Source organism: Sorangium sp. So ce394 (assembly GCF_051474665.1).
In the GTDB taxonomy this organism is placed as follows: Bacteria; Myxococcota_A; Polyangia; order Polyangiales; family Polyangiaceae; genus Sorangium; species Sorangium cellulosum_D.
This window is the reverse complement of the sequence record NZ_CP150339.1, coordinates 3,672,354-3,730,024: the sequence shown is the minus strand read 5'-3', so window position 1 is coordinate 3,730,024 and position 57,671 is coordinate 3,672,354. Positions and strand designations below refer to the sequence as shown.

Here is a 57,671-nt window from a genome sequence, read left to right as displayed (position 1 = left end):
CGCCGCCGCCTGCGGCGACCTCCGGCTCTCCTACGCGGAGCTCGACCGCCTCTCCGATCAGGTCGCGCGCGCGCTCGCGGCGCGCGGCGTCGGCCCGGACCGCCTTGTCGCCCTGCTGACGCGGCGCGACCTCGATTTCCTGGTGCTCGCGCTCGGGACCTTCAAGGCGGCGGGCGCGTACGTGCCGCTCGACCCGGCGCACCCGGCGCGGCGCAACGCCGACATCCTCACGCGCGCGGGCGGCCCTCCCCTCCTCGTGGGCGACGCGATCCCGGGCGCGCTGCGGGACGAGATCGTGGCCGCGTGCGCCGCCGCCCCCGAGGCGCTCTCGGCGGGCGAGCTGCTCGCCGAAGGCGCGGCCGCGCCCGACGAAGCGCCGGCCCGCGCGCGGCCGGAGCACCTCGCCTACGTCATCTTCACGTCGGGATCGACCGGCGCGCCCAAGGGCGCGATGGTCGAGCACCGGGGGATGCTGAACCACCTCTTCGCGAAGGTGCGCTCCCTCGGGCTCGGGCCGTCGGACGTCGTCGCGCAGACCGCGCCGGTCAGCTTCGACATCTCGGTGTGGCAGCTGCTCTGCGCCCTGCTCGCGGGCGGGACGTGCCGGCTCGTGCCGGACGAGATCGCGACCGACCCGGCGCGCCTCCTCGAGGCCGTGGGCGACCTCGGCATCACCGTCCTGGAGATCGTGCCGTCGCTCCTGCGCGGGGCGCTCGACGAGCTGGAGTCGCGCCCGAGCTTCCGGCCGCGCCTCGACGGCCTGCGGTGGCTCGTCCTCACCGGCGAGGCGCTCCCGCCCGATCTCGCGCGGCGGTGGCTCGCGCTCTTCCCGCAGATCCCGCTGATGAACGCCTACGGCCCGACGGAGTGCTCGGACGACGTCGCCCAGCACGTCCTCGCCGAGCCCCCGCCCGAGGACGCGGCGTACGTGCCGCTCGGCCTCCCGATCCAGAACACGCAGCTCTACGTGCTCGATCGGCGGCGGCGGCCCGTGCCGCTCGGCGTCGCCGGCGAGCTCTACGTCGGCGGCGACGGCGTCGGCCGGGGCTACCTCCACGACCCCGAGCGCACCGCGGCGGCGTTCCTGCCGGATCCGTTCGCGCCCGCCGCGGGCGCGCGCCTGTACCGGACCGGCGACCTGGTGCGGCGCCTGCCGGGCGGCGCGCTCGTGTTCCTCGGGCGGATCGACCACCAGATCAAGCTCCGCGGCTTCCGCATCGAGCTCGGCGAGATCGAGGCGGCGACCGCGCGGTGCGCGGGGATCCGCGATGTCGTCGTGGTCGCCCGCGAGGACGCGCCGGGCGACCCGCGGCTCGTCGCGTACGTGGTCCCGGAGGCCCCGTCGTTCGATCCGGGCGCCCTCAAGGAGCAGCTCTCGTCGCGCCTGCCGGCGTACATGATCCCCGCGGCGATCGTCCCGCTCGACGCGCTCCCGCTGAGCGCGAACGGCAAGGTCGACCGCAAGGCGCTGCCCGCGCCCGTGTGGGGCGCCGCGGGGGAGCTCGCGGCGCGGACGGCGCCGCGCACCGGCCTCGAGCAGGCGATCGCCGAGGTGTGGCGCGCCGTCCTCGGGGTCGATCGCGTCGGCGCGCACGACGACTTCTTCGCGATGGGCGGGCACTCGCTCTCGGCCACCCGCGCGGCGGCCCGCCTGCGCGACGTGCTCGGCGTCGACGTCGCCGTCCGGTGGATCTTCGAAGCGCCGACCGTCGCCCGGCTCGCCGCGCTCGTCGAGCGGCAGGCCCAGGGGGGCGCGCGCCCTGCGCCCCGGCCGCTCTCGCCGGCGCCGCGCGAGGGCGAGGTGGCGCTCTCGTTCGCGCAGCAGCGGCTCTGGTTCCTCGATCAGCTCGAGCCGGAGAGCGCCACGTACAACGTGCCGGCGGCGCTCCGCCTGCGCGGCGCGCTCGACCCGGAGGCGCTCGCCCGCGCGATCGCGGCGGTGGTCCGGCGGCACGAGGTCCTGCGCGCCACGCTGCACGCCGTCGACGGCCGCCCGGTCCAGCGCTTCCACGGCGCGCCGGAGGCGTGGCCCCTCCCCCTCGTCGACCTCTCGGGGCTCCCCGCGCCCGAGCGGGAGGCGTCCGCGCGGCGCCGCGCGTCCGAGGAGGCCGCGAGGCCGTTCGATCTCTCGCAGGGGCCGCTCCTGCGCGCGGCGCTCTTCCGGCTCGCGCCCGACGACCACGTGCTGCTCGTCACGCTCCACCACATCGCCTCGGACGGGTGGTCGCTCGGCGTGCTCGCGGGCGAGCTCACCGCCGCCTACGAGGCGTTCGCGCGCAAGGAGGAGCCGCGGCTCCGCCCGCTGCCGATCCAGTACGCCGATTACGCCGCCTGGCAGCGGCAGGAGCTCACCCAGGAGCTGCTCCAGGCCGAGCGGGAGGTCTGGCGCCGCCGGCTCGACGGCGCGCCGCCGCTGGAGCTGCCCACCGACCGCCCCCGCCCCGCGGCGCGCTCGTCCCGCGGGCGCACGCACCGGTTCGAGCTGCCGCGCGACCTCACCGCCGCGCTCCGGCGCCGGAGCCAGGAGCTCGGGGCCACGCTGTTCATGACGCTCCTCGCCGGCTTCGAGGCGCTGCTCCACCGCTACAGCGGCCAGGAGGACTTCTGCGTCGGCACGCCGGTGGCGGGCCGCGGGCGGGCCGAGATCGAGCCGCTCATCGGGCTGTTCGTCAACACGCTCGTCCTGCGCGCGCGGCTCGAGGGCGACCCGAGCTTCGAGGAGCTCGTCGGCCGCGTGAAGGCGGACGCGCTCGAGGCGTACGCCCACCAGGATCTCCCCTTCGAGCTCGTCGTCGACGCGCTCGCCGTCGAGCGGGATCTCCGCCGGAACCCGCTGTTCCAGGTGATGTTCGCGCTCCAGAACGTCCCCCCGCCCGCGCTCTCGCTGCCGGGCGTCGCGGTGTCGCCGGTCGAGCTCGACGTCGAGCAGGCGCGGTTCGACCTGACGCTCTTCCTCACCGAGACCGGCGACGTCATCGAGGGCGCCCTCGAGTTCGATCTCGACCTGTTCGACCCCGCGACCGTCGCGCGGCTCGCGGGGCACTACGAGACGATCCTGCGCGCCGCCGCCGAGGCGACGTCGGCGCGCGTGGGCGAGCTCCCGCTCCTCACGCCGGCCGAGCGGCGCGAGGTGCTCGTCGCGTGGAACGCCACGAGCGCGCCGCCGCCGCCGGCCGCGTGCCTGCACGAGCTCTTCGACGCGCAGGCCGAGCGGTCGCCCGACGCCGTGGCCGTGGTCTCCGACGGCGGCGAGCTCACGTACGGCGAGCTCCGCCGCCGCGCCGACGCGCTCGCGCAGCGCCTGCGCGCGCTCGGCGTGCGGCCCGAGGTGCGCGTGGGCCTGTGCGTGCGGCGGACGCTCGACCTGGTCGTGGCGCTCTGGGCCATCTTCAAGGCCGGCGGCGTCCACGTGCCGCTCGACCCGGGGTACCCGCGCCAGCGGCTCGCGGTCATCCTGGAGGACGCGGCGGCGCACCTGCTCGTGACCGAGCGCGCGCTCTCGGGGCTCGTGCCAGCCGGGTCGTCCGAGGTCCTGCTGCTCGACGAGATCGCCGCCGGCGCGGCGGACCCGGCCGCCGCACCGCTCGCCCCGCTCGCCCCCCTGGAGCCGGGGCGGCCGGACCAGGCGGCCTACCTTATCTATACCTCCGGCTCGACGGGCCGGCCCAAGGCCGTCGTGATCGAGCACCGCCAGGCCGCCGCGCTCGCGTGGTGGGCGCGGCGGGCGTTCTCGGACGAGGAGCTCGCCGGCGTGCTCGCGTCCACGTCCACGTGCTTCGACCTCTCGGTCTTCGAGCTCGTCGTGCCGCTCTGCTGGGGCGGCAAGGTCGTCCTCGCCGACAACGCGCTCGCGCTGCCCGCCCTCCGGCGCGCCGGCGAGGTCACGCTCCTCAACACCGTGCCGTCCGCCGCGGCAGCGCTGCTCGCGGCCTCGGGCATCCCCGCCTCCGTGCGGACCGTGTGCCTCGCCGGCGAGCCGCTCCGCGCCTCGCTCGCGCGCGACGTGCTCGCGCTGCCGCACGTCGGCCGGCTCCTCAACCTCTACGGCCCCAGCGAGACCACGACGTACTCGACCGGCGCGACCGTCACCGCCGACGCGCGCCCCACGATCGGCCGGCCGATCGATCACACCCAGGTCTACGTGCTCGACGCCCGCAGGCAGCCGGTGCCCGTCGGCGTGGCCGGCGAGATCTACATCGCCGGCGCGGGCGTCGCGCGCGGCTACCTCGGGCGCGACGAGCTCACGGCCGAGCGGTTCGTCCCCTGCCCGCTCGACGAGGCCCGCGGCGCGCGCATGTACCGCACCGGCGACCGCGCGCGCTGGCTCGCGAGCGGCGAGCTCGAGTACCTCGGCCGTCTCGATCACCAGGTGAAGATCCGCGGCTTCCGCATCGAGCCGGCGGAGACCGAGGCCGCGCTCGCCGCGCACCCGGACGTCCGCGAGGCGCTCGTGCTCGCGCGCGACGACGGCCCCGCCGGCCGCTGGCTCGTCGCCTACGTCCTCGCCCGGCGGCCGCTCGACGCCGAGGCGCTGCGGGCGTTCGTCGCCGAGCGGCTCCCGGAGCCCTTCGTCCCGTCCGCCTTCGTCGAGCTCGACGCCTGGCCGCTCAACCCGAACGGCAAGGTCGACCGCAAGGCGCTCCCGGCGCCCAGCCGGCCCGCCCCCGCGGCCCTCCCGCGGCGCGCGCCGGCGACGCCGACCGAGCAGGCCCTCGCCGGCGTGTGGGGCGAGGTCCTCGGCCGAGACGGCCTCGGGACGACCGACGACTTCTTCGCGCTCGGCGGCCACTCGCTCCTCGCCGTGCAGGTCGTCGCGCGCGCGCGGCGCCTGTTCGGCGTCGACCTGCCGCTGCGCGCCGCCTTCGACGCGCCGACGATCGCCGCCCTCGCCGAGCGCATCGATCGGGCGAAGCAGGACGGGCGCCGCGCCGCGCCCCGGCCGCTCCGCCCGGCGCACCGCGGCGCCGACGCGCCGCTCTCCCCCGCCCAGCAGCGCCTCTGGTTCGTCGAGGCGCTCCAGCCGGGCACCGCGGTCTACAACATGCCGATCGGGGTCCTGCTCCGCGGCCCGCTCGATCGCGCCGCGCTCGCGCGGAGCCTCGAGCAGATCGTCGCGCGCCACGAGGTGCTGCGGACCCGGTTCGAGGTGCGCGGCGGCCAGCCGATCCAGGTCGTGCTCCCCGAGGCCCGGATCGAGCTGCGCCACGTCGACCTGTCCCGCGTCCCGCCGCAGGACCGGGCGCGGGCCGCGCGGCGCGCGGCGGAGGAGGAGGCGCGCCGGCCGTTCGACCTCGCCGCGGGCCCGCCCCTCCGCGCGGCGCTGTTCCGCCTCGCCGACGAGGAGCACGCGCTCCTCGTCACCGCGCACCACGTCGCCTGCGACGGCGGCTCGATCCCCGTCCTGCTCCGCGAGCTGTCCGCCTGCTACGAGGCCGCGCGCGCGGGCCGCGCGCCGGACCTGCCGCCCCTCCCGGTGCAGGTCGCCGACGTCGCGATCTGGCAGCGCGCCCAGGCCGACGCGTGGCGCGGCCAGCTCGAGTACTGGAAGCGCGCGCTGGCCGACCTCGAGCCGCTGGAGCTCCCCACCGACCGGCCGCGCGGCGGCGCCCTCTCCCACCGCGGCGACACCGTCCCCGTGCGCCTGCCCGCGCCGCTCGTCGAGGCGCTCCGCGCCCTCGGCCGGCGCGAGGGGGCGACGATGTTCATGGTGCTCCTCGCCGGCTACGTCGCCCTCCTGCACCGGTACACGGGCCGCGCCGGCGTGGCCGTCGGCTCGCCGACCGGCGGCCGCACGCAGGTCGAGATGGAGCCGCTCATCGGCTTCTTCGTGAACATGCTCGTCCTCCGCGTGCGCGTCGACGACGACCCCACGTTCGCCGAGCTCGTGCGGCGGGTCCGGCAGGTGACGCTCGAGGCCCAGGAGCACCAGGACGTCCCGTTCGAGCAGGTGGTGGACGCCCTTCAGGTGAAGCGCGACCTCGGCCGCACGCCGCTCTTCCAGGCCGCCTTCGCGTTCCAGGGCGCGCCGGAGCGGCCGCGCGCGCTCGGCGGGCTCGAGGCCTCGCCGTTCGAGGTCGACACCGCGACCGCGAAGTTCGACCTCCTGCTCGCGCTGGAGGAGGGCGAAACGGACATCTCCGGCGGCATCGAGTTCAGCGCCGAGCTATTCGATAGGTCCACGATCGAGCGCTGGCGAGGCCACCTCGAGGCCCTGTTCGCGGCGAGCGCCGCGCGGCCCGATCTGCGCGTCAGCGACCTGCCGCTGCTCGGGCGCGAGGAGCGCGATCTCGTCGTGCGGACGTTCAGCGACGGCGGCGCGGCGCAGCCCGCCCCTCAGGCCGCGTGCGCGCACCGCCTGTTCGAGGCGCAGGCCGGCGCGGCCCCCGAGCGGACCGCGCTCCTCTTCGAGGGCGCGGCGGTGAGCTACGGCGAGCTGAACCGCCGGGCCAACCAGCTCGCGCACCACCTCCGCGCCCGCGGCGTCCGGCGCGGCGCGCTGGTCGGCGTGTGCATGCCGCGCTCGCCCAACATGATCGTGGCGCTCCTCGCGGTGCTGAAGGCCGGCGGCGCGTACGTGCCGCTCGACCCGACCTACCCGCGCGACCGGCTCGCCTTCATGATCGAGGACGCGCGCCCCGCGCTGCTCATCGCCCAGCCGGAGCTCCTCGAGGCGCTGCCCGCGGCGCTGCCGCCGGTCGTGCGGCTCGGCGAGAGCGAGCCCGCCTTCCCCCACGAGCGTGCGGACGATCCCGACGCCGGCGCGCTCCCCGAGGACCTCGCCTACGTCATCTACACCTCCGGCTCGACGGGCCGCCCCAAGGGCGTGCTCATCGAGCACCGCTCGCTCTCCGCCTTCGCCGAGGCGCAGCGCAAGCAGCTCGGCGTCGAGCCGGGGACGCGCGTCCTCCAGTTCACCCGGCTCAGCTTCGACGTCTCCGTGATGGAGATCTTCGTCCCGCTCTCCGCCGGCGGCGTCGTCTGCCTCGCGCGCGCCGAGGCGCTCATGCCGGGGCCCGGGCTCATCGATCTCCTGCGGCAGGAGCGCATCCAGATCGCGATGCTCACGCCCTCGGCCCTCATGGCGGTCGGCTTCGACACGCTCCCCGACCTGCGCGTCCTGTGCGTCGCCGGCGAGGTGTGCCCGGTGGAGCTGCCGCGGCGGTGGGCGCGGGGCCGGCGGTTCCTCAACGGCTACGGCCCCACCGAGGCCACGGTGCTCGCGACGTCGGCCGAGTACACCGCCGACGTCGCGCGGCCCACGATCGGCCGCCCGCTGCCGAACACGCAGGTCTACGTGCTCGACGGCCGCGGCCAGCCGGCGCCCGTCGGCATCCCCGGCGAGCTCCACATCGGCGGCGTCGGCCTCGCGCGCGGCTACCTGAACCGCGACGACCTCACCGCCGCCCGCTTCGTGCGCGCGGCGTTCCCCGAGGCCGAGGGCGCGCGGCTCTACCGCACGGGCGACCTCGTGCGGTGGCTGCCGAACGGCGAGATCGACTTCCTCGGCCGCCTCGACGAGCAGGTCAAGATCCGCGGCTTCCGCATCGAGCTCGGCGAGATCGAGGCCGTGCTCGCGTCCCACCCGGACGTGGCCGAGGCGGCGGTGGTCACCCGGGAGCACGCGCCCGGCGACGTGCGGCTCGCGGGCTTCTTCATCCCGCGCGGCGGGCGCGCCGACGCCGACGCGCTGCGCCGCTTCCTCGCCGCTCGGCTGCCCGACTACATGGTCCCGCCGGCGCTCGTGCCGGTCGAGCGGTGGCCGCAGACGCCGAGCGGCAAGATCGATCGCCGGGCGCTCGCCGCGTCCGCGCCCGCGGCGCTCGCGGCGCTCGCGGAGGGCGCGCGCGTGCCGCCGCGGACCCGGCTCGAGCTCGAGCTCTGCGCCCTGTTCGAGGAGCTCCTCGGCGCGCCCGGCGTCGGCGTGACCGACGACTTCTTCTCGCTCGGCGGGCACTCGCTGCTCGCCGTGCGGCTCATGACCGAGATCCGCGGCCGCTTCGGCCGCGATCTGCCGCTCACCAGCCTCTTCCGCGCGCCGACGGTCGAGGGCCTCGCGGCGCTCCTGCGCGACGGGGGCGGCGCGCCGCCGGGCCGCGCCTCGGTCGTGGTCCCGCTCCACACGCGGGGCGCGCGCCCGCCGCTCTTCTTCGTGCACCCCGTGGGCGGCAACGTCCTCTGCTACGCCGACCTCGCCGCCGCGCTCGGGGACGAGCGCCCCTTCTACGGCATCCAGGCGTACGGGCTGGAGACCCCCCCGCGGCCGCTCGGCAGCGTCGGCGAGATGGCCGAGGCGTACTGCGAGGAGCTCCGCCGCGTCCAGCCCGAGGGGCCGTACCTCCTCGGCGGCTGGTCGATGGGCGGCGTCGTGGCCTTCGAGATGGCCCGCGTCCTCGAGCGCGGCGGGCGCCGCGTGGCCGCCGTCGTCCTCCTCGACGCGTACCTGCCGCCGTTCGACGAGCCCGGCGACGAGCTCCCGCCGATCGCGCAGCTCGCCGCGGATCTCGCGGGGATCTCGGGCGCGTCGGCCGCCGCGGCGCTCGCCGAGCTGGGCGACGGCGCGCGCCGCGGGAGGGCCGCGTGGCTGCTCGAGCGCGCGCAGGAGCTCGGCGCCCTGCCCCGCGGCACCACGCTCGCAGAGCTCGAGGCGCTGCTCGACGTGTTCCAGCGGAACGCGGCGCTGCTCGCGCGCTACGCCCCCGGCGCGGTGTCGGCCCGGGTGGAGCTCTTCCGCGCCGAGGCCTCGCCGCGCCGCGACCCGCGGCCCGCCTGGGCCAGGTGGGCCCCTGGCCTGAGGAGCCACGTCGCGGCCGGCGATCACTACACGCTGCTCCGCAAGCCGCGCGTCGGCGCGCTCGCCGAGCGCATCCGGGCGGCGCTGCTCGAGGCCGAGGCCGGCGCGGACCGCGAGGGCGCCGCCGGGCCGCCCGAGTGATCGGCGCGCGCGCCGACGCGCTTCACCGCCCTGCCGCGCGCGTCGCGGGCAAGGGCCTTTGACCGACTCGTCTCGAATCCATCAACCGAATCGAAGAGGACCATCATGCCCAACATCGCCGTGCTCACCAACGACCTTCAGTACGAGTTCATCGACAAGATGCCTGGAGGTCGCGAGCTCCTCACCCGGGTGGCGCCGCAATTCAACATGTTCCTCGGCGCCATCCGCGCCCTGGGGCACGTCGTCGTCCACCTCCAGCTCATCAACGATCCCAACGATCCGCAGATCCAGCGGCGCTTCCGCGGCAAGGAGATCCCCGCGATCAAGGGGACGCCGAACGCCGAGCTGATCAAGGACTTCGTCCATCCGTCCGACCTCGTGATGGTCAAGGGCCGCGACAGCGGCTTCTACGAGACGCCCCTCGACGACAAGCTCAAGGAGCTCGGCGTCAAGACGGTGCTCGTCACGGGCATCCAGACCCAGATCTGCGTGCAGACCACGGCGGCGGACGCGTTCTTCCGCGGATACAAGGTCTGGGTCCCCGAGGACTGCGTGTTCTCGCTCAAGGAGGAGGACAAGAAGCGCTCCCTCGAGTGGATGGCGTCGTACTGCGCCGCGATCGCGCCCGGCGCGGAGATCATCAAGCGCCTGCGCCAGAGCGACGATCTGCCGAGCCGGGAAGAGCTGCTCGGCTGACGGCGCGCGACGGGGCCGAGGGGCGGGCGGCCTCGTCGCTTTTACGCGGTTTACGCACGGTTACACCCCCTCACCGCGCATCTGCGGAGTCAACGCTGGAGCCTCACATGACGAAAGAACACGCGAGAGAGAACGAAGAGGTCGTCCTCGACCACGGGACCGGCGCCCGCCTGAGCCGGGAGCTCGTCGAGCGGATCGCCGCGACGCTCGGCGACACGTACATCGGCGCGATGGAGGACAGCGCGATCCTCGACGTGCCCGCGGGCCGGATCGCCATGACCACGGACTCGTTCGTGGTCACGCCGCTGTTCTTCGGCAACGGCGATATCGGCAAGGTCGCCGTCTGCGGCACGGTCAACGATCTCGCGGTGAGCGGCGCGAGGCCGCTTTACCTGACCCTGGGCCTCATCATCGAGACCGGCTTCCCGATCGCCTCGCTCGTCCGCGCCCTCGAGTCGGCGCGCGACGCGGCGCGGGAGGCCGGCGTGAAGATCGTCGCCGGCGACACGAAGGTCGTCGGCAAGGGCGAGGCCGACCGGCTCTTCATGAACACGACCGGCGTCGGCGTCTTCGAGCGCCCGCCGCTCGTGAGCCGCGCCGTGAAGCCCGGCAACAAGATCATCGTGAGCGGGCAGCTCGGCAACCACTCGATCCACCTGCTCTCGGTGCGCGAGGGCCTCGGCTTCGAGAAGCGGGTGCAGAGCGACTGCGCGCCGCTCAACGGCCTCATCGATGCCGTCCTCCGGGGCGTCCCCCAGGGCGCCGTCACGGCGATCCGCGACGTGACCCGCGGCGGCCTGTGCGCCGTCCTGCACGAGTTCGCCCGCGCCTCGGGCGCGGAGCTCTCGTTCGCGCGCGCGGCGCTGCCCGTGCTGCCGGAGGCCGTCATGGCCGCGGACATGCTCGGCATCAACCTCATCCACCTCGCCAACGAGGGGTGCCTCTGCCTCTTCGTGGAGGCGGACAAGGCGGGCGACGTGCTCGGGATCCTCCGCGCGCACCCGTACGGCCGCAACGCGGCGGTCATCGGAGAGGTCAAGAGCGCCCCGGCGCCGGCCGTCTCCATGATCGAGCCCGATGGGACCCAAACCCTGCTCGAGGAGCTCTATGGCGCCGAACTCCCGCGACTCTGCTGAGCCGCTGCCGGCGCTCGTGACCCGCCGCTTCCGGGTCTCGGGCATCGTCCAGGGCGTCGGCTTCCGGCCGTTCGTGCACCGGCTCGCGCGCGCCGTCGGCGCGCGCGGCTGGGTCCTCAACGACTCTCAGGGCGTGCTGCTCGAGCTGCAGGCCGGCGACGTCGAGATCCAGTCGTTCCTGCGCGCCCTCGTCGAGTCGCCGCCGCCGCTCGCCCGGATCACGGCCGTCCGCGAGGAGGCGCTGGCCGAGCCCGCCCCGCGGTACGACGACTTCCACATCAAGGACAGCGTCGATCTGCGCTACACGGACACGCTCATCCCGCCCGACTCCGACGTGTGCGCCGACTGCCTGCGGGAGCTGCGCGACCCCGCGGACCGCCGGCATCGCTACCCGTTCATCAACTGCACCCACTGCGGCCCGCGCTACTCGATCATCTGCGAGATGCCGTACGACCGGTCGCAGACCACGATGCGCAGCTTCCCGATGTGCCCCGCCTGCGCGCGGGAGTACGAGGACATCGAGGATCGGCGCTACCACGCCCAGCCGAACGCGTGCCCCGCGTGCGGCCCCCGGCTCACGCTCACCGATCGGCTCGGCGCACCGATCGCCGCCGAGGATCCGGTCCGCTTCGCGATCGCCCGGCTGCGCGAGGGCGCGCTCTTCGCGGTCAAGAGCCTCGGCGGGTTCCACCTCGTCGCGGACGCGCGCAACGAGGCGGCCGTGCGGGAGCTGCGCCGGCGCAAGCGCCGCGACGCCAAGCCGTTCGCGATCATGGTGGCCGACTGCGAGGCGGCGAGCCGCTACGTCGCCCTCAGCCCGCCCGAGCGGGCGCTGCTCGAGAGCCGGCAGCGCCCGATCGTGCTCCTGCGCCGGCGGCCCGGCTCCCTCCCCGACGCGGTCGCCCCCAGGAACCCGAGCTTCGGCGTCATGCTCCCGTCGACGCCGCTGCATTACCTCCTGCTCGAGGACCCGGCGCTCGACGTCCTCGTCATGACGAGCGGCAACCTGTCCGGACACCCGATCGCGTTCGACAACGACACGGCGCTCGCGCAGCTGCGCGACATCGCGGACTACTTCGTCCTGCACGACCGCGACATCCGCACCCGCGTCGACGACTCGGTCGTCCGGCTCACCGAGGCGGAGGGCCTCGACGGCCCGCTCCTCTCCTTCATCCGGCGCTCGCGCGGCTACGCCCCGTACCCGATCCACCTGTCCCAGGGCGTCGGCGCCGTCGTCGCCCTCGGCGGCGAGCTCAAGACCACCGTCGCCGTCGGCAAGGACAACCAGGTCTTCATCAGCCAGCACATCGGCGATCTGAAGAACGACTCGACGTTCGGCGCCCACGTCGACTGCTCGTCGCACGTCCAGCGGCTCCTGTCCGTGCAGGCGGACACGGTCGCCTGCGACATGCACCCGGCGTTCCGCTCCACTCGGGCGGCGAAGGACCGGAGCGGTATGCAGGTCACGACGGTGCAGCACCACCACGCCCACATGGCGGCGTGCATGGCGGAGAACGGGCTGAACGAGCGGGTGATCGGCGTCATCTTCGACGGCTCGGGCTACGGCCTCGACAACACCATCTGGGGCGGCGAGTTCCTGGTCGGCGACTACCGCGATTTCGTGCGCGCCGGGCACCTCCGGCCGATGTACCTCCTCGGCGGCGACAAGGCGGTCAAGGAGCCCATCCGCGTCGCCATCTCGCTGCTCGTCGAGACGTTCGGGGACGAGCTCGGCGGGGTCCGCGTCCCGGCGCTCGCGGACATCCCGGAGGAGCGCCGCGACGTCTTCGTGAAGATGGCGCAGCGGCGGCTGAACGCGACGGCGACGACGAGCATGGGCCGGCTGTTCGACGGCGTCTCGTCGCTGCTCCGCGTCTGCCACGAGGTCGAGTACGAGGCGCAGGCCGCCATCGAGCTGGAGGCGCTGCTCGAGCGGGACTTCGGCACCGCGCCCCCGCTCGACTACGGGATCGAGGAGCGGGACGGCCGGCTCGTCGTCGACTACCGGCCGCTCGTGCGCGATCTTTTGCGCGCGACCGAGGAGCATGGCGCCACGCCGGCACATCTCAGCCGCCGGTTCCACTCGACGGTGGTGGATGTGATCGCTACCGTGTGCTTGCGCCTGGCCGAGCGGTACGACGTGCGCCGCGTGGTCATGAGCGGCGGGGTCTTCATGAACGAGTTCGTCGTGATCAACGCGCTCCGCCGCCTCTCGCGGGAGGGGCTCGCGCCGCACTGCCACAGGCTGGTCCCGCCGAACGACGGCGGCATCTCGCTCGGCCAGATCCTCGTCGCGGCCGCCCGCGCGCGCGGCGCCGCGCCGGCGCGGGGAGAGCGCCCCGCCACCCCCGATCGTCCATGAAGCTCGTCTCCTTCATCGCCGGCTACTCCCGGCGGATCCTCGTCCTCGCGGTCATCGCGGGGGTGCTCTGCGGCGCCTGCAACACGGCGCTGCTCGTGCTGATCAACCAGGCGCTCCAGGGCGAGCGCGGCGCGGTGATGTGGGCCTTCGCCGCCGTCTGCCTCTTGCTCCCGTTCGCCCGGTACCACTCGGAGATCCTGCTCACGCGCCTCAGCCAGGGGGCGCTCTTCGATCTCCGGGTGAAGATCTGCCGCAAGATCCTCGGCGCCCCGCTCCGCCAGCTCGAGGAGATCGGCCCGCCGCGGATGCTCACGGTGCTCACGGACGATGTCCCGGTGATCACCGCCACGCTGCAGCACATCCCGATCATCTGCATCAACCTGGTCATCGTCGTCGGCGGCCTCCTCTACCTGGGGTGGCTATCGCCGGTGATGCTGGCCTCGGTGGTCGCGCTCATCGTCCTCGGCGTCGTCGGGTACCAGCTCCCGATGAGCCGGGCGACTCGCCACTTCCGCCGCGCGCGCGAGGCGACCGACGAGCTGATGAAGACGTTCCGCGCGCTCACGCGCGGCGTGAAGGAGCTGAAGCTCCACGCGCGGCGCCGCGAGGCGTTCCTCGCGACGTCGCTCGACGAGGAGGCGGGGGCGGTCCACGCGAGCAACCTGCGCGGCATGGTCGCGCTCACCGCCGCGAACGGGTGGGGCCAGGGGATGGTGTTCGCCATCATCGGCGTGACGCTCTTCGTCCTGCCGCTCTTCCAGGTGGCGAGCGCGGAGACGCTCGTCGGATATGCGATCATCCTCCTCTACCTGATGACGCCGATGCAGGTCCTCATCGGCTCGCTCCCGGCGCTGAGCCGCGCGGGCATCGCCGTGCAGAAGGTCGAGGACCTCGGCGCGGGCCTCGCGGTCGACGCGGGCGAGGCCGAGGCGCCGGCCCCGCTCCCCGAGAAGTGGAAGCGGCTGGAGCTCGCCGGGGTCACCCACGCCTACCGGTCCGAGGGCAAGGACGACAGCTTCACGCTGGGCCCCATCCACCTCACCGTGCGGCGCGGCGAGCTGATCTTCCTCGTCGGCGGCAACGGCAGCGGCAAGACGACCCTGGCGAAGCTGATCACCGGCCTGTACACGCCCGAGGCGGGCGAGATCCGGCTGGACGGCGAGGCGATCACGGACAAGAACCGGCAGGCCTACCGGCAGCTCTTCTCGGTGGTGTTCTTCGATTTCCACCTGTTCGAGCGCCTGATCGGGCTCGACTCTCCGGAGCTCACCCGGCGTGCGCGGGGGTATCTCTCTCGCCTGCAGCTCGATCACAAAGTGTCTGTCGAGGGGGGCGCGCTCTCGACGACGTCGCTGTCGCAGGGGCAGAGAAAGCGCCTCGCGCTGCTCACGGCGTACCTGGAGGACCGGCCGATCTACCTGTTCGACGAGTGGGCGGCGGACCAGGATCCCGTGTTCAAGGACGTCTTTTACCGCCAGATCCTCGCGGAGCTCCGGTCGAGCGGCAAGACGATCATCGTCATCAGCCACGATGAGAAGTATTTCGGACTGGCGGATCGCGTGATCAAGATGGACTTCGGTCAGCTCGTGGGCGAGGCGCCGGCGGCGCGTTCGGACGAGACGCGCGCCAGCGCATGAGATAGAACCCGCCGCGTTCGTCGCAGGGCGGCGAGCCGACGGGAGGTGTCATGGAACCGCTGGTCCTGTATCTTGGTACGAAGACGTACTCGACATGGTCGCTCCGCGCCTGGCTCGCGCTGAAGCACACGGGCGCGCCGTTCTCGGAGGAGGTCATCGCGCTGTATCAGCCGGGCTCGCGCGAGGCGCTCCTCCGGCGCTCGCCGTCGGGGCGCGTCCCGGCGCTGCGGCACGGCGATCTCGTCCTCTGGGACTCCCTCGCGATCTGCGAGTACGTCGCCGAGCTCTTCCCCGAGGCGCGGCTCTGGCCGGCCGATCGCGCGGCGCGCGCGCTGGCCCGGTCGGTGTCGAGCGAGATGCACTCCGGGTTCGCGGCGCTGAGGAGCGCCATGTCCATGGATCTTCGCCGGGAGATCGCCCCGATCGCGCACGACGCGGCGGCGGACGCCGACATCAGCCGCGTGACGTCGATCTGGAGCGAGTGCCGGGCGGCGCACCGCGACAAGGGAGACTACCTGTTCGGGCATTTCACGATCGCCGACGCCATGTTCGCCCCGGTGGTCACGCGGCTCCGCACGTACGCGGTCCCGCTCACGGGCGCCGCGGCGGAGTACGCCGAGACGATGTGGCGGCACCCGGGGCTCGCGGAGTGGGTGGCCGCGGCGCAGGCGGAGTCGCTGACGGGGTAGCGCCTCGCCGGACGAGGTGGTGGCCCAATTTGCCCCGGAGTGATTCACATGAAGGCGGGAAGGCAGGAAGATCAGTGATCTTTCTTCCCGCCTTCATGTTCAAATCCGGCCCCCCGGCCGACGAGTCGACAGCGCTACTTGCGCAGCTCTTCGATGGCCGCGGCGAGCTCCGCGGGCGGCAGAGGGTCGGCGGCGCGCCAGGGCGGCATGCGCAGCGGCGAGGTCGCCGGCTCCTGCAAGCGAAGGATGGCCGCGTCCTTCGTCTCCCGCGACATGCCGTCCAGGTTCTTCGCGTTGAACCTGGCGCGGCTCAGCGCCGGGTTCACGCGACCGTCGTGGCAGCGCGAGCAGAGCTGCGTGAGCACGGCGCGCCCGCTCGCCCCGGGCGGCGGCACCAGGCCCAGCTTCACCTTCGCGTCCGCGGAGAAGAGGTCGCGCGAATCGAGCAGGGATTGTCGCGGGGCCGCCCCCGTCACCACGTCGAGGTAGGACCGGGTCCGCTCCGCGCGGAGCGCGGGATCCGTCACGTCCACGAGCGGGTAAGGCACCGAGATCGAGTCCCCCGCCAGCGACACGGCGAACTGCTTCTCCCAGGTCGGGCTCGACGGGCCGACCTTGATCTCGGCCTCGATGCGCGGGTCGAACGCGTTCGGCTGCGCCGACTGGCCCTCGGCGGCGAGCAGCGCCTCGAGGTGCGCGCCGCTCCCCTCGTCGATGGCATTCTGGATGGTCGCGATGGGGATGCCGCCGTACTGCGCGTCGTGCGCGTGAGCCTCCGCGAACTGCGCCGTGAGCACCCGATCGGACTCCGTGCGCTGCACGAAGCGCTGCGGGAACCAGTGCATCCAGGGGAACTCCAGCTCCTGCATGCGCAAGATCTTCCTCGTGCCGTGGCCGTCGGGCTGGTGGCACGAGCGACAGTCGAACGACGTATTCTCGACGTCCTCCTCGCTGTAAACGCTGAACGCGGTCCAGCCGTGCTCCACCTCTTCGGTGAGCAGGCTCGCGAGATCGCAGCCGCCGTCGTAGTCGCACTGCCGCTCGAACGTGAACAGGTAGAAGTTGTAGTCGCCGGTCGAGAGATCGCGGCTCGCGATCTCGACGAAGGGCTCGCCGCGGACGAAGCCGAGCGCGGTCATCTCTGCCGGCCTTTCGCGCATCTCGGACACGCGCGGAAAGATGATGATGCGCGGATTGACGGCCGAGACGGCCCTCTTCACCAGCGAGGTGGAGTTGCCGGTGAGCGCGAAGGCGCGATCTTCGTCGAGCTTCGCGACCTTGAGCAAGCTGGCGAAGTCGGTGATGCTCGGCCGCGGCGTGGCGCACACCGCCCGGAAGAAGCTGTCACCGCGCGGCGACGCGCAGAACGCGCGGTACTGCGCCTCCCGCGTGGGCAGGCTCCACAGCTCCGGGTCGGGAGCGCTCACGGGCGGCAGCGTGTCCCAGTCGATCGTCGCCTGGTCCGTGGCGAGCTCCTCGCCGATCTCGCCGACGACGCAGCCCGACAGCAGCAGCGAAGCCAGGCACAGGCTCGGAAGGTACTTCATGACGGCCTCCTGCGGCGGGCGCCGAACGTCATCCAACCGGCAATGAGCGCGAAGGCCAGGAGCGGCGCGCGGCGCTCGGGAGGCCCGCCCGCCGCGCTGCAGCCCAGGCCCAGGAAGCCACCGGCCTCGCTCGGCGCCTCGCTCGGCGCCTCGCCCTCGCTCGGCCCCGCGTCGACGGTGCCGTCCAGCTGCTGCACGTAGGCGATGAGCTGCCCGAGCTCGGCTTCGCTGAGCCCGCTGATGAAGGCGTGGCGATCTTCCGGGTTGGCCGTGACGAGGACGTCGCGCAGCGTCGGCGCGGAGCCGTCGTGCAAGTACGGCGCGGTCTCCCACACGCCGTTCAGCGTCGGCGTGTCGATGCCGAGCAGCGGCTCACCGGCGCGCATCCCGGAGGACGGCTTCACGGTGCCCACGTCGTGCAGCTTGCCGCGCGCGCTGTCGGTCCCGTCGGGCCCCGTGTGGCAGAAATCGCAGCCCAGGCGCTTGAAGATGGCGCGACCCGCCACGCCGTCTTCGGTGAGCGAGCCGTCGGGGTTGCGATAGGGGCTCGGCCGGTACGTGTCGAGCGAGCCGAGGAACGCCGCCAGCGCGTCGAGCTCGGGGCTCAGGCCGGCCTTCTTGTCGCCGCGCGGCGTGCCGACGGTCCCCACGGCGAGCTGCTCGGCGGTCAGGAAGCCCTTCCCGCCGAACAGGTGGCGGATGTTGTCGTCCGAGTCCTGGATCTCGTCGAAGCTTCCGCTCCAGTTGACGTTGCCGTGGCCCGTGCCGCGCCGCCCCAGCAGCGAGACGGTGTTGCGGAGCCCCTCCCCCGCGCTGCCGAAGTCCCAGACTCGCCCGTCCTCCGCGCCGTCGAAGTGACATGACGCGCAGCTGATGTAGCCCTGGTCGCTCATGCGGATATCGGCCGAGTTGAAGAACAGCTGCTTGCCGCGCAAGACCTGCGGATCGAGCTTCTCCACGGCGACGGTCGGGATCTCGACCAGCTTCTTGGTGATGAGGTCGTGCGAGCTCACGATGTCGGCGACGTCGTAGACCGTCACCGCGCGGCTGAGCGACGCGTGCACGAACAGCTTGTTGGTTTCGGTCAGCGCCAGGCCGCGCGGCGCGAAGCCCGTCTCCTTCAGCGCGGTCACGAACTCGCCTGTGTAGGCGTCGCGGACCTCCACCAGGGCCGAGCCGGCGACGCTGATGAACGCGTAGTCGCCGAGCGGCGTGAACACGACCTGGTTCGGCAGGTTGCGATCGTCGAGATCGATGCGCCGCGCGACGTCCTCGGCGCCCTCCGCGAGGTTCAGCAGCGCCACGAGCGGTCGCACCGTGTTGTCGTCGGTGAGGTCGAGCCCATCGCGGAACGGACCACGAAAGATGTTGTCCTTCTTGCCCGGCACCCACGCGAACGCGCCGTCGGGCGAGAGCCCCACGGAGAACAGGTAGTTCGGCAGGCCGCGCCCTTGTTGATCGGTGTCCTCCGTCGTGGTGTCCGCGGCGAGCGCGAAGCGCGTGCTCACCTGGAAGGTCGCCGCGTCGATGCGCGCCACCTCGCCGTGGCTGTCCTCGGAGAGGAAGCGCGTGACGTAGATCTGCGAGCCGTCGTGCGACACCGAGACGCCCCGCGGCGTACCGCCGAGCGCGAGCTCGGCCACGACGGCGCCGCTCGCCACGTCCAGCTTCAGCACCTTGCCGACCGCCATCAGCGTCACGTACGCGGCGTCCCCGGTCGGGCTGATCGCGAGCCCCATCGGTTGCGACGCGTACGGCAGCGCGATCTCGCGCTCCACCGAGAGCGACGCGGTGTCGAGGATGGAGACGGAGTGCGCATCCCGGTGCAGCACCCACAGCTTGCCTTGCGCGGTGAGCGCGACCCCGACCGGGCCGCGCGCCACCGGCACCTCCGCGACCTTGGTCAGCGCGCTCGCGTCGAGCACGCTCACGCTGTCATTCTCGTAATTGGCCGTGTAGACCTTCGCGTTCGCCGGGTCGACCACGAGGTCGGTCGAACCCGCCGCGCTGCCCGTGACGAGCGGCCGGTGCACCGTGTGCACGAACGAGACGCTGGTGAACCCGACATCGTCTTTGACCGTCGCCAGCACCGGGTAGTGGCCGGGGGCGGCGTAGGTGTGCACCTGCTGCACGTCGCCGACCGTGAACTCGGTGCGTGTCTCGTCTCCCATGTCCCAGCGCACCTGCACGGGGCCGACCGCGTCGGCGATCGTCAGGTCGAACGTGACGGCCTCGCCGGCGACCGAGGACGCGCGGTCGGCGATGCTGGCCGTGACGGCCAGCGCCTCGGCCGGCGAGGCCGCGACCATGCCTCCGAGCAGGCCGAGGAGCTTCGGGAGCGAGCGCATGACTCAGGGACCGGTCGTGAACGTCGACTTGAACTCGGCCGCGATGCCGTTACCGACGAGATCTTTCATACCGTCCTTCGGCAGGACGATCTCGTAGGTCGTGTTCGGCATCAGGTCCTCGTCGGGGTCGAAGTTGACGATGCCCATGTACAGGCCGAACTTGCCCTTCACCTGCTGCCCGCCGACGGGCCTGACGATGAAGCTGCCGTGGTGAACCGTGGCGATCTCGACGTTGTCGGTGAGGCTGAGGCCGATGCGCGACTTCCTGGACAGCCCCGTCGCCCCGTTCTTCGGCAGCACCGTGTCGACCGCCGGGGGCGTGGTGTCCGGCTCGGTGGAGTGCGCGGCGATGACCATGCCGCGGTAGGGCAGCTCGTCGTCGGCCAGCACCAGCAGGCTGCCGACCGGGATCGAGAACTGGTCGTCGCCGTTCGTGAACTCGAGCCGGCCCCAGACGCGGCTCGTGATCGACATCTTGTGGATGTCGCGCACGTCGATCTTGGAGACGCCCGCATCCGGCCGCAGGTGACCGAGGAACATCGTGCCGTCGGAGAAGCTCATGTACTCGGACCCGGCGGGGTAGCCCTTGGCCCTGAACGCCGAGTCGGGCAGCGTGGCGATGGGTGAATTGGCCGAGCCGATGTCGGTGGGGTCGGTCAGCACGTCCCACACGCGCAGCGGGGACTGCACGTAGACGTGCTTGCCGTACAGGCCACAGATGTAGCTCTTGCTCGGGGTGATGAAGTCGAGCGCGACCGGGTTCATCGGATCGCTGATGTCCATCGTCGCGATGCCGCCGTTGTCCTTGGGCGTCGTGATGACGAGCGTATTGCCCACGGCCCACAGCGGACCGGCGCTCACGCCGCCGAACTGCGAGATCGGGATCTTCTTGACGAATTTCACGTCCTCGGGATCCGCGGCGTCCAGGATGTGCAGGCCCGTGTTGGTGCCGCCGATGTAGATGACGCTGCCCTGCCAGTACATGCCCCAGACGGAGTCGGTGAAGTCCCCGTAGTTGATGCCGTCGAGCTTGACGAGCCTCACGTGACGCGGCGCGCGGGCGTCGGTGACGTCCCAGATGTCGACGCCGGTGCCCGAGGTGGTGACCTGGTAGAACTTGTCGCCATAACGGCCGAGCGAGGTCTGATGCGACTCGGCCTCGCCGACGCCCTTGGGCCCTCCCCTGGGATCGAAGCCAGGGCTCTGCTTGCGCGAGAGCATCTTCGGATTGGCCGGATCGGCGATGTCGTAGAAGACGATCTCGGCGTTGCCGGCGCCTTGAACGTAGCCGTTGACGACGATCGGCTGGTTCTGGTGGTGGCCCGCCTCGAGCGTCGGCGACACCAGGCCATCTCGCCACTTGTCCCGCGGCAGGTTGACCTTGTTCGCCGGCATCGGCGTGTTCGGGATCGTGCCTTCCGGGGCGGTGATCGCGTCCGGCTCGACGCCGACCGGGCCGCCGCCGGTGCCGGTCGTGGCGTCTCCGCCCGAGCCGCTCGTGGCGCCGCCGCTCGTGGAGCTGCTGCTCGTGGAGCTGCTGCTCGTGGCTCCCACCGTGGCCATCGGCGCCCCGCCGCCAGTGCCCGTCGCCACGGAGGTGGTATCGGCGGTGCTGCCGCCGTCTCCCTCCGGCGTCGGGCCGAGGTCGGCGCCGCCGGAGCACGCCGCGAGCAGGGCGGCGAACGAAGGAAAGCCGAGCCAGCGCATTCGTATCGTCTTCGAACGCATCCCTATCCTCTTCTGTAGGCGTAAGTAATGATAGATGGCCAGCCTGCGAAACCTCGAGGCCGGCGGTCCCCCGCCTCTGTCGCGGCGGAAACGACGGGCGCGCATTCACGCGCGGCGCCACGTTGATGGCTTATGTTAACGTTAACATGTGGGATGTCAACCGCGATCGATCCAACTACATCGGAAGCCGATATTTACTGTTAACGTTAACATTTGCGCAAAGCGGCACGCCTTCGCGCCGCGAGGGATGCCATGCACCGCATCGCGTTCGCGGTGCCTGCCTTCAGGCTGGCCCGCATCGCTACGTGATGGGTAGGCGTGCTCGTGGGCCGGCGCGGGCGGCGCGGCGCCCGGTCGTCGGAGGTCACCCAGGCGGCCGCAGGACAGGGCCGCGCGGGGCGCGGGGGCGTCGTGGCGCGTCGGCTACGTCCGCGCCTTCACGCGCTTGACCTTCTTCTTCTCCTTGCGCTCCAGGAGCCGCAGCACCGCCACGGACCTGTCGACGAGCAGGTAGCGCTCGCCCCCTGCCCTCGCCGGCACCGTGCGCGCCGGCTCCGCGGCGGTGCGGGTGTCGATGAGCACCTCCCACCGCTCGCCGAACTCGATCGCGGGCAGCACGAACTCCAGCGGCGAGTGGTTCGCGTTGATGAGCACGAGCAGCGTGTCGCCCGTGATCGGCTCGCCGCGCGGGCCGCACGACCAGAGGGCGTCGCCGCCGAGCAGGTAGCCGATCGCCCGCGCGTTCGGGTGGGTCCAGTCCTCCGGCGTCATCTCGCCGCCGTCGGGGCGGAACCACACGATGTCCTTGAGCCCGCTCCCGTGCACGTAGCCGCCCGAGAAGAACGTCCGCCGGCGCAGCACCGGCTGGCTGCGCCGGAGGGCGATGAGCCGGCAGGTGAACTCGAACAGCTGCCGCCGCCGCTCGTCGAGATCCCAGTCGTGCCACGAGAGCTCGTTGTCCTGGCAGTAGGCGTTGTTGTTGCCGAGCTGCGTCCTGCCGATCTCGTCGCCGGCGTTGATCATCGGCACCCCCTGCGAGAGGAGCAGCGTCGCGAGGAGGTTGCGCTTCTGGCGCTCGCGCAGCTCGACGACCGCCGGGTCGTTCGAGGGGCCCTCGACCCCGTGGTTGTAGCTGTGGTTGTTGTTCGTGCCGTCCCGGTTCCCCTCGCCGTTCGCCTCGTTGTGCTTCTCGTTGTACGAGACGAGATCGTTCAGCGTGAAGCCGTCGTGCGCCGTCACGAAGTTCACGCTCGCGTACGGCCGGCGCCCGCTCGACGCGTACAGGTCGCTCGACCCGGTGAGCCGGTAGCCGAGGTCGGCCGCGAGCAGATCCCCCTTCCAGAAGCGGCGGACCGAGTCGCGGTAGCGATCGTTCCACTCCGTCCAGAGGACGGGGAAGTTGGCGACCTGATACCCGCCCTCGCCCACGTCCCACGGCTCGGCGATGAGCTTGACCCGCGAGAGGACCGGGTCCTGGTGGATGATGTCGAAGAACGAGCTCAGGCGGTCGAAGTCGTGGTGGCCGCGGGCCAGGGCCGACGCGAGGTCGAAGCGGAAGCCGTCGACGTGCATCTCGGTCACCCAGTACCGCAGGCTGTCCATCACCAGCTTCAGCGTCTGGTAATGGCGCGTGTTCACCGTGTTCCCGCAGCCCGTGAAGTCCATGTAGTAGCGCGGGTTGTGCGGCACGAGCCGGTAGTAGGCCCAGTTGTCGACCCCCTTCAGGGAGAGCGTCGGGCCGAGGTGGTTGCCCTCGGCGGTGTGGTTGTAGACGACGTCGAGGATCACCTCGATGCCGGCGGCGTGGAGCGCCTTCACCATCGCCTTGAACTCGGCCACCTGCTGGCCGAGCCGCCCGCTCGACGAGTAGCGGCCCGCGGGCGCGAAGTACGAGAGCGTGTTGTAGCCCCAGTAGTTGATGTGCCCGCGCTCCCAGATCTCGCGCTCGCTCGCCATCTCGTGCACGGGGAGCAGCTCGAGCGCGGTGACGCCGAGCTTCTTGAAGTGGGCGATCGCCGCCTCGGAGGCGAGCCCCGCGTAGCTGCCGCGCAGGTGCGCGGGGACGCCGGGGTGCCGCTGGGTGAACCCCTTGACGTGCACCTCGTAGATGATCGTGTCCTGCCAGCGGGTCGCCGGCGGCCGGTCGCCGTCCCACGCGAAGCGGTGGTCGACGACGACGGACTTCGGCGCGCCCCAGGCGCTGTCGCGGTGGCAGATCTCGAGGTCGTCGAGCGCGGTCGGCGGCGGCGGCGGCGTCGACGCGCCCTGCTTCACGCGCGGCTGGCGCTCGCCCGCCTTGCCCGCGCGGCCGCCCTCGCCCTTCTCGGCCGCCGCGCCGTCGCGCCCCGCGTCCCTGGGCCGGCCGGCGCCGCCGCCGTCGCCGCGCTCGGACGGCCCGCCGCGGTCGTAGGCGAAGAGCGGCGCCTTCCAGTTCGGCTCGCTGGAGAGCGCGTACGCGTACGGATCGACGAGGAGCTTCGCCGGGTTGAAGCGGTGTCCGGAGCGCGGATCGTACGGCCCGTGCACCCGGTAGCCGTAGAGCTGGCCGGGCTTGAGCCCCGGCACGTACCCGTGGAAGACGTGGGCCGTTCGCTCGGGGAGCTCGATGCGCTCGCGCTCCACGACGTCGTCGACGGCCTCGAAGAGGCAGAGCTCGACCTTCGTGGCGGACTGAGAGAACAGCGTGAAGTTGACCCCCTCGCCGTCATAGACGGCGCCGAGGGGGGTCGGCGTGCCGGGCCATATGCGTCTGGTCATCGGAAAAACCTGTGGAGTCGCCCTATTCGCGAAATCGGCGCCGCTGTCGAGACACAAGCGCGGCCGGCTCGATTTTTCGCCTCCAGGGCCCGGATCGCCCGCCGGGATCGGGCGCCGCCCGCCGCCGGGATCAGGCGCCGCCTCCGCGCCTGCCCGGTCCTGCGCCGACGCGCGCAGGCAGGGCCATGACGCGGCGGCGCCGGGGCGGCCCGACGAACAGATGGAGCATCGCCAAGCGCGCGAGCCGGGATAGACTCCGCCCCGAACGCCTGGAGCCAAGCGAAAAACGCCCATGTCTTCTCCCTCTGCCGAAAACCAGTCCCAGGGCTCGTCCCAGAGCTCGCCTCCTCCTTCCGGCGCGCGCCGCCGCATCTCCGGCGTGACGGTGCCGCTCTTCTCGCTCCGCAGCGATCGCTCGTGGGGCATCGGCGAGATCGGTGATCTCCCCGAGTTCGCCGCGTGGATGCGCGGCGCGGGGCTCCGCCTCGTTCAGCTCCTGCCGCTCGGCGAGGTGTCGGGCGGCGAGACGTCGCCGTACATGGCGCTCTCCGCGTTCGGCATCGACCCGATGTACATCTCGCTCTCGGCCGTGCCCGAGCTCCCGCCGGAGCTCTACGGCGAGGCGCTCGGCGACGACGCGGCGGCGCTCGATCGCGCGAAGCAGAGCGCGCGCGTCGACTACGATCTCGTGCGCCGCGTGAAGGGGCGGGCGCTGCGCTTCGCCTTCGACCGGTTCGAGCGGGAGCACCACGCGAAGCAGACGCCGCGCGCGGCCGAGCTGGCCGACTTCGTGAAGCGGCAGTCGGACTGGCTGCCCGACTACGCGCAGTTCCGCGCGTTCAAGGACGGCTTCGGCGGCGTCGCGTGGTGGGACTGGCCCGAGGAGATCCGCGAGCGGAGGCCGGAGGCGCTCGACAGGCTGCGGCAGGAGCGCGCGCGGGACATCCTCTACTACGAGTACGTCCAGTGGCTCGCGCACACGCAGTGGGAGGCGGCGCGCGCGGATCTCCGGGAGAAGGGGGTCGAGATCATGGGCGACCTCCCGTTCATGGTGTCGCGCGACAGCGCCGACGTGTGGGCGCACCAGGACGAGTTCCGGCACGACATGTCGGTCGGCGCCCCGCCGGATCAGTTCGACACGGAGGGGCAGAACTGGGGGCTCCCGCCGTACTACTGGGCCCGGATGCGCGAGAACGGCTTCGCGTGGCTAAGGCGGCGCTGCCGCTACACGGGGCTGCTCTGCGACCGGTTCCGGATCGATCACCTGGTCGGCTTCTACCGGACGTACATCTTCCCGGAGCGCAAGAGCCAGGGGCAGGGGGGCGAGCGGCCCAGGGCGACGTTCGATCCGGCGGAGGAGCCGGAGCAGCGCGAGCACGGCGATCGCGTGGTGCGGGCGATGATCGAGGGGGCGGCGGAGACCGGGGCGCAGCTCGTGGCCGAGGATCTCGGCGCGGTGCCGCCGTGGGTGCGGGCGTCGCTGACGGCGCTCGGGGTGCCGGGGTACAAGGTGCTGATCTGGGAGAAGGACGACGTGGTGTTCCGCAATCCGGCGGAATACCCGCCGCTCTCGGTCGCGTGCTTCGGGACGCACGACACCGACTCGGTGGTGGCGTGGTGGGAGTCGCGGGACGACCGGGAGCGCGCGGGGGTGCTCGATCTGCCGCAGCTCGCGCCGCGGCGGCACGAGTTCGGGCGGGAGTTCACGAAGGAGACGCACCGGGCGCTGCTCGACCTGATCCACGGGTCGAAGAGCGAGCTCGTGCTGCTGCTCGTGCAGGACGTGCTCGCGACGCGGGATCGGGTCAACACGCCGGGGACCGTGGGGCCGGAGAACTGGTCGCTGCGGCTGCCGGCGCCGCCGGCGGAGATGGACCGGGATCCCGAGGTGCGGGGGGCGCTCGATCGGGTGCGGGAGAGCATCGAAGCCAGCGGGCGCGGCTAGGCTCGCCGCGCCAGCGCGCCGGGTACAGAGACGCCCGGCCCGAGGGGGGTGAGCTCGTGCGGGCGCGGGGTGGGGGCCCCGCCGAACTCGCCTGAGCCATGGGCCAGCCGGCTTCGCCGGCTAACCCATGGCTCAGGCTCAAACATCGGCCCATCCCCCACCCCGCGCCCGCACGAGCTCACCCCCCTCGGGCCTACCGCCATGCCGAGGCGTGGCGGACATCAGACCCGTCCATCGACAGCACAGCCCTTCGGGTGTGCGCGGAGCGATCGACTCGCTTGACAGGCAACCGATTGGTTGCATATTGACAGGCAACCGATTGGTTGCATGATGGGGCCGGTGAGCGGCTCGATGGACAAGGTCTTCAAGGCGCTCGCGGATCGGAGCCGCAGGAAGCTGCTCGATCGGCTGCACGCCGAGAGCGGGCAGACGCTGGGACAGCTCTGCGAAGGGCTGGACATGACACGCCAGGCGGTCAGCAAGCACCTGGCCGTGCTCGAGGACGCGAACCTCGTCGCCGTCGTCTGGCAAGGGCGGGAGAAGCTCCACTACCTGAACCCGGCGCCGATCGGCGAGATCTACGAGCGATGGATAGGCAAATACGAGCGTCAGCGCGTGCGGGCGCTCGACGCGCTCAAGCGCGCGCTGGAGGGAGAGAGCAACGATGAGTAAGCCCGAGTTCGTCTACGTCACGTACATCGCCTCGACCCTGGACAAGGTGTGGGAGGCGCTGACCACCGGAGAGTTCACCCGGCAATACTGGGGCGGCAGGACCATCCAGTCCGAGTGGAAGCCCGGGTCCGCCGTGAAGCACGTCAAGGAAGACGGCTCGTTCGACTGGGAAGGCGAGGTCCTCAAGGCCGAACCGCCGAAGCTCCTCGCCTATACCTTCGGCAACGTGCTCGGAGAACGCCCGTCGCGCGTCACCTTCGAGCTCGCCCAGTTCGGCGCGCACGTGAAGCTCACCCTCACCCACGACCAGTTCGCGGAGAACAGCAAGGTGCTCCCCGCCATCAGCAACGGATGGCCCGCCATCCTGTCGAGCATGAAGAGCCTCCTCGAGACCGGGAAGGCCCTCTACCCCGAGTGGCGGTGACCCCACCGGCAGGTGGCCGCACTGCAAATCCATCGACCCGCTGGAAACACCGCTCCGCCCCGCTCGCCCGCGGTTGGGGAGCCCACGCGGCCTGACTCGCTGCGTCGTGGCGGCATGATTCACGCGCTCGTGAAGTACATGCCGGCGAAACATTCCGGAAAACTGCCTCCTCTTACCTTCGCCGTCGAGGAGGCCACCAGTGAACGAAATCAACGCCTCGGACACCACCTGGCTCCTGGTCTCGTCGGCAATGGTCCTGCTGATGACGCCAGCGCTGGCCCTGTTTTACGGGGGCATGGTCCGAACCAAGAACACGCTCAGCACTTTCATGCACAGTTTCTTCGCCATGGGCATCGTGACCCTGGCGTGGGTGACCATCGGGTACTCGATGGCGTTCGCCGAATCCAAGGGCGGGTTGATTGGCGGCCTCGATTACGCGTTCCTGAACGGCGTCGGCACCGAGCCGCGCGCCGGGACGACCGTGCCTCACCTCCTGTTCATGGCGTTCCAGATGATGTTCGCCATCATCACGCCGGCGCTGATCTCGGGCGCCTATGCCGAGCGCATCAAGTTCTCCTCATACGTGGTGTTCACGCTGCTCTGGTCGCTCGCGGTCTACAGCCCCATCTGCCACTGGGTCTGGAACCCGGGCGGCTGGCTCCTCGCGCGCGGCGCGCTCGACTTCGCCGGCGGCACCGTTGTGCACCTCGCCTCGGGCGCGAGCGCGCTCGTGATGGCGATCGTGATCGGCAAGCGCAAGGGGTACCCGACGCGCAAGATCGTGCCGCACAACCTCACCATGACGCTGCTCGGCGCCGGCCTGCTGTGGTTCGGCTGGTTCGGCTTCAACGGCGGCTCCTCGCTCGCCGCGAACGGGCTCGCGTCCGTCGCGTTCGTGAACACGCACATCGCGGCCGCCATCGGCGCGCTCGCGTGGGCGCTCATCGAGGCCGTGCGCTTCGGCAAGCCGTCGCTCCTCGGCGTCGCGTCGGGCCTCGTGGCGGGCCTCGTCGCCATCACGCCGGCCGCGGGCTTCGTCGGGCCGATGGCGTCCGTCGCGATCGGGCTCGCGGCGGGCGCGGTGTGCTACGGCGCGGTGATGCTGAAGGGCAAGCTGGGCTATGACGACAGCCTCGACGCGTTCGGCATCCACGGCGTGGGCGGCCTGCTCGGCGCCCTGCTCACCGGCGTGTTCGCCTCCAAGGTGTGGAACTCGGCCGGCCAGGACGGCCTCATCAAGGGCAACTCGGCGCTGCTCACCGAGCAGGTGATCGCCGCCGCGGTCGCGGCCGGCTACGCGGCGCTGGTCACCTTCGTGCTCGTGAAGGGCATCAACGCGGTGATGGGCTTCCGGGTCGACCCCGAGACGGAAGACGAGGGCCTCGACGGCATCCTCCACGGCGAGGAGGCCTACGCGCTCGGCGAGGGCAGCGCGCACGCGGTCGAGTCGATCCCCCCGACCTCCTCCGCGCCCGCTCCGTCGCCGGTCTTGGCGCGCGAAGGCGCCTGATCCAGCGCAGCGGAAGCGCGCCCGCGAGGGCCGCCTGGCGAGAGCCGGGCGGCCTTCGCCGCTTTGTCCCCCCGCCCTTCGCTCCGGGGCGCCGACGCCGCCTCAGCTCGCGGCGCGCAGCCACTGCCGCGACAGCTCGAGCACGCGCGCGTTCTCGGGGATCTCCCCGAGGAAGCTCCGGCGGTGCGCCGCGGGCAGCCGCTCCGCCCGCGCGCGCAGCCGCTCGCCCACGCCGGCGATCGCCGCGCACGCGGCCTCGCGCTCGCCCGCCGCGTGGAGCGCCTCCGCGTGGACGAGGCGGGCGAACGTGCCCTTGTAGCCGGGCGCGCCCCAGCGATCGTGCGCCGACACCACCTCCGTCGCCGTGGCGAGCGCGTCCTCGACGCGGCCCGCGGCGAGCCGGATCGAGGAGAGCAGCGCCCGCGCGCCCGCCTGCTCCAGCGGCAGGAACGCGAGCAGATCGATCGCGGTCAGCGCCTCGCGCTCCGCCGCCTCGAGATCGCCCTCGCGGCGGAGCAGGCTCGCGAGCGCCCAGCGCGCGAACCCCTGCTGCAGCGGGTTGCGCCGCTCCAGCCCCATCCCGAGCATCGCCCCCGTCTCGTCCCGCGCCCCGTCGAGCGCGCCGCGATCGATCAGCATCTCGATGCGCAGGAACGTCCGCAGCCACGACACCGGGCCGAGCTCCTCGCCCGCGGACATCGTCTCGAACAGCTCGCGCTCCGCCCGGTGGAGATCGCCGAGCAGCCGGGCGTTCATCCCGATCGCCACCTGCGACACGATCGACCCGCGCCAGTAGCCCGCCTGCACGAAGCTCGCGCGCGCCGCCTCGGCCTGGCACAGCCCCGCCCACAGATCCCCGTCCCGCCACGCCTCGTGGAACGCGTGCGCGATCTGCAGCCACCCGCGCGCCACGGGCTCGCGATCCGCGACCGGCTCCGCCACCTCGCGCACCCGCCGCGTCAGCGCCTCGGCCAGCCGGAACTCGCCCAGCTGGGCCGCGTAGTAGCTCCCCACCCCGAGCGCGAACGCCGCCACCCCCGTCGCCTCCGGCGCGAGCTCCACCGCCTGCAGCGCCCGCACCGTCGCCGTGAACTCGTCCATCCGCCCGAGGTGGATGTCGGCGGTGATCTTCGCCGGCACCGTCCGCACCCACGGCATGCTCCCGGGCGTCAGGAAGCGCTGCGCCTGCTCGAGGTAGAGCAGCGCGTAGTCCCACTCGCTGCGCCACGCGTGCACCTCCGAGAGCACGCCGAGGAGGCTCAGCTGCACCGCGTCCGGCACGCCGCACTCGAGCCCGCGCCGGGCGCGCGCGATCGCCGCGTCCGCGTCGCTCCCCCGCAGCGCCTGCTCGGCCGCGCGCAGGTAGAAGCTCCCCGCGCGCAAGAGGTCGAGCCCCCGCTCGTAGTGCTCGGCGAGCATCGTCGGATCGCTCGCGCCGTTCTGCTCGAGGAACGCCGCCGCGAGCCGGTGCCCGAGGACGCGATCGGTGTCCGTGAGCATCTCGTAGGCCCCCTCCCGCAGGAGCGCGTGCCGGAACATGAACTCCTCGTCCCCGGGGACCCGGCTCTCCTTGCGGCGGACGATCACCTCCCCGTCGCAGAGCTCCGAGAGCACGTCGTGCGGAGCGGCCCACGGCTCCGCGCTCCCGAGCAGCGCCTCGACGCCGCCCCGCCAGAAGACGTCGCCGAAGACGCTCGCCGCGCGCAGCACCTTGCGCGCGTCGCCGTCGAGCGCGGCGAGCCGCGCCTGGACCATCGCCAGCACCGTCTCCGGCAGCACGTCGCCCTTGCCCTCGGCCACGGCCCGGATCAGCTCCTCCAGGTAGAACGCGTGGCCGTCCGCGTGCGCCACGAGGCGCGCCACCGTCGCCGCGTCCAGCTCCTCGCCGAGCGCGTGGCGCACCAGGCGCTCGCACGCCTTCTTCGGCAGCTTCGTGAGGTGAAGCACGCTGAGCGCGCGCCCGCTCCAGAGCGACGGGAACAGCTCGCGGACCTCGGGGCGCGCCAGCCCGAGCACCATGAACGGCTGCTCGCCGAGCGCGCCGAGCACCGCGTCGACGAAGCGCACCGTCGGCAGATCGCCCCAGTGCAGGTCCTCGAGCACGAGCAGGACGGGGCGCGCCGACGTCTCGGCGGCGAGGAAGTCCTCCCACGCGCGGCGCATCTGCTTGCTCATGGTCTCCGCGTCGTCGCGGGCCGCCCGCAGCAGCGCGCTCTCGGCGCCCGGGAACGGGACGCCGGCGATCTCCCCGAGGAACACGGCCACGCGCTCGCGGTCGGGGCCGGGGACGTGCCGCGCGACCCGCGCGACGATCTTCTGCTGGCGGGCGGCGGCCGCCTCGCCGCCGTGGATGCCGCACGCGCCGCGGATCGCCTGCCCGAGCAGGCCGAACGCCGAGCCCACGCGCAGCGCGTCGCCGCAGCCGGTCCAGATCTCGACCGGGCCGCCCTCGGCGCGGAGCGCGCGCGTGAACTCGTGGGCGATCCGGGACTTGCCGACGCCGGGGGGCGCCGTCACGAGCACGGCGCGGGCGACCGGCATCTCGACGCACTCGGCGAAGATCGTCTGCAGCGTGAGCAGCTCGCGATCCCGGCCGACGCACGCGCTCGCCCTGCCGAGCAGCGTCTGCGCGCCGCCCGCGAGGTCGCGCTCGCCGTGGAGCTCTCGCCGCTCGCCCTCGCCGGACACCTCGAACCGCGCGCCGAGGAGCCGGGCCGTCACGTCGTCGATCGCGATCGGCGGCGCGCGCGTGTCGGGATGCCGCTGGACCGCCCGCCGCGCCTCGCAGGCGCCGAGCAGCCGCGCGGCCCGATCGATCGCCTCCCCCATCGGCAGCTGCCGCGCCATGTGCGCCCGGCCCGTGGAGAGCGCCATCGGCCGGGTCGGGGCCAGCTTCCGCAGCGCCAGCGCGCAGCGCGCCGCGTGCGCCGCCTGATCGGTCGCGTCCCGGCTCGCGACGATGGCGATCACCGCCGAGCCGTCGGCGAGCGCCTCCATGTGCCCGCCGTGCGCCTGCACGACCTGCCGCAGCTGCGCGTCCACGGTCACCTGCAGCGTCTGGTCGAGCGGCGCGGTGTCGGCCTCGACCGGCGCCGGCTCCTTCCCCACGAGCAGCACGGACAAGAGCCGCAGCTCGCTCGAGGTGAGCGCCTCGGGGCGCTCCGACGCGACCCCGCGCGGGGGCCCGCAGCCGGCGGACCGCAGGGTGCTCAGGATCACGGCGACGGTCGCGCCGTCGCTGAGGCGCTCGTCCGGCTCCTTCGCGAGCATCAGGTGGATCACCGCGTCGAGCTGCGGGGGGACCTCGGGGCGGAGCGAGCGGACCGCGGGGACCTCGCCGAACAGGATCTTCGCGAGGATCGCGGGGATGTTCTCGCCGACGAACACGGGGCTGCCCGTGAGGCACTCGAAGAGCACGCAGCCGAGGGCGAACACGTCGGCGCGCGGCGTGAGCGCGTTGTACCCGACGCGCGCCTGCTCCGGGGCCATGTAGGCCGGCGTCCCGAGGGCGACCCCCGTCAGGGTCATCGGCGTCGCGTCGAGCCGGCGCGCGATCCCGAAGTCGAGGATCTTCACCTGGTCTATCTGCCCGTCGACGAGGAACAGGTTGCTCGGCTTGAGATCGCGGTGGACGACGTCGTGGGCGTGCGCGGCCGCGAGCGCCTCGCCGGCCTTCACCCCGAGCGTCAGCGTCTCTTCGATGCTGAGCCGGCCGCGCAGGAGGCGCCGCGCGAGATCCTCGCCTTCGAGCCACTCCATGGCGAGATAGGACTTGCCCGACGAGGCCCTCCCGTGGGCCACGTGCCGCACGATGCCCGGGTGGGAGAGCTCCGACAGGAGCCTTGCCTCCCGCTCGAACCGCGCCTCGTGCGCGCCCTCGCCGAGCACCACCTTGAGGGCGACCGTCTCGCCGGTCGCCCGATCGAGGGCCCGGAACACCTCCCCCATGCCGCCGGAGCCAGCGCGCGTGAGGAGCTCGAACCGCTGCCCGACGACGTCGCCGACGCGCATGAAAGAAGTATTGCCCGGCTGCCGATGCGATGTCCAGCGCGCGAGAAGGAGAGTCGGTCGCTCGTACGGTCCTCGTACGGTTCCTCTCGCGGCGCTCGCCGCTCTGCTTGCAATCCTCGTAGAATTTCTCGCTCTACGTCTCTCGTGCTCGACAATCACGCTGGCAGCCGACATGCACGTTCATGACGTGCTTATGTCCAGGCGTGTCCACGCCGAGCGAGCGTGGGAGTCCACAGCGCTGCGCGCGCGCTCAGCGCGGCCTGTGGAGTGTCACTCCGATCCTCGGCGACGGCGCGGCTCCGGCGGCGGCGCCTCGTCGTTACGTCTCGTGCGGAGCGCGCGGAGCCCGTCCGGCGCGAGGTCCTCGAGCGCGGACGACAGCGACTGATGCGTGGACAGATCGCCGAGATCGATATCGAGGGCGACCAGGCTCATCGCGATCTCCGGGCGCACGCCGACCAGGATGACACGGGCGCCGAGCAGGGCAGCCGCGCGGTGGATCTGCTCCAGCGCGTGGGCGGCCGGGGCGTCGACGCGCGGGACGCCGGTGATGTCGAGCAGCACGCAGCGCGCCCGGTGCCGGTTCACGCCCTCGACCACGCGCTCGAGCACCTCCCGGGCGCGGCCGGTGTCGAGCTCGCCGATGAGCGGGACGAGGAGCACGCCGCGCAGGAGCGGGATGAGCGGGCAGCCGAGCTCGCGCACGGCGGCCGAGAGCGCGCGCTCGCGCAGATAGGCCTCCTCCAGGCTCGCGTGCTGCTCGGAGAGCGACTGCATCAGCGCGTCGCGCTCGAGGGCCGCGCTGAGGAGCGCGCCCCAGATCGCGACGGTGCCCTCGTCGCCGGCGCTCTCGATCGAGCCCGGGCCGACGATCGCGAGGACCCCCCAGTCGCGGTGGAGCGTGCGAATCGGCTGGAGGGTCACCATGAATGGGCCGCCGGCGGTCGAGGACGGCAGCAGCTCGGCGGGCGGGAAGGCCTCTCGCGCGTAGACGTCGCCGAGGGCGGGAGTCGGGGTGCCATCGCGGCTGTAGGCGCCGGTGACGACGAGCCGCTCGCGGGTCGTCGGGTCTTCCCAGAGCCCGAGGCACCCCCAGACGGCGGTCGTCGAGTCGAGCCAGGAGAGCGAGCGGGACTCTTCCTGGGTGCCGCCGAGCAGCGCGAGGCTCACCTCGTGATCGGACCGCACGACCACGCCGAGCTCCTCGACGAACTGCCGCTCGGCATCGATCCGGGCCAGGGTGAGCGAGAGGCGCAGTCGCTCCAGGAGCTCCTCGACGCGCGCCTCGGCCGACTCCGCAGCTTCGGCGGTCCACCCCCCGCGCGGGCGGCGGTGCCGGCCGAGGAGGCGGGCGATCCCCATCAGGCTCTCCACGTCGGGCGTGAGGCGGACGGCCTGCTGGCAGGCCTCGTCGATCGCGTCCGACGGAGGGGGGCTCGCGCCCTCGAGCGCCGCGAGGTGCCCCTCGATCACCGTGGCGACGCCGGGCCACACGGCGGCGGGGGGCGTATCGGACGGGAGCGGATGGCCGATGAGCAGCTCGACCATCTGCCGGGCGAGGACGTCGCCGGCGACCTCGTCGGGCGCGCCGCCCCGCCGGTGGAGGAAGCCCTGGAGCAGGTTGCACCCGCAGGTCCGCCGCGGGACGAGCGCGGTCGGCGCGAGCACGGGCCCGGGCGGGACGGCCTCGCCGGCGAGCTGCGCCAGCACGAGATCGCACGCGATCTTCCCGAGGCCGTCGAACCGCTGGCGCACGGTGGTCAGGGGCGGGGTGGACCACTGGGCCTCGGTGATGTCGTCGAAGCCGACGATCGCGAGATCGTCGGGGATGCGGCACCCCGCGGCCTGGAGGACGGACATCATGCCGAGCGCGTTCTTGTCCGTGGCGACGACCGCGGCGGTCAATTCGCCCCGGCGCGCGAGGACGGCCTCTGCGGCCTTGGCGCCGCCGGATTGCCAGTTGTTCTCGGCCTCGAAGACGAGCCCGGGGTCGAAGGGGATCCCGCTCTCGGCGAGCGTCTCCTTGTAGCTCTCCAAGCGCTCGCGGATGTCGTCCTGGTCCATGAAGCCGACGTAGGCGATGCGCCGGTGCCCGTGCTCGACGAGGTGGCGCACCGCGGCGCGCATGCCTTTGCGGTTGTCCGGCATCACGGTCGGGCAGCCCGCCTCGGGGGCGCAGGTGCTGATCGTGACGAGCGGGACGCGCGCCGCTGCGAGCCGCTCGATGCCGTCGGTGGCGAGCACGACGATCCACCCATCCACCTGGTCCCGGGCGAGCGAGGGAGCCTGGATGAAGTCGGGGGTGCCGCAGATCACCACGACGCGGTGGCCGCGCTGCTGCGCCGCCTGGTGGACGCCCTTGAGGATGGCGCTGAAGTAGAAGCCGTCGAGGAAGGGCGTGAGGACGCCGATGGTGGTCGGGCGGGAGGGCATGGGGGGTGCGCGCGCGCTCCGGGCGTCCGCATCGTCGCGGTCCGGGCGTCGGCATCGTCGGTGCTCATCCTACCGGACATCGAACCACCGGAGGAGCGCCCCGGCGGCGAGATCGCCTCACGCGATGAGCGCGAATCGTGCTCCCCACCCGCGGCGCGAAGCGCGCTGAGCCGCGCGGAACGGCGGGGCATCCGCCGCCTCGCCAGCGTCGGCGCGCGGCCCGCGAGCCTTCCCCACCTGGGTCTCCTCGTGTACACGCGATGGAAGCGAACCAGCATCGGCGCCCGTAAATCCCGTGTGACTTGTGATCTACCCGCGTGTACACAGGCCCCCCACAATTTGGCGACTGAGCTAACATTCTCTCCGTCATGACGCGCCGCACCATACGAAGTCGCCCCCTCCCCCGCCGCGAGCCCGGTCCGCCGGCGCGAAGGGGGCGGCGATGAGCGAACCGGCCGTACGTACGCTGATGTCGGTCCTCGGCGCCTGCGTCGCGCTCGCCCCGGCCGGGGCGTGGGCCCAGGAGTGCGACCGCGGCGCCGCCGACGTGTCGTGGGTGCGCCTCGCGGGCGCGGAGGCGCAGTGCCCTAGCGCGGCCCAGTTCCGCGCCGAGATCTCGCGGCGGCTCGGGCGCGATCTCGTCACCACGGGCAAGGTCGCCTCGATCGAGGCCATGGTGCAGGGGCAACCCGGCGCCTGGTCGGCCACGATCCGGACCCAGCTGTGCGACGGCGCCCCGCCGACCGTCCGCGAGTTCTCCGACCACGGCCAGAGCTGCGACGGGATCGTGGCGGCGGCGGCGGTGCACATCATGCTCACCACCGATCCCGAGGCCGCCCTCTCCCCCCCGGCCGAGGCCCCCCCGCCGCCGGCCGCGGCGCCGGCGCCGCCTCCTCCTCCGCCGGCCGCCGTGCGGCCGCCGAGCCCGCCGGCGGCCACGCGGTCGCCGGAGCCGCCGTTCCCCTGGCCGGCCGAGACCCGGGCCGCGCCGCCGCCGGCCGAAGATCCGCCGCCCGTCGGGATCTCGGTCGCCTGGCGCGGGTTCGCCTCGGTGGGCCTCGTCCCCTCGCCCGGCGCCGGCGTCGCCCTCTCGGGCGAGTGGGCGGTCCTGCCGCGGTGGACCCTCGAGACCGGGGCGCTCTGGCTCCCGGAGCAGCACGCGACCCAGCGGACGTTCGCCTTCGGCCTCACCGCCGGCTGGCTCGGCGGGTGCCTGGAGGCGGTCCGGAGCCGATCGCTCGCCCTCGGGCTCTGCGGCCGCGTGGTGGCGGGCGCCATCCACGCCGTCGTCTACGGGGACGAGCAGATCACCCCGACGATCCTGCCGACCGACGTCGGCTCGCGGGCCTGGCTCAGCCTCGGGGCCGGCACCCGGCTCGGCGTCCGCATCGTCGGGCCGCTCCGGCTCGAGACCGGGATCGATCTCTTCGTTCCGATGACACGGTACAGCTTCCAGCTGCAGGACGGGCAGCCGGCGGGCTTCGAGCAGCCGGCCGTCGGCGGCGCGGCGTTCGCGGGGGTCGGGGTCACCTTTTGATGAAGGATCCCCCGGCTGGCAGCATCCACCAGACCGTGGAGCAAGCTTTACGAGCAGAGGTCCTGGGCGACGCCAAGCAGTCGCCGCGGAGCCTCGTCGCCCTACACGCCGAGCACGGCGGATTCGTCTGGGCCACCCTCCAGCGGTTCGGCATCCAGCATCCGGACCTGGAAGATGCCTTCCAGGACGTCTTCATCGTCGTCCAGCGGCGGCTCCCGTCCTTCGACTGGGCCTGCCCCATCACGACCTGGCTCTTCGCCATCTGCCGCCGCGTCGCCGCGTCGCACCGCCGCCGCGCGCACACGCGGCGGGAGCGCCTCGGCGAGGTGGTGGACGACGTGCCGGACTCCGCGCGCGGCCCCGAAGAGATCACCTCCCAACATCAAGCGAGATTGCGGCTCGATGGCATCCTCGAGGCCATGGATCTCGACCGAAGAGCCGTGTTCGTCATGTTCGAGATCGAAGAGATGCCCTGCAACGAGATCGCGAGCCTGGTCGGCGTCCCCGTCGGCACCGTATACTCGCGCCTCCACGCAGCACGGAAAGAGTTCGCCACGCTGTTGAAGAAGAGCGAGTCCGAGCGCGCGCGCAGGGGGGTCCAATGAGCGATCCGAAGCGATGGAAGCAGGAAGGTGGCGGCGCCCCGCTGGGAGCGCGCGAGCTCCTCCTCGCCGCCTCGCGCCCGCGCCCGATGACGTCCGCCGAGCTCGCGCGCACCGCGGCCCGGGTGGCGCCGCTCGCGACGAGCGCGGGCGCCGGGGCGACGGTGCCGATGTGGATCAAGGGGATCTTCCTCGCGGTGGGCCTCGGCGCCGGCGGGGCCGGGCTCTACGCCGCCCTCGACGACGGCCGGAGCGCCGCCGCGCCGCTGACGGACCTGCCGCTGGAGCAGCTGTTCTCGAGCGCGCGGGGCGGCCTGCCCGCCGCCGCGCCGCCGCCCGCGCCCGAGCCGGCGCCCGCGCCGGCGGCGGAGCCGGCGCCCGCGCCCGTCGCCCGCCGGGAGGCGCCGCGGAACGCCCGGCCGGCCGCGCCGGCGCCCGACGCGATCGCCGCGGTGGACAACGACGACCTGGTCCGGGAGTCGAACCTCGTCGACCAGTCGCGGGCCGCGCTCGCGCAGGACCCGGCGGCCGCCCTCGCCGCGCTGGCCCGGCACGAGGCCGATTTCCCCAAGGGACGGCTCGCCGAGGAGCGGGAGTTCATCGCGATCCGCGCGCTGATGCGCCTCGGGCGCGCCGACGAGGCGCGGGCGCGGGCGGCGGCGTTCGTGGCGCGCTACCCGTCGAGTTCCTTCGCCGAGCCGGTGCGCCGGATCGTCAGCGCGACGCCGTGACGCCCTGACGGCCCGAGGGCCGCGAGGCCGCGGCGCCGCGGCGGGCTGACGAGCGACGCGCCCCTCACGATTTCGTGAAGGGCCAGCGGGCTCGGCAGCATTCACGGGGCATGTGGCGATCCTCGACGAGGACGGGCCGGTGCGCCGCGCCCGGCGCCCGGGCTGGCCCCCCGGCCGCGGCCGTCGTCCTCCCGGCGGCCTCCGCGCAACCGCCCGCCGCGTGCCCGACCGACGCCGCCGTCATCGGTCGGGAAGCTGAGCCCCGCCGACGACGGCCATGGCGGCGAGATCCGTACACCGCCCCATGAACATGAGCGTTCGCGGGACAGGCATCTTCCTCGACAGGGAGCTCTCCCCTATCGACGACCGCGGCCCGGGCAGCGAGGGTCGCGCGCAACTACGCTTCACGCACGAGCTCCATCCGACGTTCGAGCACATGAACGGCGAATCCCTCGTCCACGCCAGCGACGATGATCTCCGGGTGTTCATCGACGGCCGATCGGCGCCGCACGCGCGGCGCCTGGCATGTCACGGACACGACATCGGATAAGGCTTGCTCGGGACGTAAATACCACTATTGTTCAGCCCGCGTTCACGGGCAGCCGCTCCGGGAGATGAGGGCGTCACTTCGCCTCATCGCAGAGCCGTAGGCACGACGCCATCCATGCGCGTCGTGCCCCGCTCGGGCGCGCGCTCGACTCGTGTCTTCGCAGGTCGACGCGCGCGCTCGTCCGCGATCGTCGGGCTCTGTCCGCACGTCCATCCATCACCCGGGAGCGCGCGCGCCAGAGCGCGGGCTCCGTCGTTTGTCGTCGTCGTTCTCAGGAGGTTTCATGTTCTCTAAGCCGTCGAGTTCGAGCAATCCGGTGCGCTCTCATGTTGGCTCTGCCCCCGCCGGAGCGCTCCGACGGGCGCGGCGCGCCGCGCTGATCTCGCTCGCGATGCTGCCGGTCTCCTGCGCGGATCTCTCGCCGACGGACGGCGATCCGGCCGATCTCGCGGAGGGCGACACCGCGTCCGCCGCACAGGAGCTCTCGCTGGCGTTCCCGATCGAGGGGCGCAAGTCGCTCGTCGTCACGAACGCCGATATCCTCAGCGCGTTCACGCTGAAGGACGTGCTCCAGCAGCTCATCGATCAGGCGGGCGTCAGCCTGACGCCCCTCCAGCTGTTCCAGCAGCTCATGGACACGAACCGGAAGGCCGCGGACGGGCTCGGGCTCGGCCCGAACTGCGATGACGTGGTGATCCCCGGCTCGGACGGGTCGATCAACGGCTGGCCGATCGACTGCCCCCGCGCCGTGGGCTTCGAGGCCGACCGGGATCCCTTCGCCGACGAGACCGCCGACAACGCGTACGTCGCCACGACCCTGTCGAACCGCTTCGACCTCGCCCCGCCGGACGGCGCCAACTGCGGTGAGTACCGCGTGGTCTTCGCGAGGCGCTCGGGCATGACCCCGGGGGCGTTCCAGCTGCGCAACTTCATCATCTTCGAGGCCCGGCTGCCCAACCCGACGCCGAGCCTGGGCCGGGAGGGCTGCCGCCCGGTCGTCGATTTCTGGTACGGCCTGTCCGACCCGTCGGAGACCCTCGCGGACCGGCGGGACGCGCTGCACGACTTCTACTTCGAGGGGCTGCCCGGGTTCGAGCCCGTCATCCACATCGATCATTACGGTCAGAACACAGGGCCGTTCGGCGGCCAGATCCGGACCAACGAGTTCCTCTTCGCCCCCGAGGTCGTCGGGGATCCGCCCGTGCCCTTCACGACGTGGAACCTGCGGGAGTTCAGGCTCCTGCACACCGGCTCCGGGACGAGCGCCACGCTGGTCGCGACCCCGTCCTTCGTGAAGGACACCCCGGCCGCGCCGCTCTTCGATCCCGCGTCGACCGACGCGCGCGCCGTCACCTTCCGGAACACGTCGTTTCCGAGCCTGGTGGAGCGGCTCGCCGCGGCCGACGACATCAACCGCTTCGCGTTCGAGCCGGGCTACCCGACGACCATGAACGCCGGGGAGAGCCAGATGATCGGGCTCCAGAACAACTACTTCGCCACGTTCGGCAGCGGGACCTCGGCGCTCAGGACCAGCATCCAGAACAAGCTCACCGCCATGGGCAGCACGCTCACGCCGGACCAGATCGTCGGGCGCGCGTTCTCGCTGTCGTGCAGCGGGTGCCATGAGCCCATCGGCGACGCCACGGGCTCGCCCACCGTCGATCTCGACCTCGGCACGACGGATACGCTGGCCAAGACGGCCCCGTTCGTCCAGACGACCGAGCAGCTCGAGAGCGACCCCATCGAGGGCGGGCAGCGCTTCGCCATCTCGGAGGCGCTCACCGAGGTGTTCATCCCGTTCCGGGAGAACGTGATGGCGGACTTCCTCCTCAACAACCCGATCCTCGGGTTCGAGAAGCCGGGCGCGTGGACGTCGACGCAGGCCCAGCTGTCGCTCCACACGGGCCGCGCAGTGGAGGGCATCTCCTCCCTCCAGATCCTGACGCCGGGCACGTTCCACGCGGTCGTCAGCCCGAATTTCAGCACCGCGGGGCTCACGATCGGCAACAAGATCACGGTCGACCTCTTCGTGTCTCCCGCGCAGCCGAACCCGAGCTGGGTCGGGAACGTCGAGGTGCTGATCTCGATCCCGTCGGCCGGCATCAACAACGAGTGGGCCGGGAACGTGCCGCTCACGCCGATCACGCGGGGATCGTTCCAGAGGCTCCAGTTCGCCTCGCTGGCGACGGCGACAAAGAACGCGCTGAGCGCAACGCCGCGGCCCACCGACGTGAAGCTGCAGTTCAACTTCAACGTGACCACCAACTCGGGGCCGTACTACCTGGATAACGTCCGGTTCGAGAATTAGCGGGGGCGGGCGCTCGCGAAGGCGAGCGCCCGCTCAGGAAGAGGCGCCGGTGCTCTCCCCCCCGACCGGCGTCCTCTTCCTTTTTTCTTTTGTGGCCCACGCGCGCCCGCGCACGGCCACGCCGCGGGGCGCTCGCTCGACCCAGGAACCTTCGCGTGGGATTTCGTTTCCCGGGGCACAGGGCCGGGAAATCCGTGCTCCCTGCCGATCGGATGAAGGACAACCGCGGTCGCACCATCCAGGGATCAGGTGGCATGAGCGACGACCGGAACGGCGTGGGAGGTCAGGGCAGATGCGGTGCCAAGGCCCGATGGGGCGCCGTGCAGGTGCATGTAGGCACCAGGGAACGCCATGACACCCACCGTCTCCGCAGGCTCACGCGCAGGAGGGCCGCAGCAGCGATCCGTCGGACACAGTCCGCCAAGACGGACAAATCATCCGTTATAGTGGACAAGAGCCGTGGGCTTTGTTATGACGCGTTCATGTCAGGCATTGCCATCATCACTGGAAGTGTTTCCGCCCGTTCGAAGACGGCCGCGCTGGCCGCCCGGATCGCGGCGCGGCTCGGGCGCGAGGGGTTTCGCGTCACCACCGTCAACGTCCGCGATCTCCCCGCCGAGGACGTCCTCTTCGGCCGCGTCGATTCGCCCGCCGTCGCGGACGCGGTGCGGATCGTCGCGGAGGCGGCCGGCGTCGTCATCGCGACGCCCATCTACAAGGCCTCGTACACGGGCGCGCTCAAGGCATTCCTCGACCTCCTGCCGCAGTTCGGGCTCGCGGGGAAGGCCGTGCTGCCGCTCGCCACGGGGGGGACGCTCGCGCACGTGCTCGCCATCGATTACGGGCTCCGCCCGGTCCTCCAGTCGCTCGGCGCTCGGCACGTGCTCGCCGGGCTCTTCCTCCTCGACAAGGCGCTTCGGCTCGGCGAGGACGGCGCGCTCGAGATCGATGACGAGCTCGGAAGCAAGCTGGAAGAGGTCGTGAGGCCCTTCATTGACAGCGTGCTCCGCGAAGGCCTCCCGCTCCCGGCGCGCGACGTGGCCGCCTGAGGTCCGGCCGGGGAGGAGGGCGGCGAGCGGCGCCCTCCGGTTCGATCGCTCGATCCCACGGAAGCGCAAGACACCAGCCAACAACTCCCGGTGCTTCGAGGTAGACCATGCGCTTGCTGACCCTCCCCACCCCGGAATCGACCACGGCCCCGACCGAGCGCGCCACGGCGCTCGCCTTCGAGGACCGCCGATCGCACCAGCTGCTCCAGCGCGTGAAGCAGGCGGCCGCGGGCGACGCGGCCGTGCTCCTCGCCGGCGAGACCGGGACGGGAAAGGAGATCCTCGCGCGCTACGTGCACGAGCTCGGCGCGCGCCGCAGCCGGCCCTTCGTCGCCGTGAGCTGCGCGGCGCTGTCGCCCGCGCTCGCGGAGAGCGCGATCTTCGGAGTCGAGCGCGTCGAGCGCGTCGAGCATGGGAGCGGCGCGAGAGGCCCCGCCCCGAAGCGCAGCCTGGTCGAGGCCGCCGAGGGCGGCACGCTCTACCTCGACGAGATCGGGTATCTCCCGGTCGGCGCGCAGGACAGGCTGCTGCGCTTGCTGCAGGATCGCGAGGTCGTCCGGCTCGGCGCGCGGCAGCCGGCGCCCGCCGACGTGCGCGTCATCGCCGCCGCCAGCGTCCCGCTCGAGGACATGGTCGCCGTCGACAGGTTCCGTGAGGACCTGCTCTCCCGGCTCTCCGGCGCGGCGATCGCGGTGCCGGCCCTGCGCGAGCGGCCGGGCGACATCCTCCCGCTCGCCCGGCATTTCCTCGCCATGTACGGGCGCCGCCTCGGCCCCGCGCCGTGCGTGCTCGCGTCGTCGGCGATGGAGCGCCTGCTGGCGCACCCGTGGCCGGGCAACATCCGCGAGCTGGAGCACGTCATTCAACAGGCGCTCCTCGTCTGCCGCGCCGGCCGCGTGACAGGGAGCGATCTGCGGCTCGCGAGCCTCCCCCCCAAGGCGCCTCCGCCCGCGCTCCCCGGCGCGTCGAGCGGCGTCGACGCGTGGATGGCCACGCTCGAGAGCGCCATCACCGCCCTGTTCGAGGGCGACTTTCCCAACGTGCACGAGCGCGTCGAGGAGATCGTGACCCGCGCCGCGTACCGCCGCTGCGAGCGCAACCTGGGGCACACGGCGAACCTGCTCGGCGTCACCCGCGACCTCGTGCGCGCGCGTCTCTTGCAATCCGGCGAGCTCGCGGCGCCCCCCACGTCGGAATCCCCAGCATCGCTGTCGAGGGCCGGGGAGGCGCGCGCGGCGGTGCGAGAGCTCCTGGCCCCCGAGCCCTGACCGCGCGCCCGCGCCGCGCGCGGTCACGGCCCGGAGCAGCCCGGCGGCGCGCGCGACGCGCGCGACGCGGCGCTCTGGCCCGCTCAGCTCTGCGACCGCTGGGGGAGGATGTCGTTGGCGATCACCTCGCCGAACGGCCCCGTGAGGTTGGTGCGGACGTCAGGCCCCTTCCGCGCGACGGAGAGCCGCGGGAAGAGCAGCTCGGCGACGCGATAAGCCTCCTCGAGGTGCGGATAGCCCGACAGGATGAACGTGTCGATCCCGAGCTCGGCGTACTCGCGCATGCGGAGCGCGACCGTCTCCGGGTCGCCCACGAGCGCGGTGCCGGCGCCGCCGCGCACGAGCCCGACCCCGGCCCAGAGGTTCGGGCTGATCTCGAGCGCCTCGCGCCGCCCGTTGTGCAGCGCCGCCATGCGCCGCTGGCCCTCGGAGTCGAAGCGCGCGAACGCCTGCTGCGCCGCGGCGATGGCGCGGTCGTCGAGGTGCCGGATGAGGTCGTTCGCCGCGGCCCACGCGGCCTCGGCCGTCTCGCGCACGATGACGTGCAGGCGGATCCCGAAGCGCACCTCGCGCCCCTCCGCGGCCGCGCGGCGGCGCACGTCCGCGATCTTCTCGGCCACGGCCGCCGGAGGCTCGCCCCACGTCAGGTAGACGTCGTGGTGGCGCGCGGCCAGCGCGTGCCCCGCGGGCGACGATCCGCCGATGTAGAGCGGCGGGTGCGGCGTCTGGATCGGCGGATACAGGAGCTTCGCCCCCTTGACGCGCAGGTGCTTGCCCTCGAAGTCGACCGTCTCGCCGGCCATGACGCGGCGCCAGATGGTGAGGAACTCGTCGGTCACGGCATACCGCTCGTCGTGGCCGAGAAAGACGCCGTCGCCCTCGGCCTCCGCGGGATCGCCGCCGGTCACCACGTTGAGGATCAGGCGGCCGTCGGAGAGCCGATCGACCGTGGACGCCATGCGGGCAGCCCACGTGGGCGAGCCGATGCCCGGCCGCAGCGCGACAAGGAACCGCAGCCGCTGCGTGAGCGGGATCATCGCCGACGCGATCGCCCAGGCATCCTCGCAAGACCTCCCCGTGGGGAGCAGCACGCCGTAATAGCCGAGGTCGTCGGCGGCCTGCGCGATCTGGCGAAGGTAGGCGAGCGAGACGGGGCGCGCCCCCTCGGCGGTGCCGAGATAGCGGCCATCGCCGTGCGTCGGGAGAAACCAGAAGATGTTCATGAAATCGTGGGCTCCTCGCCCGTGGATCACCGGGCCTGCGGCCCGGAGGCACGTTTCGCGCCGCAGACGCGAGGTGACGGGCTTCCGCGCGAGCGCCGCCCGCCGTCCGAGGGCGCCCGCGCGCACCGCGACGCTGACGCTGCTGCTGGAGCAGCAGTTGCTGCTGGAGCAGCAGCGCGCGCGCAGCGACTGCTGCTCCAGCAGCAACGCCGGACAGCCTTCATGGCGCAAGGACCGAGTCCGCGCGGGCTGCTCGATGGCACGGCTCATGCCTAGTTCTAAGGCAATTTCCGACTTTAGCCAGTGATGTGCCAATGGCGCGCGACGTCGCGACATCGCATGTCCACCGAGGCCGAGGCATGCAGGGCGAAGTGGCTCACGCAAGCAATGGACAGTCGCCTCCGGCGCCGGGCAGCGCGCTCGACGTCGCCGACGATCTCGCGCGCGCCTTCGCCGTGACGGCCGTCGAGCGGGACAAGCGGGGCGGGACGCCCAAGGAGGAGCGCGATCGGCTGCGGCGGAGCGGGCTCTTGGCGCTCTCGGTGCCGGCGCCCCTGGGCGGCTGGGGAGCGCCCTGGACCGTCGTGCTCGAGGCGGTCCGGCGCATCGCCCGCGCCGACAGCGCCGTCGCCCATGTGTTCGGCTTTCATCACCTGATGCTCGCGACGCTGCGGCTCTTCGGGAGCGCGGACCAGGCGAGCCGGCTCCAGGCCGCGAGCGTCGCGGAGCGCTGGTTCTGGGGAAACGCGCTGAACCCGCTCGACACGCGCGCGCGCCTCGTGCGCCGCGGCGACGGCCTCGCCGTGCGCGGCGCGAAGAGCTTCTGCTCCGGGGCGAGCGACTCGGACATGCTCATCGTGTCGGCGCTCGACGACGCGACATCCAAGCTCGTCGTCGCCGCCGTCCCCACCCGTCGGCCGGGGATCCGGGTGCTCGACGACTGGGACAACATGGGACAGCGGCAGACCGACAGCGGCACCGTCGAGCTCGACGACGTCGAGGTGCGGGCGGACGAGCTGCTCACCACGCCGGGGCCGCTCGGCTCGCCGTTCGCCTCGCTGCGCCCGTGCCTCGCCCAGCTCGTGCTGGTGAACGTGTACCTCGGCATCGCCGAAGGGGCGTTCGAGGAGGCGCGGCGGTACACGGGCACGCGGCGGCGGCCGTGGATCGCCGCCAAGGGGACGCCCGCGACCGAGGACCCGTATGTCCTCCTCCGGTACGGCGACCTGTGGCTCGCCCTCGAGGGCGCGCGCCTGCTCGCCGATCGAGCCGGGGCGGCGTTCCAGGCGGCGTGGGAGCAAGGAGATCGGTTGAGCCCCGAGCAGCGCGGCGGGTGCGCGATCGCCGTCGCCGCGGCGAAGGTGGCGACCTCGCGCGCGGGGCTCGAGATCACGAACGGCATGTTCGAGGTGATGGGGGCGAGCGCGACGACCGCCAGCGCCGGGATGGATCGGTTCTGGCGGAACCTGCGCACGCACACGCTGCACGACCCGGTCGATTACAAGTCGCGCGAGCTCGGCGCCTATGCGCTGAACGGCGCGATCCCGGAGCCGAGCTTCTACTCGTAAGGGAGCGCGACACGACCGATCCGGGCAGCGAGCCCTCCCGGGATGGCGACGTCGAGGCGCGGCGCGCGCGCGGCGGGGCGGCGCCGTGACGGGAGCTCGTCGGACCGGACCCTGGCAAGAGCGATCGGCGCGCGTGCGCCGTCATGAGGAGAGAGACATGGCGAGACGAGATGATGCAGCGATCCGCGAGCGCGTGGGGGCGATTGTCGCCGCCGTGATCGCGCCGAACGCCGAGCGGATCGATCGCGAGGGGGTCTTCCCGCGCGAGAACCTCGACGCGCTCGCGCGCGAGGGGTGGAATGGGGTGCTCCTGCCCGAAGAGCTCGGCGGCCTCGGGCTGGGCCACACGGCGTTCGCCATCGCGGCCGAGGAGATCGGGCGCGCCTGCGCGTCGACCGCGCTCGTCTACGTCATGCACATCGGCGCGGTGCAGACGATCGCGCTCTTCGGCAACGACGATCAGAAGGAGCGGTGGCTCAAGCCCGCCCGGCGAGGGCTCGTCGGCACCTACTCGACGAGCGAGAAGGCGTCGGGCGGCCACTGGTGGTTCAACTTCAGCGAGGCGGCGCGCGACGGGGACGATTACCTGATCTCCGCCGAGAAGTCGTTCACGACCAGCGCGGGGAAGGCCGACTATTACGTCCTCCAGACGCGGACGCCGAGCGCGAAGGGGCCGACCGACATCACCTTCTTCATCGTCGACGGGAAGCGGCCCGGCATCGAGGCGGGCCGCTGGGACGCGCTCGGGGTGCACGGCAACCACAGCGGGCCGATCCGCTATAGCAACGTGCCCGTGCCGCGCCGCGATCGGCTCGGCGCGGAGGGCCAGGGCAAGGACATCATCTATCACGGCGTCTCGCCGGTGTACCTCATCGGGCTCGGCGCCGCCTGGCACGGCGTCGCCCGCGGCGCGCTCGCGACCGTGACCCAGTACGCGCTCGGCACGGTGCACCGCGACTTCGATCGCCGGCTCGCCGACTACCAGGTCCTCCGCCAGCAGCTCGGGGAGGCGAAGGTCCTCGTCGAGAGCCTCCGCCCCTGGCAGGCGGCGCTCGCCGAGCAGCTCGACGAGCTCCAGGCGGCGGGCAGGCCGCAGGGCGAGCTGCTCATGCCGCTCACCGAGTTCAAGGTCCACGCCGCCGAGGTGGCCAACAAGGTGGCGCGCCTCGCGCTCGACGTGAGCGGCGGCTACGGCTACCGCCGCGGGCCGCTCGAGCGCGCCTTCCGCGATGCGCGCGCCGCGATCGGCATGGGGCCGTCCAACAACATCGCGCGCGAGTGGATCGGCAAATCCCTCGTCGGCTTGCCGCTCGAGCTCTTCGAGGCCGGCGGAGAGTGAGCCCCCGCGGGCACGCTTGGAGGAATGAAATCATGAGTGATCACGGAAATGTTGTGCCTACCGCGCTGACCGCGCTGCCCTCGACGGCGCCTTCGCGCGGCCCCGTGAAGTTCGCGTACTGGGTGCCGAACGTCAGCGGCGGGCTCGTGGTGAGCAAGATCGAGCAGCGGACGCACTGGGGCATCGACTATAACCGCAAGCTCGCCCGGCTCGCCGAGGACAGCGGCTTCGAGTATGCGCTCAGCCAGGTCCGGTACATGGCGAGCTACGGCGCCGAAAACCAGCACGAGTCCACGTCGTTCAGCCTGGCGCTCTTGCTCGCGACCGAGCGGCTCAAGGTGATCGCGGCGGTCCACCCGGGGCTGTGGCACCCCGGGGTGCTCGCGAAGCTCGGCGCGACCGCCGACGACCTGTCGGGCGGGCGGTTCGCCGTCAACGTCGTGAGCGGCTGGTTCAAGGGGGAGTTCACCGCCCTCGGCGAGCCGTGGCTCGAGCACGACGAGCGATACCGGCGCTCGGAGGAGTTCATCCGGGCGCTCCGGGGCATCTGGACCGAGGATCACTTCTCGCTGCGGGGCGACTTCTACCGGATCAACGACTTCACGCTGAAGCCGAAGCCGGTGCAGAAGCCGCACCCCGAGATCTTCCAGGGGGGGAACTCGAAGGCAGCGCGGCAGATGGCCGCCCGCGTCTCCGATTGGTACTTCATGAACGGCAACTCCATCGAGGGCGTCCGCGCGCAGGTGAGCGAGATCCAGGAGCTCGCGGCGCGGGCGGGGCGCCGCGTGAAGTTCGGCCTGAACGCCTTTATCATCGCCCGCGACACGGAGGAGGAGGCGCGGCAGGTCCTGCGCGACATCATCGCGCACGCGGACGTCGAGGCCGTGAACGGCTTCGGCGACGCCGTGCGGCAAGCCGGCCGCGCGTCGCCCGAGCGCGAGGGCATGTGGGCCAACTCCAACTTCGAGGATCTCGTGCAGTACAACGACGGCTTCCGCACGGGCCTCATCGGCACCCCCGAGCAGATCGCGCGGCGGATCGTGGCCTATCAGGCGGCCGGGGTCGATCTGGTGCTGGGCGGGTTCCTGCATTACCTCGAGGAGGTGGAGCAGTTCGGGAAGAAGGTCCTGCCGATCGTCCGCGAGCTCGAGGCCGACGAGGCGCGCAAGGCGGCCTGAGGGCGGCCGGCGCCCGCGCGGGCGCCGGCGCCTTCCGGCGAGCTCGGTCCGGGCGGGGCGGGCGCCCCGCGGGCGGTCGGCCCCGGATCAGCCGTCCTCGTCGCCCGCACGGCGCGCCATGCACCCGTACATGAACGGCGGATAGTCGGCGTCCTCTCCGTGATTGCGCCAGGCGCCGACAGGGGTGATCCCCTCGCTCGTCAGCCGCCACGGGCCGAGCAGGGGGCGGATGGCCTCCGGGGCGCGCATGTGGAACCGGAGCCCCGGCGCCTCAAGCAGCGCGACGATCCGCGGGTACCGGCGGCACATCTCGCTGTCGAAATCGAGCGCCATCAAGCTGCCGGGCGGCGCCAGGTCGTGGAGCGACGCGAACGTCGCCACGAGCTTGTCGTCGGCGATGAAGGCGGCGACCCCGACGAACACGATCCCGAGCCGCCGGATCGGCCCGAGCACGCGCTCGACCGACGCCCGGTCCAGTGTGGTCAGGTCCGAAGCGTCGCAGTAGGCATACCCGACGTTCGGCAGGCCGGCGAGGATCCGCTGCCCCATCGCGATGTTGATGGGATCCACGTCGGTGTAGAGCACCCGCGCGTCCGGCACGGCCTCGTGGACGTTCCCGGAGGTCGGCAGCCCGGCGCCGAAGACGAGGAGCTGATCGATCCCCTCCGCGCGGATCGCCCTCGCGGCGCGCCCGATGTACGCGCGCAGGACGCGGAAGATGCCGCGGAAATCGCCGTACGCGGCCTCGTATTCCTTCGCCGCCTCGATGTCGACCGGCAGGTAGTGAATGCCGCCGAGCCAGTAATCGATCATACGCGCCGCGTTCGCGTGCGCGAACCGTCCCACGGATGCTGAACCGCTCATCATCTGACGTCTCCTGCCATCTCCGCCCATCTCCGCCCATCTCCGCGCCGCGCGCCGGCCGGCCCCGGCGGGGCACCTCATCGGCGCGCGGCCAAAAGGACGCCATCGTTGCCGATCGCGCTCGGCTTCCTCGTGAAATGGGCCCTCAGCTCGCCTGCGAGCCGCCGCTTCATGAGCTCCGCCGCCGGGTGCCGGTCGTACCAGAACCGCTGAAGGACCTCCGCGGCGCTCGCTATCCTCTCCTCGAGATCGGCCTCCTCGCAGCGGAGCTCGACGTTCACCCTCGTCATCTCGATGCTCCTGAAGCCGCGGCCGAAGAGCACCTCCGCGGCCGTCGCGAGCAGGTATCCCTGATGATCCGCCGCGTCGCCCGCCACGGCGCAGCAGTTCCTGTTCAGCAGGCCGATCATCTCGTTGTCGGGGGCCCCTTGCACGATCAAGATCCTCGACCCGCGCTTGTCGCACACCCGGATCATCTCCTCCACGGCCCTCACGACGTCATCGACGTAGTGAAGCACCCAGGTCGATACGACCCCATCGAACGTGTCCTCCTCGATCGGCAGGCGCTCGGCCTTGCCGCGCAGCACGCAGATCCTGTGGCCCGCTCGCCCCTCCCCGATCGCGGACGCGCTCGCCGCGTCGGGCTCGACGGTCGTGCACCCGCCGAGCGCCTCCGCGATGCGCCGCACGACCACCCCGGTTCCTCCGCCGATATCCAGGACCCTCGTGCAGCCCTCCAGCCGGTCGAGGATGGGCGGGATGTCATTGCGGACGAACCGGCGCGACGCGAGGGCCCAGGCCTTATGGGTCAGCCGATGCGGCCGGCGGGGGCGCGCGGGCATCGCCTCCGGCGCACCGCAGAGCGGATAGCGGCTGACGTCGAACCCGGTCATGGCCTCTCCCGTCGGCGTCAGGACGCGCCGCCCCGCGCTCGGATCTCGTGGATGACGTGCGCGTGAGGCCCGTCGTCGTCGCGGCGCACGATCCGGGACGTGTACCCGAGCCGCGCCGCGATCGCGCCCGGATCGTTCTCTGCTCCCGCCATCTGCGAGAAGGGCATGAGAATGACGGAATCGCGCGCGACGAAGCCCCTCGCCTGGATCAAGAACCTCTCGATGATGGCGCGGCCGCCGTCACGCCTCATGCCGAACACGCCTCGCGGCGCCGTGCTCGGATAGAAGGGCTGATTGAACACGATGAGATCGAACGTCGTGCCAGGTGGGACCGACGAGAACAGATCGCTCTCCACCGCGCGGACCCGGAGCGGCGGGTTCCTCGCCACGTTCGCTGTCGTGCACGCGATCGCCGGCGGGTGCTTGTCCACCGCCCAGACCTCTCTGGCTCCGTTCTTGCTCAACACCAGGGCGAGGTACCCCGATCCGCAGCCCATATCGAGGGCGCGACGAGGCGTGTACCGCCCGAGGACGGCCGCGAGCCGACGCGGCGAGTAGCCCAGATCGGGGGGAAAGACGTCTTGTGCGACCCAGATCCGAAGTCCGTCGACGTCGATCGCGTACGGCTGCCGGCGGCGGATCGCGCGGAGCTCGGCGTCGCGTCGAGTGTGTTCGCTCGACAACATGCCTCATCCATATAAGTACGAGATGCGCCGCAACAAGAGAGAAGGCGCGACTTCGCGCCTGCGCGAGGACGATTGTAGATGGCGAGACGCGACGTCGTGTCCTGGTCGGTCCCTCAGGACAGACGGCGAGCCCTCCTGCTCTGCTCCAGCGCGTAAGCGATCCCGCTCTGCAAGGTCCCCTTGGTCACGATCGCCCCGAAATCGATGTCCAGCGCGACCAGCGTCTGCGCCACGTCGCCGCGAACGCCCGTGATCACCGCCTGCGCGCCGAGCAGCCGGAGGGCGCTCGCCGTGCGGATGAGCGAGGCAGCGACGCCGGTGTCGATCGATTTGACGCCGGTGACGTCGATGATCACGACCTGCGTGCTGTTCGCGTCGACCCCTTGCAGCGCCGTGTGCAGCACCTGCTGGGCGCGCGCGGCGTCCATCGTCCCGATGAGCGGCATGACCATGATGCGATCGGTGATCGGGATGAGCGGCGTGGACAGCTCGGCCAGCCTGTCGTTCTGGACCCGGATGATCTCCTCCTGGAGCGACGCCCGGGTCTGCTCGGAGCGCGCGCGCTCGGCGAGCTCGAGCTCCAGCCGCTCGCCGGCCACGCGCAGCTCCTCGGTGCGGTGCTGCAAGTGCGCGTAGAGCAGCGCGTTCTCCACGGCGATGGCCGCCTGCGACAGGAGCAGACCGAGGAGCTCGATCCGCGCCGCCGTGAAGGCGTTGCTGACGGCGTTGTTCTCCAGGTAAAGCACGCCCGTGAGCCGGCCCCGGTGGATCATCGACATGCAGAGGACCGACCGCGGGCGGCTCGCGACGATGTACGGGTCGGCCGCGAAGCGCGCGTCCTCGGTCGCGTCGCCCAGGACGACCGGCTCCCGGGTCCGGGCGACGTACTGCACGATCGAGACGGCGATCTCGGCGCTGTCCTCGACGGGCGTCGTCATGCCCGTGCGGACCGCGTCGGGATCGACGGTCGCGAGCGCCTCGACCACGAGCCGCTCGCCGCGATCGAGGACGAGCGCGCCCCGCTGCGCCCCCGCGTTCTCCACGGCGATCCGCATCAGCTGCTCGAGCACGTTGTCGAGCTCGACCTCGCCGGCGATCACCTGCGCCGCGCGGATCATCGCCGTCACGTCGAGCACCCCTTTGCGACCGGTACTGGCGGTCGAGGAGCTCGACACCGTGAAGGACACCGGCGAGTCCGCGCGGCCCGAGCCGGCCGCGGGCTGGAGGGCGAGCGCTGGATACCTGTCCACGAGGGCCTGCGCCTTGGCCGTGGCCCCCCAGCGGACATACCCGTAACACGCGCTCGCCAGGTAGAACCGCGCCGTCTTGCGCCTGCCCTTCGCGAGGTGGAACTTCGCGCAAAGCTCGCTCGCGAGCGCCTCGTCCCGGACGAACCCGCTCTCTTGCGCTGCCTCGATCGCCTCTTCATAGCGCGCCATCGCCCCGAGCTCGTCGCCGGACGCGCGGGAGCGCTCGGCGGCGATCAGGAGGAGCTTGTGCCGGTAGTTCTCCGGGCAGCTCTCCGCCCAGCGCGCGAGCCGCGCGTGATGCTCCTCGAGCATCGCCGCGCCCCGCGCCGGCCCCTCCGGGGCGGCCTCGCCCAGGGCGAGCAGCGTCAAGCAGAGATAGAACGACAGATCGGTCGTGGAGACATACCCCATGCTGCTCGCGAGGGCCCGCTCGGCCGCGAGCGCCTCCGAGAGCGCGGCGGCGTACTCCTCGTCCAGGAACAGGAGCTCCAGCTTGACCACGCGATACCAGAAGGCCGTGAACATCGCGCTCGGCGCGCCGAGCGTCGCCACGAGCTCGGCCTCGTCGAACTCGTCGTCGCTGAGCGACGCCCCGCCGTCGGTGCGCCCCTCGAGGCAGGCGACCATCTGCCTCGCGATGGAGAGGAAGGCCGTTGACAGGGCATTCTTGGTCCGCGCCATCAGGCCCAGGAATCGGTCGATCTCCTTCCTGACCGACGCGAGCTCATCGCCGAGGCCGAGGCGGGCCATGGCGATCGCGTTGCACGTGTACGAGAGGTAGGCGAAGTCCGCGGACACCATCCCTGCCTCGAGCGCGCTCCGGAGGTGCTCGACCGTCTCGCGCAGCGGGGAGAAGAAATGCGCGTAGACGCCGAACGTGAAGTGGATCTTGCAGGCCAGCTCGACGTTGTCGAACCTCCGGTTGAGCTCGATGCCGAGCCGCCCGAACCGCCGCGCCTCGTCGTACCGATCGCGCAGCACCGCCATGTACAGGCCGTACAGCACGAAGCCGAACGCGGACACCTCCGAGTGCCCGTGCCGGAGCGAGAGGTTGACCTGCTTCGCCGTGACCAGCGCCGCGAGCCTCGCGTCGGTGAGGTACGCCGGCGAGGAGAGGTTCGTCAGGAGCTTCAGGACGATCAGCGCCTCTCGGTCCCGGAGCGCCGGGGCGAAGGCCAGGTCCTCGATCCGCCGGCCCGCCAGGTTGACGGGCACCTCCGCGAGCTCCGCGTCGAGCGCCGCCTGGTACTGCTCCTCGGAGCGAGGCAGCTCGATCCCGAACAGCGCGAGGCCCGCGCGCCCGACGCTGATGCAGTCCGCGACCTTGAACAGGGTGAGGTAGAGGACGATCCGCAGGTCGTGGACCTGCGCTCGCTCCAGGGTGGAGCTCGCGCGGGACAGCAGGAGATCGAAGAGCGACTCGGCGCGATCGAAGTTACCGCACATGTACTCGCACTCGGCGAGCGTGACGGTGAGCGCGAACATCAGCTCGCCGTCGCGGGCCCACGCCTCTTCGCCGAGCAGCGACGCCCCGACCGCGAGGTAGCCGGCGGCCGCCTGGTGGGCGTTCGCCGCCTTCGCCCTCCTCCCCGCGGCCAGGTTCAGCCTGGCGAGCTCCGCGCGCTCGCCCGGCTCGGAGATCAGGTCGACGGCGAGGTTCATCTGGTGGACCACGGCGAACAGGGCGTCGTCGCGCGGGCTCGCGCCGGCGTTCGAGAGGAGCAGCCTGCCGATCCGGAGGTGCGCCGCCTTCCGGCGCTCGTCGTCCAGCAGCGAGTACGCGGCCTGCTGGACGCGCTCGTGCAAGAACCGGTAGGACACGTTGAACCTGGTCGAGGGCACGTCGTCCGCCGCGTCGCCGCGGGAAGAGGCGTGGACGAAGCGGTACTCGGTGCCCGTGGGCTGGATGAGCCCGTCGCGCAGGGCCTCCCAGAGATCGCCGGCCGTGTCCCGGCGCGATCGATCGCAGATCGCCGAGAGCACCTCCAGCTCGAACTCGTGGCCGAGGCACGCCGCGAGCATGAGGGCGCGCTGGGTGTCCGGCGCGAGCCGCTGGAGCTTGCCCGCCATGAGCGCCACCACGTTGTCCGTCATCTGCATCGCCTGGATCGGGGCGAGCTCCCATGTCCAGGAGCGGGAGCGCGCGTCGAAGCGCAGGAGATCGTCCTGGCGGAGCGACCTCAGGAACTGGCTCACGAAGAACGGGTTGCCGCGGGTCTTGTCGAAGACGACCTCCGAGAGCGGCGCCGCCTGCTCCGCCGCGCAGTCCAGCGCCTCGGCGACGAGCTGAGCGACGGCGGGCCGTGGGAGCGGCTCGACGGCGATCGCGTGGACGGCGACGCTCGCGCTCCGCAGCGCGTCGACCAGCAGGCGCAGCGGGTGGGCCGCGGCGATCTCGCCCTCCCGGGTCGTGCCGATGACGAGGAGATGCGCGGTGCCCGGCCCGGTCATCAGCGCGTACATGAGCTTGAGCGAGGCCGCGTCCGCCCACTGGAGGTCCTCGAGCGCGAGCACGACCGGGTGCTCCCGCGTCGCGAAGACGCGGAGGAAGTTCTGGAACACCAGGTTGAACCGGTTCTGGGACTCGGTAGGTCCGAGCTCGGCCACGGCCGGCTGGGGGCCGATGACGAGCGCGAGCTCGGGAACGAGGTCGAGGAGCACCTGGCCGTTCGGGCCGAGCGCCTCGAGCAGCCTCTCCTTCCAGAGCTCGAGGGCGCTCGTGCGCTCGGCCAGGAGGCTCCGGACGAGGCTCCGGAGCGCGCTCGCCACGGTCGCATACGGGGTGCTGCGGCCGATCTGCTCGAACGCGCCTTCGATGAAGTACGCGCGGCGGTGCGCGATCGCCTTGTGGAGCTCCTGCACCAGCGCGGATTTGCCCACGCCCGCCTCGCCCGAGACCAGGAGGAGCTCGACCGCGCCCCGGCTCGCGCGGTCGAACGCGGCGAGGAGCGTCGCCGTCTGCTCTTCTCGACCGTAGAGCTTCTGGACGATCCGGAGCTCGCCGACGCGGTCGGAGCGCCCGAGCGCGAACGGCTGGATCTCGCCGGTCGCCTCCAGCTGGCTCAGGCACTCTTCGAGATCGGCCTTGAGCCCGGCGCCGCTCTGGTAACGCGCCTCGGCGGTCTTGGCGAGGAGCTTCATCACGATATCGGAGACGATCTGGGGGAGCTGCGGGCTCACCTCCGCCGGCGGCGCCGGCCTCCTCGCGATATGGTGGTGCACGAGCTCCATCGCGTCGTTCGCCTGGAACGGGAGCACGCCGGTGAGCATCTCGTAGAGGGTGACGCCGAGCGAGTAGAGATCGCTGCGGTGGTCGACGACGCGGTTCATCCGCCCGGTCTGCTCGGGCGACATGTACGCGAGCGTCCCCTCCAGCGCCTCCGGCGCCAGCGCGGCCTGGCTCTCGCGCGACAGCCGCGTGGCGATGCCGAAGTCGATCAGCTTGACCTGCATCGTCTCGGGGTCGACGAGGATGTTGTGCGGCTTGACGTCCTTGTGAATGACGTGGCGCTGGTGGACCGAGTCGATGATGTGGGCGACCGACGCCGCGATGCGCAGCGCCGACGCGAGGCTGAGCCGCTGCGACCGCATCATGTCGCTCAGCGACCGCCCGCCGCTGTCCTCCATGATCAGCGCGAGGCCGTTCCCGTGCTTCCCCACCTCGATCACCACGGGGATGCCCGGGACACGGAGGTCCCGCATGAGCGCGTGCTCGTGCCGTATCTTGGCGAGCTCTCGCGGATCCGGGTACTCGCTCTTGAGGAGCTTCACCGCGACAGGCAGCCGATCCGCGTTGCGGTGACCACGATAAAGAACGGACGTGATGCCCTCGTAGATCTTTTCCGTGGCAGTGTAGTCCTGAAGAATCAGCATGTAATGAGCCCCTCTGGGCCATCGTACAGCAGCCGAACGCTTGAGTTCCACCTGCCCTGTTGAGCAGCCCTGTTTGAAGAGACGACGGAATGAGGTGTGGAGTCGGGCCGCGTCGCAACGGCGCGCGCGCGAGCACGTTCGACTGCGACGGCCTGGAGCCGTCCGCTACGAAACTGGCGACGCGCAGCGTGAATCGCCTTACCATGCGCGGCATGTCCAACCAGCCATCCGAGCTCGCCCCGGTCCCGCCCGAAATCAGGGCGGGACGGGCGAGCCGCGCCCTCGACGCGCTCGAGCGGGCGGGCAACAAGCTCCCGGATCCCGCCCTGCTCTTCGTCGTGCTCACCGCCGCGGTCATGGCCCTGTCCGCGGCGCTCGCGCCGCTCCAGTTCAGCGAGATCGACCCGAGGACGAAGCAGCCGCTCGTCGTCCAGAGCCAGCTCTCGGGCAAGGCCATTACCGAATTTCTCGCGAGCATGGTCCCGACCTTCACGGGGTTCCACCCGCTCGGCGTGGTGCTCGTCGCCCTGCTCGGCGTCGGGATCGCCGAGCACTCGGGGTTCATCAACGCCGGCCTGAAGAAGCTGCTCGCGGTGACGCCGAGGGCGCTGCTCACGCCGATGCTGCTCGTCGTGGCCGTCGTCAGCCACACGGCGGCCGACGCCGGCTACGTGCTCGTCATCCCGCTCGGCGCCGTCGTCTTCCAGGCCGCGGGCCGGCACCCGCTCGCCGGCATCGCCGCGGCGTTCGCGGGCGTCGCCGGGGGCTACGGCGCGAACTTCATCCCTTCCGGCATCGACCCGCTGCTGCAGGGCCTGACCCAGGCCGGCGCCGGCATCCTCGATCCGAAGCGCACGGTCAACCCGCTCTGCAACTGGTTCTTCTCCAGCGCCTCATGCCTGCTGATCGTCGGGCTCGGCTGGCTCATCACCGACCGCGTGATCGAGCCGCGCGTCGCCCGCATGGCCGTCGACGTCGCGCCGGAGCAGGAGCCGCGCGTCGCCGACCTCACGCCGCGCGAGGCGAGGGCGCTCTGGGCGGGCCTCGCGGCGATGGCGATCTGCATCGGCCTGCTCGTCGCGGCGAGCGCGCCCGCGTCGTCGCCGCTGCGCGCGCCGGGCGGTCAGCTCACGATCAGCGCGGCGCCGCTCATGAACGCGATCGTGCCGCTCATCTTCCTGTTCTTTTTGATCCCCGGCCTCGTCTACGGCTATGCGGCGGGCACGTTCACGAGCCACCGCGACGTGATCGGCGGGATGAGCAAGACGATGGGCACGATGGCCTATTACCTCGTCATGGCCTTCTTCGCCGCGCAGTTCATCCACCTGTTCAACAAGTCGAACCTGGGCGCGCTCCTGGCGCTCAAGGGCGCCGCGGCGCTGAAGGCCATGGCGCTCCCGAGCGCCGTCACCATCGTGGGCATCATCGTCCTCACCGCGGCGGTGGATCTCCTCATCGGCTCCGCGTCGGCGAAATGGGCGCTGCTCGCGCCGATCCTCGTGCCCATGCTCATGTCGATCGGCATCTCGCCGGAGCTCACCCAGGCGGCCTACCGCGTCGGCGACTCGGTGACGAACATCATCACGCCGCTCATGGTGTATTTCCCCCTCGTGGTGGTCTTCTGCCAGAAATACGTGAAGGGCACCGGGATTGGCACGCTCATGGCGCTGATGTTGCCGTACTCCATGACGTTCCTCGTCGCGTGGAGCCTGTTCCTCCTCGCCTACTGGCAGCTCGGGCTCCCCCTCGGGCTCGACGCGCCCTACGTCTACCCCTGAGCGCCTGCGCCCCCCGGGCCGCGCCGCCCTCTCCGCCGCGCGCGCGGCGGAGAGGGCGCAGCCACGCGCCCCCACCTCTGCGCCTTCGGTGCGCCCCGGCGCGGCCGAGATTTCGACGAACGCGCATCGATTGCGTGCCCGGCGCGA

Annotated in this window: 32 protein-coding genes (1 of these 32 only partly in view); 21 read left to right on the top strand and 11 right to left on the bottom strand. The window is 72.1% G+C overall.

The window, feature by feature from the left end:
- The 6 genes from WMF33_RS13950 to WMF33_RS13925 all read left to right on the top strand — a co-directional run.
- Positions 1–8,932, top strand: partial view of an amino acid adenylation domain-containing protein gene (locus tag WMF33_RS13950; RefSeq protein ID WP_437337599.1) — the 3' portion only. The gene continues 3,584 nt to the left of window position 1, outside the view; the window shows 8,932 of its 12,516 coding nt (coding positions 3,585–12,516); the start codon falls outside the window, past its left edge; its stop codon occupies positions 8,930–8,932.
- Positions 8,933–9,037: 105 nt separating this feature from the next.
- The gene (locus tag WMF33_RS13945; protein WP_061623551.1) at positions 9,038–9,628 is read left to right on the top strand and encodes a cysteine hydrolase family protein; all 591 of its coding nucleotides are present in this window, start codon (positions 9,038–9,040) and stop codon (positions 9,626–9,628) included.
- Between the two features lie 107 nt (positions 9,629–9,735).
- A complete protein-coding gene (gene hypE / locus WMF33_RS13940; RefSeq protein ID WP_437337598.1) occupies positions 9,736–10,764 on the top strand; it encodes a hydrogenase expression/formation protein HypE in 1,029 nt (342 codons plus the stop codon).
- Positions 10,736–13,126 (top strand): carbamoyltransferase HypF, encoded by a 2,391-nt coding sequence (hypF, locus tag WMF33_RS13935; protein ID WP_437337597.1) that lies wholly within the window; start codon positions 10,736–10,738, stop codon positions 13,124–13,126. The genes hypE and hypF overlap by 29 nt, the downstream gene beginning before the upstream one ends.
- Positions 13,123–14,763, top strand: coding sequence for a cyclic peptide export ABC transporter (locus tag WMF33_RS13930; RefSeq protein WP_437337596.1), 1,641 nt, complete (start codon positions 13,123–13,125; stop codon positions 14,761–14,763). Before hypF ends, WMF33_RS13930 begins: the two co-directional genes overlap by 4 nt.
- Positions 14,764–14,813: 50 nt before the next feature.
- A complete protein-coding gene (locus WMF33_RS13925) occupies positions 14,814–15,452 on the top strand; it encodes a glutathione S-transferase family protein (protein ID WP_061623547.1) in 639 nt (212 codons plus the stop codon).
- A gap of 134 nt (positions 15,453–15,586) precedes the next feature.
- On the opposite strand, the gene WMF33_RS13920 is transcribed toward WMF33_RS13925, so the two are convergent.
- The 4 genes from WMF33_RS13920 to glgX all read right to left on the bottom strand — a co-directional run bounded on the left by WMF33_RS13920 (position 15,587) and on the right by glgX (position 23,832).
- On the bottom strand, positions 15,587–16,999 hold the full coding sequence (locus tag WMF33_RS13920) for a c-type cytochrome (protein WP_437337595.1): 1,413 nt from the start codon (positions 16,997–16,999) through the stop codon (positions 15,587–15,589).
- Entirely contained in the window at positions 16,996–19,347 is a 2,352-nt protein-coding gene (locus WMF33_RS13915) for a PKD domain-containing protein (RefSeq protein ID WP_437337594.1), read from the bottom strand. The genes WMF33_RS13920 and WMF33_RS13915 overlap by 4 nt, the downstream gene beginning before the upstream one ends.
- 3 nt (positions 19,348–19,350) lie before the next feature.
- A complete protein-coding gene (locus WMF33_RS13910; protein ID WP_437337593.1) occupies positions 19,351–21,075 on the bottom strand; it encodes an Ig-like domain-containing protein in 1,725 nt (574 codons plus the stop codon).
- A 423-nt stretch (positions 21,076–21,498) separates the two neighbouring features.
- Positions 21,499–23,832, bottom strand: a complete 2,334-nt coding sequence (glgX, locus tag WMF33_RS13905; RefSeq protein WP_437337592.1) for a glycogen debranching protein GlgX — start codon at positions 23,830–23,832, stop codon at positions 21,499–21,501.
- Between the two features lie 292 nt (positions 23,833–24,124).
- On the opposite strand from glgX, the gene WMF33_RS13900 reads away from it, so the two are divergent.
- From WMF33_RS13900 to WMF33_RS13885, 4 genes are all read left to right on the top strand, one after another.
- Complete coding sequence (locus tag WMF33_RS13900) at positions 24,125–25,777, top strand: 4-alpha-glucanotransferase (protein WP_437337591.1); 1,653 nt, start codon at positions 24,125–24,127, stop codon at positions 25,775–25,777.
- 351 nt (positions 25,778–26,128) lie between these two features.
- A complete protein-coding gene (locus tag WMF33_RS13895; RefSeq protein ID WP_437339480.1) occupies positions 26,129–26,449 on the top strand; it encodes an ArsR/SmtB family transcription factor in 321 nt (106 codons plus the stop codon).
- Positions 26,442–26,873 carry an SRPBCC family protein gene (locus WMF33_RS13890; RefSeq protein WP_437337590.1) on the top strand — a complete coding sequence of 144 codons (432 nt, stop codon included), beginning with the start codon at positions 26,442–26,444 and terminating at the stop codon, positions 26,871–26,873. Before WMF33_RS13895 ends, WMF33_RS13890 begins: the two co-directional genes overlap by 8 nt.
- Before the next feature lie 199 nt (positions 26,874–27,072).
- Positions 27,073–28,383, top strand: coding sequence for an ammonium transporter (locus tag WMF33_RS13885; RefSeq protein ID WP_437337589.1), 1,311 nt, complete (start codon positions 27,073–27,075; stop codon positions 28,381–28,383).
- A gap of 102 nt (positions 28,384–28,485) precedes the next feature.
- Here WMF33_RS13885 and WMF33_RS13880 read toward each other — a convergent pair whose 3' ends face one another.
- Together WMF33_RS13880 and WMF33_RS13875 are read right to left on the bottom strand one after the other, a co-directional pair.
- Positions 28,486–32,394, bottom strand: coding sequence for a protein kinase domain-containing protein (locus WMF33_RS13880; protein ID WP_437337588.1), 3,909 nt, complete (start codon positions 32,392–32,394; stop codon positions 28,486–28,488).
- Positions 32,395–32,664: 270 nt separating this feature from the next.
- Entirely contained in the window at positions 32,665–34,827 is a 2,163-nt protein-coding gene (locus tag WMF33_RS13875) for a substrate-binding domain-containing protein (protein ID WP_437337587.1), read from the bottom strand.
- 442 nt (positions 34,828–35,269) lie between these two features.
- Between WMF33_RS13875 and WMF33_RS13870 the strand changes: the two genes are divergently transcribed.
- The 7 genes from WMF33_RS13870 (at position 35,270) to WMF33_RS13840 (ending at position 42,872) form a co-directional block, all read left to right on the top strand.
- Positions 35,270–36,364: a hypothetical protein gene (locus WMF33_RS13870; protein WP_437337586.1), complete on the top strand. Its 1,095-nt coding sequence runs from the start codon at positions 35,270–35,272 to the stop codon at positions 36,362–36,364.
- Positions 36,364–36,969, top strand: coding sequence for an RNA polymerase sigma factor (locus WMF33_RS13865; protein WP_061621260.1), 606 nt, complete (start codon positions 36,364–36,366; stop codon positions 36,967–36,969). Before WMF33_RS13870 ends, WMF33_RS13865 begins: the two co-directional genes overlap by 1 nt.
- Positions 36,966–37,697 carry a hypothetical protein gene (locus tag WMF33_RS13860; RefSeq protein ID WP_437337585.1) on the top strand — a complete coding sequence of 244 codons (732 nt, stop codon included), beginning with the start codon at positions 36,966–36,968 and terminating at the stop codon, positions 37,695–37,697. The genes WMF33_RS13865 and WMF33_RS13860 overlap by 4 nt, the downstream gene beginning before the upstream one ends.
- A 304-nt stretch (positions 37,698–38,001) precedes the next feature.
- Complete coding sequence (locus WMF33_RS13855; RefSeq protein WP_437337584.1) at positions 38,002–38,247, top strand: hypothetical protein; 246 nt, start codon at positions 38,002–38,004, stop codon at positions 38,245–38,247.
- Positions 38,248–38,563: 316 nt separating this feature from the next.
- On the top strand, positions 38,564–40,555 hold the full coding sequence (locus WMF33_RS13850; protein ID WP_437337583.1) for a hypothetical protein: 1,992 nt from the start codon (positions 38,564–38,566) through the stop codon (positions 40,553–40,555).
- A 482-nt stretch (positions 40,556–41,037) separates the two neighbouring features.
- Positions 41,038–41,604, top strand: coding sequence for an NADPH-dependent FMN reductase (gene ssuE / locus WMF33_RS13845; RefSeq protein WP_437337582.1), 567 nt, complete (start codon positions 41,038–41,040; stop codon positions 41,602–41,604).
- Positions 41,605–41,711: 107 nt separating this feature from the next.
- Positions 41,712–42,872, top strand: a complete 1,161-nt coding sequence (locus tag WMF33_RS13840) for a sigma 54-interacting transcriptional regulator (RefSeq protein ID WP_437337581.1) — start codon at positions 41,712–41,714, stop codon at positions 42,870–42,872.
- 83 nt (positions 42,873–42,955) lie between these two features.
- Here the strand turns inward: WMF33_RS13840 and ssuD are convergent, their stop codons facing one another.
- Positions 42,956–44,095 carry an FMNH2-dependent alkanesulfonate monooxygenase gene (gene ssuD, locus WMF33_RS13835; protein WP_437339479.1) on the bottom strand — a complete coding sequence of 380 codons (1,140 nt, stop codon included), beginning with the start codon at positions 44,093–44,095 and terminating at the stop codon, positions 42,956–42,958.
- A gap of 359 nt (positions 44,096–44,454) precedes the next feature.
- On the opposite strand from ssuD, the gene WMF33_RS13830 reads away from it, so the two are divergent.
- The 3 genes from WMF33_RS13830 to sfnG all read left to right on the top strand — a co-directional run bounded on the left by WMF33_RS13830 (position 44,455) and on the right by sfnG (position 48,180).
- A complete protein-coding gene (locus tag WMF33_RS13830) occupies positions 44,455–45,663 on the top strand; it encodes an acyl-CoA dehydrogenase family protein (protein WP_437337580.1) in 1,209 nt (402 codons plus the stop codon).
- 157 nt (positions 45,664–45,820) lie between these two features.
- A complete protein-coding gene (locus tag WMF33_RS13825; RefSeq protein ID WP_437337579.1) occupies positions 45,821–47,002 on the top strand; it encodes an acyl-CoA dehydrogenase family protein in 1,182 nt (393 codons plus the stop codon).
- A gap of 32 nt (positions 47,003–47,034) precedes the next feature.
- Positions 47,035–48,180, top strand: coding sequence for a dimethylsulfone monooxygenase SfnG (gene sfnG / locus WMF33_RS13820; RefSeq protein ID WP_437337578.1), 1,146 nt, complete (start codon positions 47,035–47,037; stop codon positions 48,178–48,180).
- Positions 48,181–48,267: 87 nt separating this feature from the next.
- Here sfnG and WMF33_RS13815 read toward each other — a convergent pair whose 3' ends face one another.
- The 4 genes from WMF33_RS13815 to WMF33_RS13800 all read right to left on the bottom strand — a co-directional run bounded on the left by WMF33_RS13815 (position 48,268) and on the right by WMF33_RS13800 (position 55,746).
- Positions 48,268–49,044, bottom strand: coding sequence for an SAM-dependent methyltransferase (locus tag WMF33_RS13815; RefSeq protein WP_437337577.1), 777 nt, complete (start codon positions 49,042–49,044; stop codon positions 48,268–48,270).
- 77 nt (positions 49,045–49,121) lie between these two features.
- Entirely contained in the window at positions 49,122–49,937 is an 816-nt protein-coding gene (locus tag WMF33_RS13810) for a class I SAM-dependent methyltransferase (RefSeq protein WP_437337576.1), read from the bottom strand.
- 17 nt (positions 49,938–49,954) lie between these two features.
- Positions 49,955–50,623, bottom strand: coding sequence for a methyltransferase (locus WMF33_RS13805; RefSeq protein ID WP_437337575.1), 669 nt, complete (start codon positions 50,621–50,623; stop codon positions 49,955–49,957).
- A gap of 113 nt (positions 50,624–50,736) precedes the next feature.
- A complete protein-coding gene (locus WMF33_RS13800; RefSeq protein ID WP_437337574.1) occupies positions 50,737–55,746 on the bottom strand; it encodes an AAA family ATPase in 5,010 nt (1,669 codons plus the stop codon).
- A 212-nt stretch (positions 55,747–55,958) separates the two neighbouring features.
- Here WMF33_RS13800 and WMF33_RS13795 point away from each other — a divergent pair, with 212 nt between their 5' ends.
- Entirely contained in the window at positions 55,959–57,524 is a 1,566-nt protein-coding gene (locus WMF33_RS13795; protein WP_437337573.1) for an AbgT family transporter, read from the top strand.
- The last annotated feature ends 147 nt before the right edge of the window (positions 57,525–57,671 follow it).

Coding starts and splice junctions, on each gene's coding strand:
- WMF33_RS13800 (WP_437337574.1), bottom strand. CDS start 55,746: ATGCTGATTCTTCAGGACTACACTGCCACGGAAAAGATCTACGAGGGC.
- WMF33_RS13840 (WP_437337581.1), top strand. CDS start 41,712: ATGCGCTTGCTGACCCTCCCCACCCCGGAATCGACCACGGCCCCGACC.
- glgX (WP_437337592.1), bottom strand. CDS start 23,832: ATGACCAGACGCATATGGCCCGGCACGCCGACCCCCCTCGGCGCCGTC.
- WMF33_RS13920 (WP_437337595.1), bottom strand. CDS start 16,999: ATGAAGTACCTTCCGAGCCTGTGCCTGGCTTCGCTGCTGCTGTCGGGC.
- WMF33_RS13915 (WP_437337594.1), bottom strand. CDS start 19,347: ATGCGCTCGCTCCCGAAGCTCCTCGGCCTGCTCGGAGGCATGGTCGCG.
- WMF33_RS13825 (WP_437337579.1), top strand. CDS start 45,821: ATGGCGAGACGAGATGATGCAGCGATCCGCGAGCGCGTGGGGGCGATT.
- WMF33_RS13945 (WP_061623551.1), top strand. CDS start 9,038: ATGCCCAACATCGCCGTGCTCACCAACGACCTTCAGTACGAGTTCATC.
- WMF33_RS13910 (WP_437337593.1), bottom strand. CDS start 21,075: ATGCGTTCGAAGACGATACGAATGCGCTGGCTCGGCTTTCCTTCGTTC.
- WMF33_RS13875 (WP_437337587.1), bottom strand. CDS start 34,827: ATGCCCTCCCGCCCGACCACCATCGGCGTCCTCACGCCCTTCCTCGAC.
- ssuE (WP_437337582.1), top strand. CDS start 41,038: ATGTCAGGCATTGCCATCATCACTGGAAGTGTTTCCGCCCGTTCGAAG.
- WMF33_RS13795 (WP_437337573.1), top strand. CDS start 55,959: ATGTCCAACCAGCCATCCGAGCTCGCCCCGGTCCCGCCCGAAATCAGG.
- WMF33_RS13855 (WP_437337584.1), top strand. CDS start 38,002: ATGAACATGAGCGTTCGCGGGACAGGCATCTTCCTCGACAGGGAGCTC.
- ssuD (WP_437339479.1), bottom strand. CDS start 44,095: ATGAACATCTTCTGGTTTCTCCCGACGCACGGCGATGGCCGCTATCTC.
- WMF33_RS13870 (WP_437337586.1), top strand. CDS start 35,270: ATGAGCGAACCGGCCGTACGTACGCTGATGTCGGTCCTCGGCGCCTGC.
- WMF33_RS13900 (WP_437337591.1), top strand. CDS start 24,125: ATGTCTTCTCCCTCTGCCGAAAACCAGTCCCAGGGCTCGTCCCAGAGC.
- WMF33_RS13830 (WP_437337580.1), top strand. CDS start 44,455: ATGCAGGGCGAAGTGGCTCACGCAAGCAATGGACAGTCGCCTCCGGCG.
- WMF33_RS13805 (WP_437337575.1), bottom strand. CDS start 50,623: ATGTTGTCGAGCGAACACACTCGACGCGACGCCGAGCTCCGCGCGATC.
- WMF33_RS13895 (WP_437339480.1), top strand. CDS start 26,129: ATGGACAAGGTCTTCAAGGCGCTCGCGGATCGGAGCCGCAGGAAGCTG.
- WMF33_RS13815 (WP_437337577.1), bottom strand. CDS start 49,044: ATGAGCGGTTCAGCATCCGTGGGACGGTTCGCGCACGCGAACGCGGCG.
- hypF (WP_437337597.1), top strand. CDS start 10,736: ATGGCGCCGAACTCCCGCGACTCTGCTGAGCCGCTGCCGGCGCTCGTG.
- WMF33_RS13865 (WP_061621260.1), top strand. CDS start 36,364: ATGAAGGATCCCCCGGCTGGCAGCATCCACCAGACCGTGGAGCAAGCT.
- hypE (WP_437337598.1), top strand. CDS start 9,736: ATGACGAAAGAACACGCGAGAGAGAACGAAGAGGTCGTCCTCGACCAC.
- WMF33_RS13880 (WP_437337588.1), bottom strand. CDS start 32,394: ATGCGCGTCGGCGACGTCGTCGGGCAGCGGTTCGAGCTCCTCACGCGC.
- WMF33_RS13860 (WP_437337585.1), top strand. CDS start 36,966: ATGAGCGATCCGAAGCGATGGAAGCAGGAAGGTGGCGGCGCCCCGCTG.
- WMF33_RS13810 (WP_437337576.1), bottom strand. CDS start 49,937: ATGACCGGGTTCGACGTCAGCCGCTATCCGCTCTGCGGTGCGCCGGAG.
- WMF33_RS13890 (WP_437337590.1), top strand. CDS start 26,442: ATGAGTAAGCCCGAGTTCGTCTACGTCACGTACATCGCCTCGACCCTG.
- sfnG (WP_437337578.1), top strand. CDS start 47,035: ATGAGTGATCACGGAAATGTTGTGCCTACCGCGCTGACCGCGCTGCCC.
- WMF33_RS13930 (WP_437337596.1), top strand. CDS start 13,123: ATGAAGCTCGTCTCCTTCATCGCCGGCTACTCCCGGCGGATCCTCGTC.
- WMF33_RS13925 (WP_061623547.1), top strand. CDS start 14,814: ATGGAACCGCTGGTCCTGTATCTTGGTACGAAGACGTACTCGACATGG.